Genomic DNA, 56,358 nt, shown 5'->3' with positions numbered 1-56,358 from the left:
AGGCCAACCTTGTCCAGATAACGCCGCGCGCGGTCTTCGGCCTCTTCCTTGCTGCAACCCAACACCCGGCGCGGGGCCATGGTGATGTTTTCCAGTACGGTCATGTGGCTCCACAGGTTGAAGTGCTGGAACACCATGGCCAGGCGAGTGCGGATTCGTTGCAGTTCATTGGCATCGGCCACGTGCATGCCGTGGCGATCCTTGATCATGCGGATATTCTGGCCGTCCAGGCTCATCGCGCCGTCGTTGGGCTGTTCGAGAAAGTTGATGCAACGCAGAAAGGTACTTTTACCCGAGCCGCTGGCGCCGATCAGGCTGATCACGTCGCCGGTGTTGGCCTTGAGCGAAACGCCTTTGAGGACTTGATGATCGCCGTAGCTTTTATGCAGGCCTTCGATGGTCAGTTTGTACATGGGGCAGACATCCTCAAGGCGAAAGTAGGTAGCCGCTGCGATAGGCTTCGGCGCCCGCGACATGCGCGATCACCATGCCAGCAGTGGCCATGCGCCGTAGCGAGCGGGCGTACATCAACCCGGCGGCGGTGCAATGAACGGGGGTGACGCGATCGTTGATCGGGTCAATGATTTCGGCGATCAATTGCCCGGCTTCGAGGTATTCCCCCGGCAGTGCGGTGAACACCAGCAAACCACCGACCGGCGTTTCCACAGGTTCGACGCCGGCCAGCGGCGTGGCCGGGTAGGGCAGTTCGGGCAGTGGCGCCGGTTCGCCGGCGATGGCGCCGAAGTGAATCAGGTAATCGATCAGGGCCTGGCAATCGAGGCTGGCCAGCGGATGATTGACGTCACCCTGGCCGCGCAATTCGACGGTTACCGAGAAACTGCCCAGCGGAATGTCGAAGCGTTCGCCGAAGCGCTCCTTCAACTGCCACCAGAGCAGGGTGAAACACTCATCGAACGATTGGCCGCCGGAATCCGTGGCCAGCAAACTCGCCTCGGCACCGATGTAGCGCGCCAGCGGCTCGACCTGCGGCCAGGCTTCGGGCGTGGTGTAGAGGTGCGCGACGGCTTCGAAATCGCAATGCAGGTCCAGCACCATGTCCGCGTCGCAGGCCAGCCGTTGCAGGGTCAGGCGCTGGGATTGCAGTTGGGTGCTGGCGGTTTGCCGGGCGAGGGCGTTGCGCAAACTGTCGCGAATCAGCCCGAGGTTGCGCTGCGGATCGTCACCGAGTTGGGCTTCGATCTCGTTGCCGACCGCTTCGCTGACATCGACGAACCAGCGGTTGAAGTTCTGCCCGCTTTCGAGCTCGTAACGGCCCAGCGGCACATCCATCAACACTTGCTCCAGGCCCACCGGGTTGGCCACGGGAACCAACACGATTTCGCTGCGCAGGCGGCCACTGGCTTCAAGCTCCGCCAGGCGTTGCTTGAGGTGCCAGGCCACGAGCATACCGGGCATTTCGTCGGCGTGCAGGGACGACTGGATGTAGATCTTGCCTTGGGCCGACGTGGGGCCGTAATGAAAACTGTGAATCTGTCGTGCAGTCCCCGGCAGCGGGGCCAGCAGGTCATGAATCTGGTGGCGCATGTCTCTTTATCCCTAAAGCGGGTCCTAGTGGGTCGGCCCGAGGAAGGCCAGCCAGCGGCGTTCGGCGAGACGGAACAGGCCGACCAGCGCGAAGGTCACGGTCAGGTAGATCAGCGCGGCAATGCCGAACGACTGAAAGGTCAGGAAGGTCGCCGAGTTGGCGTCCCGAGCGACTTTCAAAATGTCCGGGATGGTCGCGGTGAACGCCACGGTCGTTGAGTGCAGCATCAGGATCACTTCGTTGCTGTAATACGGCAACGAGCGACGCAGGGCCGACGGCATGATCACGTAGGCGTACAGCTTCCAGCCGGTCAGGCCGTAGGCTTTGGCGGCTTCGACTTCACCGTGGTTCATGCTGCGAATCGCCCCGGCGAAAATCTCCGTGGTGTAGGCGCAGGTGTTCAGGGCGAAGGCGAGGATGGTGCAGTTCATCGCGTCGCGAAAGAACGCATCCAGCACCGGCTGAGCCCGAATGGCCGCCAGGCTGTAGATCCCCGTGTAACAGATCAATAGCTGGATATAGAGCGGCGTCCCGCGAAACAGATAGGTATAGAACTGCACCGGCCAACGGATGTAGAAGCGCGGCGACACACGGGCGATGGACAGCGGGATCGACACGATAAAACCGAAGAAGATCGAAGCGCTGAGCAGCCACATCGTCATGGCCAGGCCGGTGATGTTGTTGCCGTCGCTATAGAGGAAGGGTTTCCAGTATTCCTGCAGAAGTTCGATCATCGTACGGCCTCCCGGGTACCGGCGGAGTAACGACGTTCAAGCCAGCGCAGAATGAAGTTGGACGCGCTGGTGATCACCAGGTAGATCAGCGCGGCAAGGACCAGGAAATAAAACAGCTGATAGGTGCTTTTACCGGCGTCCTGAGCAGCCTTGACCAGATCGGCAAGGCCGATGATCGACACCAGGGCCGTGGCCTTGAGCATCACCATCCAGTTGTTACCGATACCCGGCAGGGCATAACGCATCATTTGCGGGAACACGACGATCCAGAAACGCTGGCCGCGCTTGAGGCCATAAGCGGTGGCTGCTTCGACCTGACCCCGTGGGACGGCGAGAATCGCGCCACGGAAGGTTTCGGTGAAATACGCGCCATAGATGAAGCCAAGGGTGATGACCCCGGCGCTGAACGGGTTGATCTCGATGTATTCCCATTCCATGTAATCGGTCAGCGACGTCAGCCAGGTTTGCAGGCTGTAGAAAATCAGCAGCATCAGGACCAGGTCCGGAACGCCGCGAATAAGGGTGGTGTAAAGCTGGGCAGGCACGCGCATCAGTTTGACTTTTGACAGCTTGGCACTGGCGCCGAGTAGCCCGAGCAACACGGCCACCAATAACGACAACGCCGACAACTTGATCGTCATCCAGGTGCCTTGCATCAGCAACGGACCGAAGCCCTTGAGGCTGAAGGCAGAGAGCCCCAGATTTTGTAATAGGTTTTCGAACATAAAATCAGCAACCTGATCGGATGAAAAAAGCGCCCATCGCGAGATGGGCGCCGGGCATTATTTGCCGCTGTACAGATTCAGATCGCCAAAGTGTTTCTTCTGAATGGTGGCGTAAGTGCCATCATCGTGTAACGCTTTGATACCTTTATCCAAAAGTGCCTTCAGCTCGGTGTTACCTTTCTTAATGCCGATGGCGGTTTTGGCTGGCAGCAAATGGTCGTCGACCGGCTTGCTGACATCATAGTCGGCGCCTTGTGGCGACTTCAGGAAGCCCAGTTCGGCTTGCAGCATGTCCTGAATCCCTGCGTCGAGACGACCGGAGGTCAAGTCGGCGTAGACCTGATCCTGGTTGGCGTAGGCCTGGGTTTTCACGCCAGCCTTGTCCAGAACGGCTTTTGCATAGGCTTCCTGGATGGTGCCTTGCTCGTAGCCGACGGTTTTGCCCTTGAGCGAAGCGACATCTGCGGTGACGCCAGAACCTTTCTTCGACACGTAAGCGGTTGGGCCGGAGAACAGCTCGCTGGAGAAGTCGATGACTTTTTCGCGGGCTTCGGTGACGGTCATCGACGAGATCACACCGTCGAATTTATTGGCCTTGAGGCCCGGAATCATGCCGTCGAAATCGCTTTCGACCCATTTGCACTTGACCTTCAGCTCGGCGCAGATCGCGTTCCCCAGATCGATATCGAAGCCTACCAGGCTACCGTCGGCCGCTTTCGACTCGAACGGTGCGTAGGAAGGGTCAACGCCAAAACGCAGTTCCTTGTATTCCTTTGCCATGGCAGAACCAGCAGCCATGCACAACGCCAGTGCAGAAAGGGTCAGCAATGCTTTTTTCATTATTCAATCCCTAAGAACCAATATGAGCGCTTGTGGCGCAGAATTATTGTTACTGGTAAGCGTAAGACCTATTGAAAGTAGCAATTTCCGAACCAGAGTCCCGAACAAGCGTTTTAAAAGGTCATACAAGAAGTGACTGCGCGGGAATTGTGCACGAAAACGGGCGTCGTGGAAGTGCTGCACCAAGATGGTTCATGTCGGCACAAATTAATGTAGGAGTGAGCCTGCTCTCGATAGCGGTGTGTCAGTTAACAAAGGGTGCCTGACACACCGCTATCGCAAGCAAGCTCGGCTCCTACAGGGTATCGGGTTAGCTGAGCAGATTTTGCAGGGTGCCCAGATTGTCAGCGTCTTCGACTGATTTGTCCTGACGCCAGCGCAGCATCCTGGGGAAACGCACAGCGATCCCGCTTTTGTGGCGTTTTGACAGGGCAATGCCTTCGAACCCCAGCTCAAACACCAGGCTGGGTTTCACGCTGCTCACCGGGCCGAATTTCTCCACCGTGGTTTTGCGCACGATGCTGTCGACCTGGCGCATTTCTTCGTCAGTGAGTCCTGAATAAGCCTTGGCAAACGGCACCAGTGTACGTTCGCTGGCGTCGGGTGGGCCGTCCCAGACCGCGAAGGTGTAATCGCTGTAGAGACTGGCCCGCCTTCCGTGGCCTCGTTGGGCATAGATCAGCACCGCATCGACGCTGAACGGGTCGACTTTCCATTTCCACCACACGCCCATGTCCTTGGTCCGACCCACGCCGTACAGCGCATCCCGCGCCTTGAGCATCATGCCTTCGACGCCGAGACGGCGGGAGGCTTCCCTTTGGCGGGCGAGGTCGAACCAGTCATCGCCGGTCAACATCGGGGAGAGCAGTAACACCGGGTCATGGCAGGTGGCGATCAACTGCTCCAATTGCGTGCGACGCCGGGCCTGCGGCTGCGTGCGCCAGTCCTCACCGGCCCACTCCAGCAGGTCGTAAGCGAGCAGGACCACCGGCACCTCATCGAGGATTTTCTTGCCGAGGATCTTGCGTCCGATGCGCTGCTGCAACAGGGCAAACGGTTGCACGGAGGGGGCGGCGGGAGAGGCTGGATCGAAGGCATCTTCGGTGTCGGGGCGGACGCTTTTCCAAGCAACGATTTCGCCGTCGATCACGGTGCCGTCGGGTAAGCCGTGCACCAGGTGATCGAACTCGGGAAAGCGCTCTGTCACCAACTCTTCACCCCGGGACCAGATCCACAAACGCCCGTCGCGCTTGACCACTTGGGCGCGGATGCCATCCCATTTCCATTCCACCAGCCATTGGCTGGCGGGGCCAAGCAACCCATCGAATTGCTCGACCGGTTGCGACAGCGCATGGGCCAGAAAAAAAGGATACGGCTGACCGCCCCGTTCAGCGTGTTCACCTGCGGATTCGGCGGCGATCAGTTTCAGATAACTCGCCGCATTCGGGCGATTTGTCAGGTCGGTGTACGCGACCATGCGCTGGGCCACGCGTTTGCTGTCGAGCCCGGCCATGGCCGCCAATGCACGGGTCACCAGCAGCTTGGAGACGCCCACGCGGAAGCTGCCGGTGATCAGTTTGATGCACAACATCAGGCTGGCGCGATCCAGTTGCGCCCAGAGTTCGGGCAGGCGCTCGGCAAGCACTTCGGGCGACTCGCCGCGCAAGGGCAGCAGCTTGTCTTCAATCCAGACCGCCAATCCGTCGGTGGAGCGGTGCGGCGATTCGGGCAACACCAGCGAGATGGTTTCCGCCAGATCACCCACCGCTTGATAACTTTCTTCGAACAGCCAGGGTTCAAGCCCGGAAACGGCTTGCGCCAATTCACGCAGCACGCGCACGGGGACCAATTGCCGGGGCCGCCCACCGGACAAAAAATACACTGCCCATGCGGCATCTTGCGGTGAGGCCTGGGCAAAGTAGTGTTGCATCGCGGCCAGTTTGGCATTGCTCGACGTGGTGGCGTCGAGTCCGGCGTACAGCTCGGCGAATGCCTTCATGCCAGCACCTTGTCTTTCTCGGGTTCGATCCCGGCGTTTTCTTCCTCGTCGTCGCCGTACTCGGTGTCGAAGCTTTGTGCATCCAGACCTTGTTCGCGCAGATGGCGTACCAGCACGCCGACCGAACCGTGGGTCACCATGACTCGCTCGGCGCCGGTCTGTTCAATCGCCCACAACAGGCCCGGCCAATCGGCATGGTCGGACAGGACAAATCCGCGGTCGACTCCGCGCCGGCGGCGGGTGCCACGCAAACGCATCCAGCCGCTGGCGAAGCCGTCGCTGTACTCGCCGAAACGCCGCATCCAGGTGCTGGCGCCCGCCGACGGCGGGGCGATGATCAGGGCTTTGCGCATCATCGGGTCGCTCTTTTTGACTTCGCCGGCATAGATCGTGGGCGGCAGATAAACGCCGCTCTGGCGATACACCTGGTTGAGCGGCTCCACGGCGCCGTGCACCAGAATGGGGCCGAGGCTGGCGTCGATGCCGTGGAGAATGCGCTGGGCTTTGCCAAACGAGTAGCAGAACAGCACGCTGGCAATGTCGGCGGCGGCATTGGCCTGCCACCACTGATTGATCTCGGCAAACACCTGTGCCTGAGGTTGCCAGCGATAGATCGGCAGGCCGAAGGTCGATTCGGTGATGAACGTGTGGCACCGCACCGGTTCGAAGGGCGCGCACGTGCCGTCGGCTTCCGTCTTGTAATCCCCCGAGGCAACCCAGACCTCGCCCCCGTACTCCAGACGCACCTGGGCCGATCCGAGGACATGGCCGGCGGGGTGAAAACTGAGGGTGACGCCATGATGGTTGAGGGGCTGACCGTAAGGCAGGGTTTGCAAATTGATGTCGGCACCGAGGCGAGCGCGCAGGATGCCTTCGCCGGCTGACGCGGCCAGGTAATGACGATTGCCGCTACGAGCATGGTCGCTGTGAGCATGGGTGATGATCGCGCGTTCGACCGGCCGCCACGGGTCGATGTAGAAATCCCCGGCCGGGCAGTACAAACCTTCAGGACGCGCGATAACAAGTTCCATGTCGTTACCAAAATGGAGGGACTTGTTAGCTATGAGGTTGGCGTGAAGCCAGAAGTTCTATCGAGATTTCAATGACGAGAAACATTCCCCCTGTAGGCGTGAGCCTGCTCGCGATAGCGGTGTGTCAGTCACTCAAAATGGTAGCTGACACACCGCTGTCGCGAGCAGGCTCACGCTACAGGATCGGGGTTATTTGCCGGGTGTCAGGGTCAACTGAGTCTTGCCGTACACCTTGTCAAAGTTCTGCGGCTGCATCGGCAGGCTCATGTATTGCCCTTTGAGCCAAGGATCGATGCTGTTCAGATAATTAGGGCTGGCAGGGTTGCCCGACTGACCGGTGCCGTTCTGGCCCATCAGCGGTTCGGCCTGGCCGAAGTCGACGATGAAGCGCATGGCCGGTGCCAGGGTGGTGTTGAAATCCTGACCCCAGGCGAACGCCGCGGTGTTCAGCGTGGTGTGGTCCCCGCCTGCCGCAACCGGGCCGCGAACAGTCTGGCCATTGGCGTTTTTCCATTCGTAGCGGTGCAGTTTGCCCCACTGCCAGGCCTTGTGATCGCCACCCAACTGGCTGTCGCCAGCGCTGATCGCTGCCGCCAGACTGCGCGCGAGGATCGCCGGTTTGTCTTCTTTCTGCGGTGTGCGGGCGTCATCCCAGAACGGACTGTCTTCGCGCCCCAGCAGATGATCGGCCTGCGCCGCGTAGGACAACTTGCCATTGGCCACGAAGGCTTTCCACGTCGGGCTGCTTTCCGGACCCAGCTCGTCGAGGAAGATTTGCTTCATGCTTTCCTGGAGGAACAATTGGTAAATCGCTGCATCGGCGGAGGTCGTGCTGAGCTTGCCGTCGAACGCCATCAGGCGGGTATAGGCCTCGTGAGCCTTGCCGCGATCGGCAGCCGGCAGCGCTTCAATCGCCTGCTTGAGCGGTTGGGACATGCCCGGTGCTTCAAACATTTTCTTCAGCTTGGCGGCGAAGGTGGTGGTCTGGTCGTATTGCATTGCGATCACGCTGCGCGTGTCGTGTTTGCCAGCGCCCGCCAGTTCGGCCAGACGTTCACCACGTTCCGGCGCTGCCCAGGAATTGGACAGTTGCATGCCGTAGCCATGGGGAATGACGCGCTGGTTGGCGGTGCCGAGCCAGCCTTGGGCCGGGTCCTGGTCGTAGGGGTGCAGCATCGGGTCGGCGTAACCGTCCCAGTCGTAGCGACCTTCCCAGCCCGGCGATGGCAGCAAGCCTTCGCCTTCGCGACGGTTCGGGTAGCGGCCGGTAACTTGCCAGCCAATGTTGCTCGCATCGGCAAACACCAGGTTAAGGGCGATGGCGCGGATTTCGCGGCTGGCGTCCGAGGCTTTCTCGACGGTTTGGGCCCGGGACAGGTCGAAAAACGCGTCCAGGGATTTGTCATCGGTGAAGCTCGGCATTTGCAGGGCCAGGCCGAAACCGTTGGCCAGCGTGGTGCCCTGGGCGCTGTTGAGCAGTGGACCGTGACGGGTTTCGTACACCGCTTCACGAATCGGCCGCTGGCCTTTGACGAAGTAGGTTTCGTTGCGCACGATGGCGGGCTGCCATTTGCCGCCGACTTCGTAGGTGAGGCCGTTGCCCTGGCGTTTGATTTTTTCCAGGAACAGGTCCTGGTTGTCGCCCATGACCGTGGTCATGCTCCAGGCCACTTTGCCGTTGAAACCACCGAGCACCATCGGCAAACCGGCGATGGTCACGCCCGCCGCCTGATATTTCGGCGCGCGGATCTGCACGTAGCTGAACAGCGACGGCACGCCCAATGGGCCGTGGCTGTCACTGGCCAAAATGCTTTTGCCCGTGCGGCTGCGTTGCGGGCCGATCGCCCAGTTGTTCGACGAGGTGGCGCCCAACAGATTCAGGTCGGACAGTTGCCCCGTGGCTTTACTGATTTCGGCCAGTCCGGGAATCGCGCCGTTGAGCTTGATGCCCTGCAGTTTGTCGGCTTCGCCCAGCGGCAGTTTTTCATCGGGCGCGGACGGCGTCAGCCACGCGAGTTTGTCGGTGGTGACGGTCTGGGCCAGCATCAACGAGGAAATTTCTTCCGGCAGGTTGGCCGACTGGCTGAAGTTCAGCAGGCAGAAAATCAGCGCCGAATCTTCCGGTTTCCAGTATTCAGGCTTGTAGCCGGTGGCCGCGAGGTCGGCTGGCAGCTTGTCGCGGTAGCGGAACAGGTAGGCGTTGACGCCGCGCGCATAGACTTCGAAGAAGCGTTTGAGGCGCGGCGAAGAGGCTTTATACAGCTCGCCGGCGCTTTTCTTCAGATTGACCGCGCGCATGTAGCGATCAGCGTCCAACAGGTCGGCGCCGGACATTTCTGCCAGACGACCTTCGGCCAACAGGCGCAGGGTGACCATTTGCGTGATGCGGTCGCTGGCGTGGACGTAACCCAGGGCGAACAACGCGTCGTGGAAGCTGTTGCTTTCGATCAGCGGCATGCCCATGGCATTGCGACGTACCGAAACGTTCTGCGCCAAGCCCTTGAGCGGCTGCACACCGGAAGTCGGCGGGAGGGTGTCCTGGGCGTTCCAGGTCTGACAACCGGACAGGCTCAAGACACCGGCTACTGCTGCGGCAACGCCGAACCGGGGAAGAAAATGTGTAAGGGCTGGCGAGGCCATGGCAAAGCTCCTGCGGGGGTAAAGGCGCAATAAAGGCGCTACGTTAGTGAGCAGGAGGAGGGCGCGCAAGCGGCGGGCGGGGTTATTTCAAGATTTGTCTGACGAAGATCGTTCCCACGCTCTGCGTGGGAATGCCTCAACGGGCGCTCCGCATTCGGCTTTGGATGGACGCAGAGCGTCCCGGGCTGCATTCCCACGCAGAGCGTGGGAATGATCTTGGGGAAAGGGTCAGGATTTTGGTGGGTTGATTTTGGCCGCCAGGGCATAGGCTTTGACGGTCGCCGGACGGTTCTGGATGTGGTTGAACCCAGGTGGGGACAGCAACCGCGGGCATCAGGTCGTCCTGTTTGCGTTCGATGGCTTGCCTGTGAGAGGAGGTGATGCTGAAGTGCGTGAAATTCAATGACCCCGCAGGAGAAAAAACCGGCATGGAGCTCAAGACCCGCGCAGCACTCGTCATCATCGATCAACAAAAAGGCATTCTGCATCCCCGGCTCGGTCGCCGGAATAATCCTCAAGCCGAGGAGCGAATTCTTGATCTGTTGGCGTTTTGGCGCCGAACCGGGCGGCCGGTGATTCACGTGCAGCACCTGTCTCGCTCACCGGATTCAGTGTTCTGGCCACAGCAGTCGGGGGTGGAATTTCAGGAGCGGTTCCAGCCAAAGACCGGCGAACAACTGATCCAGAAACAGGTGCCGGATGCCTTTTGTGCGACGGGGCTGGAGGCGAGTTTGCGCGAGGCGGGGATTGAGCAATTGGTGATTGTGGGGGTGGCAACGAATAACTCGGTGGAGTCCACGGCGCGAACGGCCGGGAATCTGGGATTTGAGGCGTGGGTGGCGGAGGACGCGTGTTTTACCTTCGATAAGGCGGACTATTTTGGCAAGGCGCGTTCAGCCGAGGACGTGCATGCGATGTCGCTGGGGAATTTGCACGGGGAGTATGCGACGGTTTTAAGCACTGAGCAGATTCTGCAGGTTGACTGAAAACCCTGTGGGAGCGAGCTTGCTCGCGATAGCGGTCTGGCTGAAAAATTGATAGTGAATGTGATGTAGTCATCGCGAGCAAGCTCGCTCCCACAGGGGTTTATGTTGGACACAAATCCAATGTGGGGGTGGGCTTGCTCGCGAAGGCGATTCAACCGGCGAAGAAATTCTTCGCCCGAAGCATCAAGCGCCGTGGCACTTCTTGAATTTCTTGCCATTGCCGCACGGGCAAGGGTCGTTGCGGCCGACGTCTTTCAGGGCGTTGCGCACCGGTTCCTGGTGAGCGTGGCCGCAGTTCGGACCGTGAACATGGCCATGGTCGTGATCATGGTGGTCGTGATGGTCATGATCGTGGTTACAGTCAGGGCCATGGACGTGGGGTTGCTGGGTCATCGGGTGTGCTCCGGAATTAAATCGGCGGGGATTATCACGCCATTGCGCGCAAGGTGCACGTCATGCGCGATGAATAAACCGGTTTGCAGTACACCTTCCAGACGATAGGGAATGGGTTGGTCGGGTTTTTTCAGCATTTTCACCAGATCGCGCACCTTGGGCCACAGGTTGGTCCGGATCGGAACCTTGAAGTAAGCGCTGTGTTTGGGGCCGACCGTAAACCAGTGATCGTACTCACCTTCGGTCAGCAAGATGTCACCCAAGTGAATTCGGTACTCGAGGCTGCGCACGGTCAAGTCACTGTCGTTGGGGTTGTCGATGCGAAAGTGCAGCAAAAATTTCTGCTCCAGCAGTTTTGCCCGCACGACTTCGACCTTGACCAGATGCACTTCGGGGTCCGGCTCGTCATCCTCGAACCACGACGCACAGCCAGCGAGCCCCAGAAACAGGAGCAGGCTGAGCAGATAAAGTGCGTGTCGCCGGGTGATCATGGTCGTGTATCTCCCTTGAACCTGTAGCAGCTGCCGAAGGCTGCGTCCGACTGCGAAGCAGTCGTATTCCTGTCACCTCTATCCCACTGAAACAACGCGCTGCCTGATTTCACGACCGCTCCGCAGCCGAACGCAGCCTCCGGCAGCTGCTACAGGTCGCTCACCTCAACTGTTGAAATACCCCGCGCAACATTTCTTGAATTTCTGCCCGCTGGCGCATGGACAGGCGTCATTGCGCCCGGCCTTGAGTTGCACGGTCGGATCGATGAAGTACCAGTGGCCGGCGTTCTGCACGAAGGACGAGCGCTCGCGGTGGCTGTGTTCGCCGCTGCCATCGTGCCAGCGCGCGGTGAAGGTCACGAAGGCGTGTTCCGGCTGGCCGCCGAAGACTTCGGAGCTTTCCACCTCCAGGCCCAGCCAGGTGCTTTGAGCGCTCCAGTCGCTGATGGACTGACGATTCAGGCCGGCCTGTTGCGCGGGCAGGGTAGTCGCCACCAGATAGTCGATCAGCCCCAGCACGTAGGCGCTGTAGCGCGAGCGCATCAAGGCTTCGGCACACGGCGCCGGATGCCCGGCGTGGTAATGACCGCAGCAGGCATCGAGCAAGGTGCCGCTGCCGCAAGGGCAAATGGATGTACTCATTGCATTACCACCAATATTTCCCGAAGTTTTCCGGATTGGCCCAAAAGCGTGAGTTGAGCCAGTCGGGTACTTGTTTGTAGTCAAGCAGATCATAGGTGAACAGGGTCAACACTTGTTCATCGCGCTGGAAGCGCTCGCTGGCTTGCAGGGCCAGGGAGAAAAAATCCGTCTCCTGCCAGCCGCTGGCCGACAAGTCCGCCAGCACCGCAATGCGGCTGGCGTTGAGGTTGCGGATCCCGCCGAGCAGGTTCAAGCCGTCGCGCTTTGGCAAGTGTTCGAGGCAATCGACCGCCAGCGCCAGATCAAACCGGCGTGCCGCCAGTTCCGCCGGCAACGGTCCCGGTGCCGTGTGGGCGACACACGTATCCGGGTGCGCAAGCTTGAAGGCTTCCAGGGCGGGAAACTCACTGGCCCCGATCAGCAACAGCTGCGCGGGAGCGTAAAGGTCCAGCAAAGCGGCCAACGCCTGTTGCGGTGTGCGCGAAGAAATAGCTGCAATCATCAAAGATCCTCAATCAGAGCACCAAGACTAGCCTGCCCAAACGTCCGGGCCTAGAGCGGGTTTAGCGCAAATGCGCCAATCCGTCGTGTACACGGGATAAAACAGCAATGGCCTATTGCTGGCGGAGTTTAATAGTCGGGTCTTTACTACCTGAATCGGTTCTAAGCCGATCCCTCAGGAGAAAACTAGATGAGCATAGTTCGGACAGCATTACCCTTGGTTCTGCTCACCAGTGTGTTGACTGGTTGCGCAGGTTTGCAGAAAACCGACTGGCCGACCTGTGCGGCTGTCGGTGGTGTCGTGGGTGCGGGTCTCGGCGCGACCGAGAGCTCCGCGTGGGCAGGCTATGGCGCGCTGCTCGTCGGCGGCACGGCAGCGGCCTATTGCTGGGTTCACGGTGATGGCGACGAAGACGGTGATGGTGTACCGGATAGCCGCGACAAGTGCCCGGGCACACCGCACGGCGTGACAGTCGATGCCAACGGTTGCCCTCCACCTGCACCGGTGGTTGAAGAGGCTGTTGTGGTCAAGGAAGAAACCATCGTCATCCGCGATGTTCACTTCCAGTTTGACAAAGCCACCCTCACACCATCCGACAAGCAGGTCCTCGACAAGATCGCCACTCGCTTGAAGGCGGAAGCGCCTACCGCTCAACTGACCGTTACCGGCCATACCGACAGCGTGGGCAGCGATGCCTACAACCAGAAACTGTCGGATAAACGCGCTCACTCGGTGGTTGAGTACCTCATCGAGCAAGGCGTGCCACGTAGCAGCTTCGTGTCTGTAGTAGGTGCCGGTGAAAGCCAGCCGGTCGCCGATAACAAAACGGCTGACGGCCGCGCGATGAACCGTCGCACGGAAATCAAAATCAACCGTTAAAGTCCCTTCCGCTCCGTGGCTTGTATAGTCGCGGATGCGGGTCTTTACTCCTGTGTAACCGGTATGGGCCGGTAACACAGGAGCTTTCAATATGAGCGTTCTCACAAGGACCGTCCTACCGGTTCTGCTGCTTGGCAGCCTGTTGACCGGTTGCGCAACTCACAGTGATGGCACTGCCCCCCTCAATCAACGCACCTGGCCAATCTGCAGCGTCATAGGCGGGCTGGTGGGTGGCGGTTTGGGCGCCATCGAAAGTGGCGGCTGGGCGGCCGGAGGAGCAGCGCTCGGAATCCTGACTGGCGGCTTGATCTGTTACGCCCAGGATGGCGACGAAGATGGCGACGGCGTTTTTGATCGACGTGATCGTTGCCCCGATACTCCCGCCAATACGCCGGTCGAACATCATGGTTGCCCGCTGCCGCAATACCCAGCCAGCGTGAAACCTGTCGAACCTGTACCCGAAGAAGTCATCACCCTCAGCGATGCGGGCGATGTGCTGTTTGCGTTCAATCAATCTGACCTGACCCCGTCTGCGCAGAATCAGCTGACTGCGCTGATGCCGAAATTGCAAAGCGCCGATGTGGTGAGTATCAAGGTGGTCGGCCATACCGACAGTGTCGGTTCCGATGCCTACAACCAAATGTTGTCGGAACGTCGCGCCACCAGCGTGGCAGCCTATCTGATGAACCAGGGGCTGGACCCGAACAAACTCACCAGTGAAGGCAAGGGCGAAAGTGAGCCCATCGCCGATAACGCGACTGACGAAGGCCGCGCGAAAAACCGTCGCGTGGAATTGCATATCAATCGCTAAGCCGCGATATAGAGCCATCGGCCCGCCAATAAGGGGGGGCGATGGCCATTCGGCGGTCTTCATGAAGAATTTTCCGTTGCCCTCTGGCGCATCCCGCGTGGAAGCCGTTACTGTGCGCCCAAAGAATAATGATCAGCGGGGGAGCGTATGAAGGTGTTTTGGGGGCTGGGGAAGTTATTGACCCTGCTGTTCTGGCTGGTGGTGCTGGTCAATCTGCTCACGTCGTTTGTTTATCCGTTGCACCCATTGGTCAATCTGGCCGGGGGCCTGCTGGCACTGTTCCATCTGCTGGAGCTGGTGTTCTGCAACCGCAGCCTCAAAGGCCGCGCCCACCCTTGGCGTGATCGCTTGCAGATTGCCATTTTCGGCGTCTTCCATCTTCAAACCATCCCGGCTCCCTCCGCACCGAAGGCTTCCCATGCGTAATCTCTGTCTGCTCGCCGCATTTATCAGTCCATTGGCCTGCGCTCAGGTTGTCAGTGTCGAAGCCAACTCGTTGATGCGCCTGCCCAACACGGCCAGCACCTTGCAACTGGAGCGGCTGGAAGTCGCGGATTACGGCACTTTGCTGATTCCTTCGAATGTCACCGAAGTGACGGTGGGCGAATTGCACCTGGGGCGTGAAGCGCGAATTGCCATCGTGCCGGGTGAACAACCGCTGGAATTTAAAGTGCACCGTGCCGAGTTGTCGGAAGGCAGTCAGATCACCGCGCGGGGCGCGCCGGGGAGTTTCCAGAAGGCGGCACGCTCGGGGCGCAATCTGAACTTGCAGATCAAGGCGTTGACCGCTCCGCAATTGTTGGTCGATGCTCGCGGCGGTGCGGGCGCACCGGGGTTTTTCGGTCTTGACGGCGCCAATGGCCAGGATCCGGGTTGTACCTATGGTCAGGCCGGTCGCGGTGCCGATGGCAGCGATGGCAGTGATGGTCAGCCGGGGGCTGCGGGCGCACTGGTGAAGCTGGAAGTGCCGCGCGATTTCCCGGCGGATAAAATCAAGGTGCAGGTCGCTGGCGGTGCCGGCGGTCTTGCAGGTCCTGGTGGTAAACCGGGGGCGGGTGGCCAGGCCAAAGGCTGCCTGGTGTACAAGGCCGATGGCGGCAAAAGTGGCCGTCCGGGAGCGGATGGCCAGCCTGGTCCTGCCGGGGCGGCGGGTTCGGTAACGGTTCAGCGGTTGTAATCCTGATCGTTCCCACGCAGAGCGTGGGAACGATCATCAGAACATCGGCCGGGCCGCAGCAATCGCCACCAGCAACAGACCCACCATCAAATTAATCCCCACCAACCGCCGAATCTTCCCGAGCACGGCTGCACCCGTCGGCCAATCCTGCGCGTTCACTGCAATGCGCAACTCCGGCAGCATCAGCGCCTGGATCCGGATAAACAGCGCCGTCATCACCACGTACAACCCCATCATCACCTGCACATAACGCGGCGCGGCCTCAAACCCGGCGTATTGCAGATGAATCATGCCGACCCCGCTGATCGGCAGCAGCACTACCGCGACCCAGACCCAGCGGAAAAAACCTTGAAACACTTCCACCCACAGCTTCAGCCGGGCGGGGCCTTCCAGCGCCTTCATGGCCGCGGGGCGCAAAACCATCCAGGCGAAAAACATGCCGCCCACCCACACCAGGGCGGACAGGACATGCAGGGTATAAACGATGCCAAAAGGTGTCATTGGGGTACTCCGTTCTGCGCGGGATTAATTAGCGGGGTATGATAGCCGCCGAACCGAACCACTGAAAATTTATCCAGCGTTTTTAGCGCCCGACAATCCATGATCAGCACCGAACTCAAAACCACGATCCAGGGCGCCTATTCGCGTTTTCTCGAAGCCAAGAGCCTCAAGCCGCGCTACGGCCAACGCCTGATGATCGCCGAAATTGCCAAGGTCCTCGGGGATATCGACACCGACGACGAAGGCCGGCGCAGTGGCGACCCCGCGATTGTTGCGGTGGAAGCCGGCACCGGTACCGGCAAAACCGTGGCCTACAGCCTGGCGGCGATCCCGACCGCCAAGGCTGCCGGCAAACGCCTGGTCATCGCCACGGCCACCGTCGCCCTGCAAGAGCAGATCGTCTACAAGGATTTGCCCGATTTGATGCGCAACAGCGGGCTGAATTTCAGCTTCGCGTTGGCCAAGGGCCGTGGGCGCTACATGTGCCTGTCCAAGCTCGACATGTTGCTGCAGGAAGGCCACGCACAAACGGCCACGGCGCAGTTGTTCGAAGAAGAAGGCTTCAAGATCGAGGTCGACGAGGCCAGTCAGAAGCTGTTCACCAGCATGATCGAAAAACTCGCCGGCAATAAATGGGACGGCGACCGCGACAGTTGGTCGACGGCGCTGGAAGATGCCGACTGGGCGCGTCTGACCACCGATCACAGCCAGTGCACCAACCGCCATTGCCCGAACTTCGGCCAGTGCGCCTTTTATAAGGCCCGCGAAGGCATGGGCAAGGTTGACGTGATCGTCACCAACCACGACATGGTGCTGGCCGACCTGGCCTTGGGCGGCGGTGCCGTGCTGCCAGACCCGCGCGACACCATCTACGTGTTCGACGAAGGTCACCACCTGCCAGACAAGGCCATCGGCCACTTCGCCCATTACACGCGCCTGCGTTCCACTGCCGACTGGCTGGAAACCACCGCGAAAAACCTCACCAAACTGCTGGCCCAGCACCCGCTGCCCGGCGATTTGGGCAAGTTGATCGAGCAAGTGCCGGAACTGGCCCGCGAGATCAAGACCCAGCAACAATTCATGTTCACCGCCTGCGAGCAGGTCGCCGATTTCAAACCCGGCGAAGACGTCGAAGGCCGCGAGCGGCCGCGTCATCGCTTCGTCGGCGGGGTGATTCCCGAGCACATGCGCGAGATGGGTGTCGAGCTGAAGAAGGGCTTTGCCCGGCTCACCGACCTGTTCACCCGACTCACCGAGTTGCTCAAGGAAGGCATGGACGGCGAGGTCAACATCGGCATCGCCAGCAATCAGGCCGAAGAGTGGTACCCACTGTTCGGCAGCCTGTTGTCCCGTTCCTCGGGCAATTGGGAGTTGTGGGTGGCGTTCACCGCTGAAGACCCGGAAGACAACCCGCCCATGGCCCGTTGGCTGACGTTGGCCGAAAGCGGTTCGCTGTTCGACATCGAGGTCAACGCCAGCCCGATCCTTGCCGCAGAAATGCTTCGGCGCAATCTGTGGAACGTCGCTTACGGCGCATTAGTGACCTCGGCAACCCTGACGGCCCTCGGCACGTTCGACCGTTTTCGCATGCGCGCCGGCCTGCCGAAAAAAGCCGTGACTGCCGTGGTCCCAAGCCCGTTTCACCACGCCGATGCCGGCGTGCTGCGCGTGCCGGACCTGAAAGCCGATCCGCGGGATGCACCGGCCCACACCGCGGCGATCATTCGTGACTTGCCGCAACTGGTTGAAGGCTCCCGGGGCACGCTGGTGCTGTTTTCTTCCCGCAAACAGATGCAGGACGTGTTCGACGGCCTCGACCGCGACTGGCGCAAGCAAGTGTTCATTCAAGGCAACCTGTCGAAGCAGGAAACCTTGAACAAGCACAAGGCACGTGTCGATGGCGGGGATTCCAGTGTGCTGTTCGGCCTCGCAAGTTTTGCCGAAGGGGTCGACTTGCCGGGCGCGTACTGCGAGCACGTGGTGATCGCGAAGATCCCGTTCTCGGTGCCGGATGATCCCGTCGAAGCCGCGCTGGCGGAATGGATCGAGGCCCGTGGCGGCAATCCGTTCATGGAAATCTCCGTGCCGGATGCCTCGCTGAAACTGGTCCAGGCCTGCGGTCGCTTGCTGCGTACCGAAGAGGATCGCGGCACCATCACCTTGCTCGATCGACGTCTGGTCACCCAGCGTTACGGCAAAGCCATCCTCAATGCGCTTCCGCCATTTCGCCGCGAAATTTCCTGATACACCGGTGGGCACATTTGCCCGCCGCGTTGTCTATCTCTCTACCATCGCTTTTCCACTGACCCTTGAAGGTCGTTAGGGAGATCCACGTTCCTATGATTCGCCGTTCGTTGCCCGCTGTATTTGCCCTGATGTTCGCAGCCCCTTTGCTGGCAGCCCCCGCCGGCCAACAGACGCTGTTCAACTTTGTACGCCCCGCTGACGTGGTCCAGGTGGCGACTCAGGACGCCAGCCTGCCCCAATCCAATGCGGAACAAACAGCCGAAGGCGAAGTGTTGCGCCGGGTGACGTTCAACCCGGTGGCCCAGCCGAGTTTGCGTTTGACCCCGCAAACCGGCGCCTGGGACTGGTCGCAATCGGGCGCCATGAGCCTGCGAATCCAGAGTGCAATGGATTGGGCCGTGACCCTGTACGTGAAAATCCAGAGCAATGACGGCAAGACGCTGGTCAGTCGCGTCGATTTGCCGGCCGGTCCTGCGCAGACCTTGCTGGTGCCGTTGGTGGCAAGCTCATCGTTGAGCCAGGGCATGAAAGCCGGGCCGCCCATGCCGATGACCGTCGACGGCCAGCGCATGTTGCTGGCCAGCAGCGCCGGTGAGCTGGATCGCAGCCAGGTGGTGTCGGTGACCTTGTCGATGGATCAACCGAAAGTGGCCCAGAACATCTTGCTCGAACGTTTTGGTGTGCAGGACGGTGATGCCGTGACCCGGGCCGTTTATGGCGGGTTAGTGGATGCATACGGTCAGTCGACCCGGGCCAAATGGCCAGAAAAGATCAGCAGCGATGAGCAATTGAAAAGCGCAGCCGCCAAGGAACAGCAACAACTGAAAACCTGGCTGGCCGAGCGCGAAAAATCCTCTCTGGACACCTACGGTGGCTGGACCAAAGGCCCGATATTCAAGGCCAGCGGCTTTTTCCGCACTGAAAAGCGCGACGGTCGCTGGTACCTGGTCACCCCGCAAGGGCATCCGTTCTATTCGCTTGGGGTCAACACCGTGGCCCCGGACGTCAACCAGACTTACGTTGCCGGCCGGGAGTGGATGTTCGAGTCCCTGCCAAAACCCGACGAGCCGCTGGCCAACCATTTTGGCGACGGTGACAACCGTGGCGGTAACGGTGCCGATCAGGGCCGCGGCTATAACGCCGGTCGCTGGTACGATTTTTACGGTGCCAATTTGCAGCGCCTGTATGGCGCACCGTGTGCGCTGGGCAGTGACACCAAGGCCGGTGTTGCCGAAGCGGCCAAGGCCGATGCGGTCGAAGCGACGGTCGAGAAGGCTGCCGAGCAACCTGTTACGCCTTCTATTGCCGAAGCCGGAGTCGCCGAAGCGGCCAAGACCGGCGCCGCCGAAGCGATCGAGGCGAAAGCAGTTGAGCAGAAACCCGCCGAACCCTGCAAAGCGGTGGTGGATGAACAACGCTGGACCAACCACACCCTGGATCGCCTGCAAGCCTGGGGCTTCAACACCATCGGCAACTGGAGCGCCCCGGCGCTCGGCGACGCTGATCGCGTGCCGTACACCTTGCCGCTGTCGATCGTCGGCGATTACGCCAGCATCAGCACCGGCACCGACTGGTGGGGCGGCATGCCCGACCCGTTCGATCCACGTTTCGCCATGGCCACCGAACGCGCCGTGGCCATCGCCGCTCGCGATCATCGCGACGACCCGTGGCTGATCGGCTACTACGCCGACAACGAATTGGCCTGGGCCGGTCCCGGTAACGACCCGAAAGCCCGTTATGCGCTGGCTTACGGCACCTTGAAAATGACCACCGACGTGCCGGCCAAACGTGCGTTCCTCAAGCAGCTGCGCGACAAATATCGCAATCAGGCGGGGCTGTCCAAAGCGTGGGGCATCGATTTGCCGGCCTGGGAATTGATGGAAGACCCGGGCTTCGTGCCGCCGCTGCCAAGCGCTGACCACCCGGAAATCGAGGCTGACTTCAAATACTTCCAGCAGGTCTTCGCTGATACCTACTTCAAGACCCTCTCCGACTCGCTGAAGTGGCACGCGCCGAACCAGCTGTTGCTGGGCGGTCGTTTCGCCATCAGCACCCCGGAAGCCGTGGACTCCTGCGCGCAGTATTGCGACGTGTTGAGCTTCAACATGTACACCTTGCAACCGCAGGACGGTTACGACTTCGCCAGGTTGCGCAGCCTCGACAAACCGGTGCTGATCACCGAATTCAACGTTGGGTCGGCGGATCGCGGTCCGTTCTGGGGCGGCGTGACGCAATTGGCCAAGGAAGAAGACCGTGGGCCGGCCTACGCGAACTTCCTCAAGCAGGCGCTGAGCGAGCCTTCGATTGTCGGTGTGCATTGGTTCCAATACCTGGACCAACCCGTGACCGGGCGTTTGCTGGACGGTGAGAATGGTCACTTTGGTCTGGTAGGGATTACTGATCTGCCGTTCCAAGGGTTTGTGGAGGCCGTGCGCAAGAGCAACCTGGCGGCTGTCGATCAGTTGAGCAAAGAGGCCGTGAAAGCAGCGGCCGAGGCCGACAAGGCCAGCCACGATGCGGAGGGCGGCAGAAAGGCCGAGGCCGGAAAAGGGCCGGGGAAGGGCACTGGAAATGCGGGTGGGCATTCCGGTAATGGTCATTAAGTTCTAAAAGCATCGCGAGCAGGCTCACTCCTGCAGGGGATCTTTGGTGTGGCGAAGATCCCCTGCAGGAGTGAGCCTGCTCGCGATGGCGTCCGAAAAGACACCACAAATTTTCTCATCCAATCCATGGGCAACCGACCGCCCAGCCCAACCCTGTTCCCAAAACGGCTAATGGCTGGAACAATGCGGGCCACTTTGTATAGCGAATATCCGGGAGCAATGCGGGTGCAGATTCAGGGTCATTACGAGCTTAAGTTCGAAGCCGTGCGCGAAGCTTTCGCGGCGCTGTTCGACGATCCTCAGGAACGTGGCGCAGCCTTGTGCATCCAGGTCGGCGGTGAAACCGTCCTTGACCTCTGGGCCGGCACCGCCGACAAGGATGGCAGCGAAGCCTGGCACAGCGACACCATCGCCAACCTGTTCTCCTGCACCAAGACGTTCACCGCGGTCACGGCCCTGCAATTGGTGGCTGAGGGCAAGCTGCAACTGGATGCACCGGTAGCGCGCTATTGGCCCGAATTTGCCGCCGCCGGCAAAGAGTCCGTGACCCTGCGTCAATTGCTCTGCCATCAGGCAGGCTTGCCGGCGTTGCGCGAATTGCTGGCCCCGGAGGCACTTTACGACTGGCAAACCATGGTCGACGCCCTCGCGGCCGAAACGCCGTGGTGGACGCCGGGCCAAGGCCACGGCTACGCCGCGATCACTTACGGCTGGCTGGTGGGCGAGTTACTGCGCCGTGCCGACGGTCGTGGGCCGGGCGAATCCATCGTCGCTCGCGTTGCCAGGCCATTGGGCCTGGATTTCCACGTCGGCCTGGCTGATGAAGAATTCCATCGCGTGGCGCACATCGCGCGTGGCAAGGGTAATGTCGGCGATGCCGCCGCCCAGCGCCTGTTGCAAGTGACCCTGCGTGAACCGACGGCCATGACCACCCGGGCCTTCACCAATCCGCCGTCGATCATGACCAGCACCAACAAACCCGAATGGCGGCGTATGCAGCAACCTGCCGCCAACGGTCATGGCAATGCGCGCAGTCTGGCCGGGTTCTACGCCGGCCTGCTCGATGGCAGTTTGCTGGAAGGCGAAATGCTCGATGAGCTGACCCGAGAACACAGCCTCGGCGACGACAAGACTTTATTGACCCGGACCCGCTTTGGTCTGGGTTGCATGCTTGATCAACCGGACGTTCCCAACGCGACCTACGGCCTCGGCCCACGGGCGTTCGGCCATCCGGGCGCTGGCGGCTCCATCGGTTTTGCCGACCCTGAACACGATGTAGCCTTCGGTTTTGTGACAAATACCCTGGGGCCGTACGTCTTGATGGATCCACGCGCGCAGAAGCTTGCGCGAGTACTGGCCACTTGTCTGTAAAACCCGCTCAAGGGTTCCAGTACCGGAACCCGGCAGCCTTTTCGGTTTCAAAGCGTCAGTTTGTGCGGGCCGCTTCGGTCTGACTTTTCATTACTTCATATTTCGTGGATATCCGATGTCATCCAAACCAACTCTCGCCCTGGCCCTGTGCTTTGCTATCACCGGTTGTGCACAGACCCCAAAAAGTGATTCCGATGGTGGCAGCTGGTGGCCGTTCGGTTCGTCCGACAAAGTCGCCGCTAAAGAGCCGAGCCCAGTTCCTGCCCCGGCCCCACTGAAACCTGCTGCCACCGCACCTGTTGCCAAAAGTGAGAGCGCCAGCCCTTGGTACTGGCCGTTCGGTGCCGATGATGCCGCTGCCAAGACCGCTGCCAAGCCGGAAATAAAACCTGAAGCCAAACCGGTCCCGGTCGCCAAGGCTGATACCAACGCGGGTAACTCGTGGTGGTGGCCGTTCGGCGGCAAGGATCAGAGCGCTACCAAGGTTGCGCCAATAGACCCGAAAGTCACCCAGGCCTGGCTCGACGACTACGAACCGCGTCTGCGTGAAGCGATCAAGGACAGCAACCTGCAACTTGAACGCCGCGAAAACGTATTGGTGGTGACCGCGCCGGTAGAAGGCTCGTTCAACCCGGATCGTCCAGCTATGCTGCTGCCTGTCACCCTCGGCCCGTTCACCCGTGTCGCGAAAATCCTTGAAGTCGATCCGAAAACGGCCGTGCTGGTACTCGGTCACAGCGATACGTCGGGTGCGGCACCGGCCAACGTGAAACTGAGCCAGGAACGTGCACAAGCCGTCGCCGCCATCTTCCGTCTCAGCGGTTTGCAGCGTGACCGCCTGATGCTCCGCGGCATGGGCGGTGACGCCCCGCGTGCGGCCAACGACAGTGTTGAAGGCCGTGCCTTGAACCGTCGCGTGGAATTGCTGGTGACCCCGCAGAACACCATGGTGGCGTTGCTGGCCAAGTACAACATGCCGGCTCCGGCGCCAGTGACTATGATCGCGGCGAAGGACATCAAGCCAGTGGCCACACCGGTCACCCCTGCGCCAGCGGCGAAGAAAGCGGCTGTGCCGGCGACGAAAAAGGCCCCGGCGAAGAAAGCCACTGCCAAGAAAGCACCGGCTAAAACCGCAACGCCAGCGAAGAAGACGGTGCCGGCTAAAGCAGTTGCCGACGCCAAGAAAGTTGACGTCGCGGCTGACGCCACCAAAAAGTGATTCGTTAACCAAAAGGAATGCGCCATGACCCAAGGCCTGGCTGATATGCGTCGTGACTACACCCGTGATGGCCTGACCGAGGCGCAAGCCCCGGCAGAGCCGTTCGGGCTGTTCCACCAGTGGTTCGCCGACGCGGTGAAAACCGAGCAAGCGCCGGTGGAGGCGAACGCCATGACTTTGGCGACGGTCGATCAGGACGGTCGGCCTCATTGCCGCATTCTGTTGCTCAAAGGTCTGGACGAGCAGGGCTTCACGTTCTTCACCAACTACGAAAGCGCCAAGGGTCAGCACTTGGCGGCGAATCCGTTCGCGGCCATGACCTTTTTCTGGCCGGCCCTGGAGCGCCAGGTGCGCATCGAAGGTCGGGTGGTGAAGGTTTCGCCCGAAGAATCCGACGCCTACTTCCAGGTTCGTCCGCTGGGCAGCCGACTCGGTGCCTGGGCGTCACCGCAGAGCCGGGTGATTGCCGATCGTGCCGAACTGGAAGCGCTGCTCAAGAACACCGAGCAACGTTTCAGCGATACAGCGCCGCACTGCCCGGATCACTGGGGCGGTTATCGCTTGCTGCCGGAACGCATCGAGTTCTGGCAGGGTCGTGCGAGCCGCCTGCATGATCGCCTGAACTACCGCCTACAGGGCGCTGACTGGATTCTTGAACGTCTGGCACCCTAAGCAGTCTACCGTTCGGGATACCTTGCTGCAGCGGCCTCAAGCCACTGGGGCAGGTCCCGACGCTTGATCTTCTGTGCGTGAGCGTTCGCCAGTTGCTGGAGCATGAAAGCTTTTTTCTGTTCGTCTTTCCCAGCCAAAGCCAATGCCAGGTCGCGGTCCATCCAGCGTTTTATCCGAACGTACAGCCACCAATGGAAGTACAGACCGGCGACGGTAGTGATGAAAACGATGAAGTAATCCATGACAATCCTTGGGGCGTGAATGTGCAGTGGCGCCTGTACCGGGCCTGAATCAAAACATTTTTATCCCGACCATGCCGTGACAGGCGTCAAGCTGCGGGGTTTAATGATCACCTGTCCTTTGGAGTTGATGCTATGCGTAAGTCTGTTTTGTTGGTTGCTTCCTTTTCCACGATGGCGATGTTGCTCACCGGCTGCCAATCCAGCCTGACCGGTGACTCCTACTCCCGTGATGAAGCGCGTCGTGTGCAAACGATTCGCATGGGCACCATCGAAGCGCTGCGCCCAGTGAAAATCGAAGGCACCAAAACCCCAATCGGCGGCGCTGCAGGTGCAGTGGTCGGCGGCGTTGGCGGTAGCGCCATCGGCGGCGGCAAAGGCAGCATCGTTGCCGCAGTCATCGGCGCAGTCGCCGGCGGCCTGGTAGGTTCGGCGGCCGAAGAAGGCCTGACCCGCACCCAAGGCGTCGAAATCACTGTGCGCGAAGACGACGGCAGCATGCGCGCCTATGTTCAGCAAGTTCAGGAGAATGAAGTGTTCCGCGTTGGCGAACGTGTGCGGATTTCTACTGTAGATGGCACGAGCCGCGTGTCGCACTAAGCGGGATGGGTAAAGAAAAACCCCGATCAGGTGACTGGTCGGGGTTTTTTGTGTCTGTGGTTTTCACCTGTTGCACATCAGTTGCAGTCTCTCTAGAGACAAGTCGTAGCCGTCAAACTCGCTATCATATTGCTCCCGGTTCCGGTTCACGGTGCCGCACGGGTGCCGATGAATACTCCAAGCCTTCAGGGAAATCGACGTTTAGTAGCCGCGCTATCTGAAGGATTTGACTGTCGGTTAGCTCAAGTTCAACAAAGACAGAACAATGTAAACCGGCTTCACCCCTGACCCCGCCGGAAACACAAGAATGAAATCCTTGTACTCAGGCGGATACACCGGGTTCACAATAATGCTGGCCGCCGCCGGCGTCGGCGGATACACCCAGATATGCGGCGCCTGCGGTGCAGCCTCCAGTGCTGGAATGCCGAGGGTGTCCGAGCCATCCACGGCCGGTGTCCAGATCAGTTCAGCACCTCCCCCGAGATCCGCCACCTGCTGGCTGCCGCGCAGTGTGAACTGCACGACATCGACCATTTCCCAATCGCGGTTTTTGCCGGTGTAGAACCCGTAGCCCTTGAGGCTGCCGTCAGCCTGCTGCTCGACCTGCAATCTAACGCGGGTTCTGGCCTGTTTCAGGGCTCGCAGTTGTTCGTCGGTGTAGAGCGCGCTATCACCCGGGCTCGGCGTCCAGAACAACGCGACGACACCGGCCAATGTGGCGGCAGCGGCGGCTTCAAGTGCCAATAAAGGTGCAGCGAGCGCCGGGGCTCTAAGTGCCAGTCGACCTACGCCGAGGGAGACTGTACTGCCGCTGATGGTTTCGAGATTCAGCAGCCCGGCATCGTCTGTATCACGAGCACCGAGCCAGGCAATTTCTCCGTAATCCTTGAGGCTGTCGGTCGGAACCACACCCGAAGGATTCGAGTAATCGATAATGGCGTCTGGCAGGTTGCAGGACTTGGCAAAGACGCATCCCGCGCGAGGGATGTCGGGTTTTTTCGTCGAGGCCTGAAGCCGATCTTCAAAAGCCTGCTGCCGGGCGAGCATGGCGTCGTAAGCGCTTTGTCGCGCATCGCGCTCGGCCAGTTCGGTGGCTGTCATGAAGCGGTGGGTAACGTGATGACCGTCACCGGAGGGTGGGCTTTTAGCCCTGGGGACTTCCTTGTTGCCAGCCACTGATCTTCCTTGCGTTCGTCCGTCGACAGTCCCCAATAAAGGAGCTGTGCGACGTTAACGAACGAGGCGGATCGTGGCTGTAGGATGAATCCTTGATGCTGCTAGGAGCGTTCGCTTTCGCTCAGGACTGCAAAACGGCGCTCTTGCGACTCGCCATCGCCGTCACCGCATAACCAATCAATGCCGCGAGAATCGACCCGGTCAGAATCCCCATCCGGTCCATCCCGGCGTAGTCGCTGACGCCTGGCTCAAACGCCAGCGAGCCGACGAACAGACTCATGGTGAAACCGATCCCGCAAAGGATCGATACCCCCAGCACATGGCCCCAATTGGCGCCTTGGGGCAGGGCGGCGATGCCGATTTTCACCGCCAGCCAGGTCAGGCCGAACACACCCACGGTTTTACCCAGCAGCAGGCCGGTGGCGATACCCATCGGTACGTGGTGGGTGAAGCTTTCAACGGTGACACCGCTCAGAGACAGGCCGGCGTTGGCGAAGGCGAACAGCGGCAGGATGCCGTAAGCCACCCACGGGTGCAGGGCGTGTTCAAGGGTCAGCAGTGGCGAAGACTCGGCGTTTTTGGTGCGCAGCGGGATGCAGAACGCCAGGGTCACACCGGCCAACGTGGCGTGGACACCGCTCTTGAGCACGCAGACCCAGAGGATCAAGCCGATGATCATGTACGGTCCAAGCTTCACCACGCCGAGCCGGTTCATGGCGATCAGCGCGATGATGCAGGCAGCCGCCAATGCCAGCGACAGCGTCGACAGGGTGCCGGAATAGAAGATCGCGATGACGATGATTGCGCCCAGGTCGTCAATGATCGCCAGGGTCATCAGGAACAGCTTCAGCGACACCGGCACGCGTTTGCCTAGCAAGGCGAGTACGCCGAGGGCAAAGGCAATGTCGGTGGCCATCGGGATGGCCCAGCCACCCAAGGCTGCCGGATCGTCACGGTTCAAGAACCAGTAGAGCAGCGCCGGCACGACCATACCGCCAATCGCCGCGGCGCCGGGCAGGACGATTTGCGAAGGGTTCGACAACTGGCCGTCGAGGACTTCGCGCTTCACTTCCAGGCCGATCAGCAGGAAGAACATCGCCATCAGGCCGTCGTTGATCCACAGCAGTAACGGCTTGGCGATTTTCAGCGCGCCGATCTGAGCGACGACAGGGGTGTCCAGCAGCCCGCTGTAGAGCCACGACAACGACGAGTTGTTGATGATTAAAGCCAGGGCTGCCGCGGCGATCAGTAACAGACCGCTGGCAGCTTCCAACTGAAAGAAACGCGTGAAAGTGCTACGCAGAGGCAAGGTCGCTCTCCATCGATGAATTCAAAAGGTGGCACACCCTAACCCGTACCGTTAGTTGTTAAAACAAAAGTTATATTCTTTTTTGTTATATGCAGTAACAACGTGAAGGTTGGGACCGGGCTTGAGCCTAGCAGTTGCCGGCCGTATTGAACGTCAGCTGTACCTGTGCGGGATGTAGGTTTTTTCCTAAGCTTGAAGGCTGAGCCTTACAAGAAGGCCGACTCAACGAGAAAACCATCATGAGCGACAACCGACAGTGGGCCCGCGAAGCCATCCGGATCATCGAAGCAGACTTCCAGCGCAGCGCCGATACCCACCTGATCCCCTTGCCGCTGCCGGGTTTTCCGGGCATTGAACTGTATTTCAAGGATGAATCCAGCCATCCCACCGGCAGCCTCAAGCACCGCCTGGCGCGTTCGTTGTTCCTGTATGCGCTGTGTAACGGTTGGCTCAAGCCCGGTGCGCCAGTCATCGAGGCGTCCAGCGGTTCGACAGCGATTTCCGAGGCGTACTTCGCCAACTTGCTGGGTTTGCCCTTTATTGCGGTGATGCCGGCGACCACCTCGAAAGAGAAAATCGCGCAAATTGCTTTCTATGGCGGCAAGAGTCATCTGGTCGACGACCCGACCCAGATCTACGCCGAGTCCGAACGGCTGGCGCGCGAGCATGACGGTCATTTCATCGACCAGTTCACCTACGCCGAACGCGCCACCGACTGGCGGGCGAACAACAACATCGCCGAATCGATCTTCCATCAGATGCGTTTCGAAAAGCACCCTGAGCCGAGCTGGCTGATCTCCAGCCCCGGCACCGGCGGCACCACCGCGACGCTGGGGCGTTACGTGCGGTATCGCCAGCATTGCACCCGCGTGCTGTGCGCCGATGCCGAGCGTTCGGTGTTTTTCGATTACTACCAGACCGGCGATGCCAGCCTGCGCCTGGAGTGCGGTTCGCGGATCGAAGGGATCGGCCGGCCGCGGGTGGAAGCGTCGTTCCTGCCCAAGGTGATTGATGCCATGGTCAAAGTGCCGGACGCGTTGTCCCTGGCGGCGATGCACTATCTGGCGCAGCGGTTGGGTCGGCGAGTGGGCGGTTCGAGCGGGACCAACCTGATCGGCGCCTTGATGGCGGCTCAGCAGATGGCAGCGGCGGGGGAGTCGGGGTCGATCGTGGCGATTCTGTGTGATGGCGGCGAACGTTATGCCACCACGTACTACGACCAGGATTGGCTCAAGGGCCAGGGCTATGAATTGAGTGGTTTGATGGAGAGGGTGGCGGCGAGTGTCGAGCGCGGTGAGGCGCTACCATCGACGGTACTGCGCGCCAACATCTGACACACTGAAGATCCCTTGTAGGAGTGAGCCGGCTCGCGATAGCAAAAGATCAGTCAACATCTCTGTTGACTGTTAATCCGCATCGCGAGCCGGCTCACTCCTACAGGGGGATGTGCATCAGGCTTCCAGGCCGAGGATATCGCGAGCCACGGCTTCCGCAATCCGAATGCCATCCACACCCGCCGACAGAATCCCGCCCGCATAACCCGCGCCTTCACCCGCCGGGAACAAGCCCTTCACATTCAAGCTCTGCATCGATTCATTACGGGTAATGCGCAGCGGTGACGAGGTGCGTGTCTCGATCCCGGTCAACACCGCGTCATGCAGCGAGTAACCGCGAATCTGCTTCTCGAACGCTGGCAGCGCTTCACGAATCGCCTCGATGGCAAACGCGGGCAAGGCCAACGCCAAATCACCCAATGCAACGCCAGGCTTGTAGGACGGCTCAACACTGCCCAACTCAGTCGACGGCTTGCCGGCAATGAAGTCACCGACCAGTTGCGCCGGCGCTTCATAGTTGCTGCCACCGAGCACAAACGCATGGGATTCCAGGCGTTCCTGCAATTCGATGCCGGCCAGCGGGCCGCCCGGGTAATCGACTTCCGGGGTGATGCCAACGACGATTCCGGAGTTGGCGTTGCGTTCGTTACGCGAGTATTGGCTCATGCCGTTGGTGACGACGCGGTTCGGCTCGGACGTCGCCGCGACCACGGTGCCGCCTGGGCACATGCAGAAGCTGTAGACCGAACGGCCGTTCTTGGCGTGGTGCACCAGTTTGTAGTCGGCCGCCCCGAGTTTCGGGTGGCCGGCGTACTTGCCCAACCGTGCGCGGTCGATCAGTGACTGCGGGTGTTCAATGCGGAAACCCACCGAAAACGGCTTGGCTTCCATGAACACGCCACGGCCGTGGAGCATGCGGAACGTGTCCCGGGCACTGTGGCCAAGGGCAAGAATCACGTGTTTCGAATGGATCTGCTCGCCGCCGTTGAGTTCGACGCCGACCAGTTGGCCGTCCTCGATCAACACATCGGTGACGCGTTGCTGGAAGCGGACTTCGCCGCCCAGTGCGCGAATTTGCTCACGCATGTTTTCCACGACACCGGTCAGACGGAACGTACCGATGTGCGGTTTGCTGACGTAGAGGATTTCGTCCGGCGCACCGGCCTTGACGAACTCGTGCAGGACTTTGCGACCGATGAATTTCGGGTCCTTGATCTGGCTGTACAGCTTGCCGTCGGAGAACGTCCCCGCGCCGCCTTCACCGAACTGAACGTTGGATTCGGGGTTCAGCACGCTTTTACGCCACAGGCCCCAGGTGTCCTTGGTGCGCTGACGCACTTCGGTACCGCGCTCGAGGATGATCGGCTTGAAGCCCATTTGTGCAAGCAGCAGCCCGGCGAAAATCCCGCACGGCCCGAAGCCTACGACTACAGGGCGTTGCTGCAGATCGGCCGGTGCGTGGCCGACCACTTTGTAACTGACATCCGGCGCCACGTTGACGTTACGGTCATCGGCGAACTTGTGCAGTATCGCGGCCTCATCCTTGGCGGTGAGGTCGATGGTGTAGATGAAGCACAGTTCGGAGGACTTTTTGCGCGCATCGTAGCTGCGCTTGAACAAGGTGAAATCGAGCAGATCATCGCTGGCGATGCCCAGGCGCTGCACGATGGCAGGGCGCAGGTCTTCTTCGGGATGGTCGATCGGCAACTTCAGTTCAGTGATTCGTAACATGGCAAGACCCGGTTCGCGGGGCGCACAACTGCGCCAAGGCGTTGGAAACCGGTGATTATAAGCCCCAAAGGCGGATTCCGTGAGGCTTAAACGATCAGTCGTTGCGCGCACCGCCGAAATACGCGCAACCACGCTGTACCTGGCCATTGATGCGCAGTTCGGCGCTCATGTGCTGGACGCTGCCGGTGCTGCTGTCGGTGCAGCGTTGCGGCGCGACCCACAGTTCGATGTGCTGGTTATTGGCTTCGGTACTGAGGTTGAAACGGCCGTCGCCCAGCTGTTCTTCCACATAAGGGACGGCCAGGGGCGGTTGACCGGCGCGATCGATCACCATGCCTTTGCCACTGACCTTGACGTTCCACTCAGGCGAGTGACCGGCCGCGCGCAGGATCTGCAGTTTGAAATTGGGATCGTCGCACGCCGTGCCCGAGCGCTCGACGCGGTACAGCTGCTCCAGATCAAGGCGGCTGTCGACGATGCGCCCGCGCACATCGGCAAACAACTTGCCCTTGGTATCGGCCAGAGACGCCGCCTGTTGCAGCACACTGGTGCCGCCGGTGTCGTTGACCACATAGCTGCTGGTTTCATTGCAGGGCTGGAACAGCAACTTGCCGTCCGCCGCCGTCAACTGGCCTTGCATACGGGTCTGGCCCGCGTGGGAGGCACTTTCACGCGGGCCATCAAACAACTGACAGGCAGCAAACAGCGGCAGCAGGGCAACGACGACTAAGGAACGGGCAACACGCATCTTTGGCTCTCCAGACAAGTGCCGCCACGTTACTCAGGCACGCTCGTGATCACAAGGCTTGTGTGCCAGGGATTGAGTTGCCGGGTGCGTCCCAGCATAGTGGCGCCCTTGTCCAGGATCGGGCTCTTTTCGGCATGAACCAACGTCTCTCTATTTTCCCCAAACGGTTGTACGCACTGGATGCACTGCGCGGTATCGCGGCGTTGGCGGTGGTGTTCTGGCATTGGCAGCACTTCTTTTTTCAAGGGGCAGTGCCGGGCCCGCTGCAAACCGAACTGCAACCTTTCTATAGCGTGTTCGCCTTGTTTTATCGACACGGTGGCGATGCGGTCGCGTTGTTCTTCAGCTTGTCCGGGTTCATCTTTTTCTGGTTGTTCGGTCATGCCGTGGCGCGTAGGGAGCTGACCGGAAAACAGTTCTTCATCGAGCGTTTCAGCCGCATCTATCCGCTGCATCTGGCGACCTTCGCCGCTGTTGCGCTATTACAGATGATCTACACACGGCATACGGGCAAGGCTTTTGTTTATCCGTTCAACGATCTCTATCACGGCGTGTTGAATGTATTTCTCGCCCCTGCCTGGGGATTGGAACAAGGCTGGTCATTCAACGCCCCGGCCTGGTCGATTTCGGTTGAAGTGCTGCTCTACGCGGCATTCTTCCTGCTGTGGCGTTATTCGCCCCTGCCCATGCTGATCAGCATTTTCTTGATCGCCGTGGCCGCTTATGTGTTTCCTGCGCAGTACAAAATCACCTTGGGCGTGTTCAGCTTTTTCTGCGGTGGTGTTGGCTATGTGTGGGTGACGTGGCTGCTGCAACGAATGCCACCGCGCTGGGTGGGCATGGGGTTGACGATCGGGTGTGCGGCGGGGTGGTGGTTGTTCGGCGCTGATCAGCCGCTGATCAAATGTGTGCTGTTGTTCCCGCTGACGATCATGGCCATTGCAGCCTGTCATCAGGTACTGGAACCGGTTGCCCGGCGCTTGGCGTGGCTGGGGGATATCAGCTACGCCTCCTATTTGCTGCATTTCCCGCTGCAAATTATCGCCGCGCTGTTGGCGGATAAATTCTTTGCGGGGCGAAGCGTCTTTTATCAGCCGTGGACGTTGCTGCTGTTCTTTGCGGTCCTGATCGGTGCCAGCCTGATTTGCCACCGCTGGTTCGAACGGCCAATGCAACAGTGGCTGCGCCAGTTCGGGCGCGAGCGCCTGGCGAGCGAAGTGATCGCTCGCCAGTAATGCCTGTCAGAAAGGACGGTCAGCCGACGTGAAACGTCTGACCTGTCTGCAAGCCTTCCACGCTTTTGGCGTAGGCCAATGCCACATCGGCTGCGGGAACCGGTTTGAACCCGCGGAAGTAAGGCGCGTATTTGCCCATGGCTTCCAGCAGCACGTTCGGGCTGATCGAGTTCACGCGCAGGCCGCGAGGCAGTTCGATGGCGGCGGCGCGGACGAAGCTGTCCAGCGCTCCGTTGACCAACGCGGCCGAGGCACCGCTGCGAATCGGGTCATGGCTGAGCACACCGGTGGTGAAGGTGAACGAGGCGCCGTCATTGGCGAACTCGCGACCGATCAGCAACAAATTGACCTGGCCCATCAGTTTGTCTTTGAGGCCCAGGGCGAAGCTGTCTCCGGTCATTTCATCCAGCGGCGCGAAGGTCACGTTACCCGCCGCGCAGATCAGGGCATCGAACTTGCCGGTCTGTTCGAACAGCTTGCGGATCGAGGCGCTGTCGCTGATATCCACTTGAAAGTCGCCACTGTTGCGGCCGATGCGGATGATTTCGTGGCGCTGGGACAGTTCCTTGTCGACGGCCGAGCCGATGGTGCCGCTTGCGCCTATCAATAGAATTTTCATCGTGCTGATTCTCGATTGGTTGAAAGTGATCTCAGTCTAGAGTGGTTTTTTCTGTTGATAAGCGCACTAATAGGCAACCTTTGGTTTTCAAATGGAAACAATCCATGAGCGAAATGGATGACCTGGCGGCGTTCGCGGTATTGATCGAAGCCGGCAGTTTTACCTTGGCAGCGCAGCAACTGGGTTGCAGCAAAGGCCAATTGTCCAAGCGCATCAGCTTGCTGGAAACACGGTTTTCGGTGGTGCTGTTGCAACGCACCACGCGTCGTTTAAGCCTGACGGCGGCAGGCGCGGCGCTGTTGCCGCAAGCTCAGGCGCTTGTCGTCCAGGTCGAAAGGGCGCGTCAGGCATTGGCGCGGTTGAAGGACGACATGGCCGGGCCGGTGCGTATGACGGTTCCGGTATCGCTGGGGGAAACCTTCTTCGATGGTTTGTTGCTGGAGTTTTCCGGCAAGTACCCAGAGGTGCAGATCGAGCTCGATCTGAACAACAACTTTCACGACCTGTCTCGGGATGGTTTCGATCTGGCGATTCGTTCCGAGGTGGGCAAGGACGAGCGATTGGTGGCTCGGCCACTGCTGGCCTGGCACGAGATGACCTGCGCCAGTCCGGCGTATCTTGAACAGTATGGCGAACCGCAAACACCGCAGGCCCTGGCCGAACACCGTTGCCTGCTCAACAGTCATTACAGCGGTCGCGAAGAATGGCTCTATCACCAGCAACATGAGTTGTTGCGCGTACGGGTGTCGGGGCCGTTTGCCAGCAATCACTACAGCTTGCTGAAAAAAGCCGCATTGGCGGGGGCCGGCATTGCGCGCCTGCCGTCCTATTTACTGCAAACGGAATTGGCTGACGGGCGATTGCGCTGGCTCCTGCGTGATTATCAGACGCGGCGCATGCCGATGTACCTGGTTCACCCGTATCAGGGCGGTTTGCCGAAACGCACGCAGGTGCTGGCGGATTACCTGATCGGCTGGTTCAAGCGCAGCGGTGAGGCGCTGGATCGACTTAGCCTCGCACGGTCCGTGTAGCCGCTGTCGAGCTTGCGAGGCTGCGTCCGGCTGCGCAGCACTCGTAAAATCAGTCACTGTGGTCTGACAGGTAAACCGCGTTTGCAGGTTTTGCGACCGCTTCGCGTTCGAACGCAGCCTTCGGCAGCTGCTACAGGGGGGGCTGGGTTAACGGGCGAAGCGTTGGGCGATCAGGTGATCAATCGACAATTTCCCCGGCCCCGTCGCCATCAAATACAGCAACACCGCCGCCCAGGTGCCGTGAGTCGGGTACGCATCCGGGTACACGAACAGTTGAATCGTCAGGGTCATGCCGAGCAAGGCCAACGCCGAAAAACGCGTGGCAAAGCCAATCAAAATCAGAACCGGGAAAAAGTGCTCGGCAAACGCCGCCAAGTGCGCTGCGATCTCTGGCGACAGCAACGGCACGTGGTACTCGCTCTTGAACAATGGAATGGTCGAATCGGCGAGGCGAGGCCAGCCGAGCTGGAAGGTGCCGTCGATCAAATCAATGGCGAGGCCTTCGACCTTGGTTTGTCCGGACTTCCAGAACACCGCCGCGATGGAGAACCGCGCAATGAAGGCGATCAGGCTCTGTGGAATCATCTCCAGCAGCGCGATAGCGCGGCTGATCGGGTTCTGAGTGTTCATGGCGATACCTTGTTTTGGTGGAGGTGAGTAAGGGCGTTGTGGCTGATCAGCAAGGCCAGGGTTTGGCTGAGGTCGAACGCGGGGGCGGACGCTGCTGCCTGGAGCAGCGGCTGACCGTTTTGCAGGTTCTGAATGAAGGCGCTGGCGCCGGGTTCGATGACGAAGACTTCAACGTCCAGGCCATTGCGCAGGATCAACGCGTGTTGCCCGTGGTCCAGATCAATCCCGGCCAGCGTTGCGTCTTGCTGATGGGCAGCCCAGATCGAGACCACGGCGAAGGCTGACGTCAGCAGGTTGAGCGAGGGGTGAAGTTCGACGCTCAGCTCGCTCAGGGTGTGCGGGGCAGCGAGCGCTGCGCCGATCTGTTCAGGGTTCAACGGCTGGGCGTCAGCCGCGTGATAGGCGAGGGTGCGCAGGCGTTCCAGTCGCGCGACATCGGCCAGGTACGGCACGCTGACCGCCGGTTCGAAGCCTTCGATAAAGTCCGCCAAGTCGTGGCCGTAATCCTTGATCAACGGGCTCTGAGGCGCATTGCCGAGCAAATAGATCGCGGCCATGGCACGGAAAAATTCATTGCCGACCAATTGCGCAACCACGGGGTAGCTGTGCGCCAAGGCGTTGATCAGCGAACTCTGTACGTTATTGCGATACACCGCGAACCGGCTGGCGGGATCGGCACCGTTGGCACTGAACACACCTTCGGGGCAGTTCAGTCGGGGATCAAGCAGGGCAGCAGCAAACGCGGCGTGCGTGTTCATGACCGGCCTCCCGCGCACCGCAACCGTTCATCTGCCTGAGACGCCTCGGCGTGCAAGACGCTGAAGGCCGGCAACTGATTGTCGCGTTCGATCAGGGTCGCTATCGGGCCTGTTCGCTCCAGTACGTGCTGGTACAAGTTCCAGACGGCGTTATCGATGGGGGCGCCGTGATCATCGATCAGCAGACGGTCACCGAGGCTGTCGGTGTCTTCGGCGAAGCCGGCCAGATGAATCTCGCCGACGGCATGGAGGGGCAGGGCGTCGATGTAAGCCAACGGATCGCGCTGATGATTGATGCTCGATACATAGACGTTGTTCACGTCCAGCAACAACCCGCAGCCCGTGCGACGGATGACTTCGTTGATGAAGTCAGCTTCATCGTACGTCGAGCGTTCAAACGCCAGATACGTTGCCGGGTTCTCCAGCAGCATCGGGCGTTTGAGGGTGCTTTGGACGTGATCAATGTGTTCACAGACGCGGCTCAGCGTCGGCGTGTCATAGGCCAGGGGCAGCAGGTCATTCAGAAACACCGGGCCATGGCTGGACCAGGCCAGGTGTTCGGAAAAGGACTGGGGTTGATAGCGCTCGATCAGTACGCCGAGACGCTTGAGGTGCTGAATGTCCAGTGGACCTTCAGCACCAATCGACAAGCCCACGCCATGCAGCGACAGCGGGTACTGCTCGCGAATCAAACCCAGGTAGTGATGAAACGGGCCGCCGGCCACCATGTAGTTTTCGGCGTGGACTTCGAAAAAGCCGATGTCCGGTTGTGAACCGAGCACTTCACGAAAGTGCTCGGTCTTGAGCCCCAGCCCGGCGCGGGGCGGGAGCCCGAACGGTAGATTGTTCATGGTCGACACTCGGGCTGGGTTGGGATCAGGCTTTGGCTTTGAACGCTTCCATTTGCCCGAAACCGGTCGGCGAGGTCTTGCTTTCGGTGGTGGCGCAGGTGCCTTTAGGGACGAGTTTCCAGGCGTTAGGCTGGAAATCGGTTTTCGAAGTGCCAGCGCAGGTGGTGCCGGCGCCTGCTGCACAATCGTTATGACCTTTCATGGCCACGCCGAAGCATTTTTCCATGTCGTCGGCCGCGTGGGCGGTGGACACGGCGGCCATGCTCAAGGCAGAACCAAGGGCCAGAACCAGGGCTGTGGCGGACAGGGTGCGGGTGGAAGCAGTCATGATGTTTCTCCGGTTTTTGAGGTGTCGGTCAGCAACGTTTGTGCTGGCTTACCCCTCTAGAGAAACGTCGTGGCGATGCGTTACAGCGGTCTCCAAAACTTTTGTAAAAAACTTCAATACACACCACATCCCTGTAGGAGTGAGCCTGCTCGCGATCTCGGTGGAGGAGTCAACACAGGTGTTGAATGTGAAATAGCTATCGCGAGCAGGCTCACTCCTACAGGGGATTTCCTTTGTCCGGAAGGTGTGTGGCAGGCACAAAAAAACGGCCCGAAGGCCGTTTTCTGTTTACCGCAAAGACTCAACCACCCAGATACGCTTCACGCACTTTCGGGTCAGTCAGCAGGGCTTCACCGGTGCCTTGCATCACCACACGGCCGTTCTCCAGAACGTACGCGCGGTCGGCAATTTTCAGCGCCTGGTTGGCGTTCTGCTCGACCAGGAACACGGTCACGCCATCCTTGCGCAGTTGTTCGATGATGTCGAAGATCTGCTGGATGATGATCGGTGCCAGGCCCAACGAAGGTTCGTCGAGCAGCAGCAGCTTGGGCTTGCTCATCAGCGCACGGCCGATGGCGAGCATTTGCTGTTCGCCGCCGGACATGGTGCCGCCGCGCTGGGCGAAACGCTCTTTCAGGCGTGGAAAAAGTCCGAGAACCTTGTCCATCTGTTCCTGATAGTCGCCCTTGTCGGTGAAGAAGCCACCCATGGCGAGGTTTTCTTCCACGGTCAGGCGGGAGAACACCCGACGACCTTCCGGCACCACGGCAATGCTCTTGCGCATGATCTGCGCCGAGGTCTGCCCCACGAGCTCTTCGCCCATGTACTTGATGCTGCCACTGTGGGCCTGCGGCGAACCGCAAAGCGTCATCAGCAGGGTGGATTTGCCCGCGCCGTTGGCGCCGATCAGGGTGACGATTTCGCCCTGGCGGATTTCCACGTTGACGCTGTGCAGGGCCTGGATCTTGCCGTAGAAGGTGGAAACGTTTTCGAATTGCAGCATTTACGCTTCCCCCAGGTAGGCTTTGATCACTTCGGGATTGTCGCGGATCTGTTCCGGCGTGCCGTTGGCCAGGGGCGTGCCCTGGTTGATCACGACGATGTGGTCGGAAATGCTCATGACCAGTTTCATGTCGTGTTCGATCAGCAGCACGGTCACGTTGTGCTCTTCACGCAGCACACTGATCAGCGCCTTGAGGTCTTCGGTTTCCTTCGGGTTCAGACCGGCCGCCGGCTCGTCGAGCATGAGGATCCGCGGGCGGGTCATCATGCAGCGAGCGATTTCCAGGCGACGTTGCTGACCGTAAGCCAGGGTGCCGGCAGGCCGGTTGGCGAAGGCCTTGAGGTTGACCTTCTCCAGCCAGTACTCGGCGAACTCCATGGCCTCGCGTTCGCTTTTGCGAAAGCCCGGGGTCTTGAACAGGCCGGCCAGGAAGTTGGTGTTCAAGTGACGGTGCTGGGCGATCAAGAGGTTCTCGACCGCGGTCATGTCCTTGAACAACCGCACGTTCTGGAAGGTGCGCACCACGCCTTTGAGGGCGATCTTGTGGCCTGGCAGGCCTTCGATCGGCTCGCCGTCCAGCAGGATGCTGCCGCCGCTCGGCTTGTAGAAACCGGTCAGGCAGTTGAACACGGTGGTCTTGCCGGCGCCGTTGGGGCCGATCAATGCCACGACCTGTTTTTCCTTCACGGTCAGGGCGACGCCGTTGACCGCCAGCAAGCCGCCGAAGCGCATGCTCAAATTGTCTACTTTCAGGATCTCGCGGCTCATTTGCGCAGCTCCATGTGAGGACGTTGCATGGGCAGCAGGCCTTGAGGGCGCCAGATCATCATCAGCACCATCAAGGCGCCGAACATCAACATGCGGTATTCACTGAACTCACGCATCATTTCCGGCAACAGAATCATCACCGTGGCCGCCAGTACGACGCCCAGTTGCGAGCCCATGCCGCCCAGCACCACGATGGCGAGGATGGTTGCCGACTCGATGAAGGTGAAGGACTCCGGTGTCACCAGGCCCTGACGCGCGGCAAAGAAGCTGCCGGCGAAACCGGCGAAGCACGCGCCCAGGGTGAACGCTGACAGCTTGATTGCGGTCGGGTTCAGCCCCAGCGCCCGGCAGGCGATTTCGTCTTCACGCAGCGCTTCCCAGGCACGGCCCAGAGGCATGCGCAGCAAGCGGTTGATGACGAACAGGGCGAACAGCGACAACAACACCGCGATCAGGTAAAGGAAGATCACCTTGTTCACCGGGTTGTAGACCAGGCCGAAGTACTCGTGGAAGGTCTGCATTCCCTCCGCGGCCGTTTTATCGAACGTCAGTCCGAACAGCGTTGGCTTGGGAATGTTGCTGATGCCGTTCGGGCCACCGGTGATATCGGTCAGGTTACGCAGGAACAGACGGATGATTTCACCGAAGCCCAGGGTCACGATCGCCAGGTAGTCACCCCGCAAACGCAGCACCGGGAAGCCCAGCAGGAAGCCGAACGTGGCCGCCATCAGGCCGGCAATCGGCAGGCAGATCCAGAAGCTCAGGCCGTAGTAATGCGACAGCAGCGCATAACTGTAGGCGCCGACGGCATAGAAACCGACGTAGCCGAGGTCGAGCAGGCCCGCCAGGCCGACCACGATGTTCAGGCCCAGGCCCAGCATCACGTAGATCAGCACCAGAGTGGCGATGTCCACCGCGCCGCGGGAGCCGAAGAACGGCCACACCAGTGCACCGATGATCAGCGCAATGATGATCCAGCGCTGGGTGGTCGGCAGGGTCAGGAAGTTACTGGCCTTGGCCGGCATGCCCGGCATGCTCGGCGAAGATTTCCAGGCCGCGCTGATCGACTTGTCGAACAACACTCGCAGGAACATCAGCACCGAGCAAACGGCGATGATGAGCAGCGTGGTGTTGCTGGTGCCATGGACTTCGAGGTTGATGCCGACGATGGTCAGTTTCAAACCCAGTACCGGGTAGGCGACGGCCCACACCAGCAAGGCGCTGAACAGCGCCTGTCTAAGATTCCTAGTCATACTTTTTCAACCTCCGGACGGCCCAACAGGCCGGTAGGCCGGAACAACAACACCAGAACCAATAGACCGAAAGCCACGACGTCCTTGTACTGGTCGCCGAAGATGTCGGCACCAAAGGCTTCCGCTACCCCCAACACGATCCCGCCGAGCATGGCGCCGGGAATGCTGCCGATACCGCCCAATACCGCTGCGGTGAAGGCCTTGAGGCCGACGAGGAAACCGGCGTTCGGGTTGATCACGCCATACTGCATGCTCAGGAGCACGGCCGCGATGGCCGCCAGTGCAGCACCGATGACGAAGGTCAGGGCGATGATGTTGTTGGTGTTGATACCCAGCAGGTTGGCCATCTTGATGTCTTCGGCACAGGCACGGCAGGCGCGACCCAGGCGAGAGCGGGAGATGAACAGCGTCAAGCCGAGCATGGCGACGAACGTCACCACGAACACCACGATTTGCATGTAGGAAATCAGCACTTCATGTGCGCCACCTGGCCCGATGGTGAAGTTACCAGGGATCAGGTTGGGGATGGATTTGTCCTTGGAGTCTTGCGCCAGCAGAACCGTGTTCTGCAGGAAGATCGACATGCCGATGGCGGAAATCAGCGGAATCAGACGGTTGCTGCCGCGCAAGGGGCGGTAGGCGATCCGTTCGATGCTGTAGCCGTAGGCACTGGTCACGACGATGGTCGCGAGGAAAGCGGCAGTCATCAACAGCGGAACGCTGTCGAGTCCCATCATGGACAGGCCCGCGATGGCGATGAACGCCACGTAGGAACCAATCATGTACACCTCGCCGTGGGCGAAGTTGATCATTCCAATGATGCCGTAAACCATCGTATAGCCGATGGCGATCAGGGCATACGTGCTGCCAATGGTCAGGCCATTAACCAGCTGTTGGAAAAAGTGATAGATGTCAGGCATTACAGCGCTCCTAAAAACCTGATACGCATTTCACTGGTGGAGTCATTTTCCCGCTCGAGCCCCGTGGATCTGCACCCACTTCGAACGCGAGGTTTGCCAGCGAACCGCTGATGACGGTTTTGAGATTTTCAGGTGGGGAGACTGGCGGATCACGCCAGCGCGGCCCAAAACGTTCGTAAAACAAAGCCCACGGCACGCCGTGGGCTTTGTTGGCAGTCAGTCAGGCAAGGCCTTACTGAGGCGAAGCTTCAGTTTTTGGTTTGCCGAAGTGCCACTCGTAAACCACAAATTTGAAGTCTTTCAAGTCGCCCTTGGCGTCGAACTGCAGATCGCCAGTCGGGGTCTTGAAGGTGCCAGCGTGGATAGCAGCAGCCACTTTGGCAGTGTCTTCGCTCTTGGCGGCTTCGATACCACCGGCAATCACTTCAACAGCCGAGTAGGCCGGGAACACGAACGGACCGCTCGGGTCTTCTTTCTTCGCCTTGAACGCGTCAGCCAGGGCAACGTTGGCCGGATCCTGGTCGAAGGATTTCGGCAGGGTCACCAGCAGACCTTCGGAAGCGTCTTTGGCGATCTGCGAAATGGAGTCGTTACCCACGCCTTCCGGACCCATGAACTTGGCTTTCAGGCCTTTTTCCTGGGATTGACGCAGGATCAGACCCAGCTCCGGGTGGTAGCCGCCGTAGTAGACGAAGTCGACGTTGGCTTGCTTGAGCTTGGCGATGATCGAGGAGAAGTCCTTGTCGCCGGCGTTGATGCCTTCGAACACGGCAACCTTGACGTTTTTGCCTTCCAGGGTTTTCTTCACGGCGGTGGCGATGCCTTCACCGTATTGCTGTTTGTCATGCAGAACAGCAACGATTTTCGGTTTGACGTGATCGGCAATGTAGTTACCGGCGGCAGGGCCTTGGGCGCTGTCCAGACCGATGGTACGGAATACCATTTTGTAACCACGAGCGGTGATGTCCGGGCTGGTGGCAGCCGGGGTGATCATGATCACGCCTTCGTCTTCGTAGATGTCCGAAGCCGGTTGAGTGGAGCTGGAGCACAGGTGACCGACCACGAACTTGACGCCGTCGTTGACGACCTTGTTCGCGACCGCTACCGCTTGTTTTGGATCACAGGCGTCATCGTATTCAACGGCTTCGAGTTTCTTGCCGTCTACGCCGCCTTTGGCGTTGATCTGTTCGATGGCCATTTTGGCGCCACTGAACTGCATGTCGCCGTATTGGGCTACAGGACCGGTCTTAGGGCCGGCAATGCCGATCTTGATGGTGTCAGCTGCGAACGAATGGCTGGCAACCCCGGCCAGAACCATAGCGGCAAACAGTTTGGAAATCTGCTTAGTAGCCTTAGTCATAGTGCTCCACTCTTACTGTTGTAGTTTTTATAGTCCTGGCGCCGTAGCAGCAGAACCGGGTCAGATATCTTCGATACCCTCCGGAAAATGCCCCCGACAACTGTACCGGTACAGTGTAGAGCGCCAATTGTTAGCCTGGGAAGCTGGCGCCGGGGGACAAAACCTGAGGGTGTCGCTTTTTTGAAAGAAAAAGACAGAATCACGGCGGGATGTTAGCTGGCTAATTGCTTGATTCAGCGGCATTCCCTGGCTTTCCTGCTCTTTTCGATCGGTGACTCAATTGCATCCGGGTTTTTCTGGCGGACCACCGACGTTATCATTCGCGTCGATTTCTTTTCCGGACAGGACCCATGACTCAAGAACCTAGCACCCTCTATGCCAAGCTGCTTGGTGAAACCGCATCTATTACCTGGAAAGAGTTGGAGCCGTTCTTTGCCAGGGGTGCCCTATTGTGGGTCGATCCCGGGCTGGATTTGATCGCGGCCGCCGAAGCCGTGGCGACTGACGAAGGGGAGAAAGTGGCTGCCTGGCTGGCTGCCGACCAGGTCGCCAAGCTGTCTGAAACGCGGGCGCTGGATCTTTTTGAGCGCGACCCGGCGTTGTGGGCAGTGGTGGTTTCGCCGTGGATTCTGATCCAGGAAAGGGCGACGAGCTGAATCGCTGCGCCTTATTGGTGCGTCGTGCGGGCGAGCAAAAGTGTGTAGGTGAGTAGCGTGATGGCACGTTGCCGTAGAGAAAGGCCACAGGCATGGCCAGCATCACGGTGACGTAAACGTAACGGGAACAGTTTGTCGGGCAGCCTGAGGGCTGCTTAATTGTTTCTGGATGTTGGAAAGACTGACATTTTCAGCGGATTTGAGGGGCTCATCGCGAGCAGGCTCACTCCTAGAGGGGAACGCATTCCACATGTAGGAGTGAGCCTGCTCGCGATGGCGGCAACCTGGTCTGGCGTCAGACCGAGAAAGTCTTGCCAGTATGGTTATTCAGCGAAATAACCTTGGTTTTGCCAATGCGGTGACGGTAGATCTCACGCAGGTACTTGATCGCCTTCTTCACGCAATCACGCGACAGGCGAATGTCGTTGATCGAGACAAACTTGTCCTTGTCGTTGATCAGCTCGCGGTACTTCTTCTCGTACATCGGTTTGATCGCGTACCAGTTGGTATCGAGGATCTTCGCCGGGTTCTCGAATTCGTTGAGCAAGTCGTCGATCCGGTCTTCGTCGAATTCTTCATTAATAATGAAGTCGAGGATCGAGTTGTCCAGCGTCTCGTCGAAGCGGTACGGGTTCTTCGCGAAGCAGCGCTTGATGAACGCGACGATCAACGTCAGGAAGTCGTCCGACAGGCACGGGCTCTTGGCAATCAGGGTGGTCAGCGACAAGTTGGCCGAGGCGCCGATCACCAGCGCGTAGCGCTTGAGCGTCGTGTTCGGGAACAGGCTGTTGAGGTGGGTCTTCAACCGGTTCAAGTCCATGTAGGACAGCTTGTAGTCTTTCGGCAAGGAAACGATCGACACCACCGACGAGCAGTTCTTGAAGAAGTGCAGGTCGTGCAGCGCGGCCGCGTCGTAACCGGAATTCTTGTACTGCTCAAGCGAGGCGCGATAGCGCTTGGATTCGATCGGCAGCAGGCTGATGCCTTCGATCGCCTGGGTCACTTTGTTGAAATGCGGCAGGTCGATGGAGCGGAAGAACAAATCATCGATGTTCAGGCGCTGCGGTTCTTTCTCGAACACCTTGAACTTGTCGCTGCTTGGCGGCGGGGTTTCCGGCACCACGGATTCGGCGTAGGCAATCGCCACCGGGCCGGCCAGGCTCATGAACAGGTCGTTGGCGTCGAGGCGAATGGTTTCGCCGATGTCGATGCCGGCGCGACGGAAATAGTTCTGGTCGTAGTCGGTCGTCACCGCCTGCGCCGTCAGGATGTTGAAGATCTGCTGCGAGATGTACTGGTTGGCGTGTTTTTCCATCGCATTGACGTCAATGTTCTGGATGTTGCCATCATCGCTTTCTTCGGCATAACGCATGATGTCGTTGGAGATCAGCATCATGGCGTTCCATGGGCGGATACGGCCCATGACGCTGGCTTCGCTGCTGTCTTCGTTGGCGAAGTTGTAGGAGAAATCCCACTCTTCTGACAGGTATTTACACAGCAGGCGACCGGCGTTGATGTGCAGCGCCTCGGACATTTCGCTGCGGTGATCGGAAATGTTCGGCAGCACGCAAATGCCGCTGGTGAAGATCGGCTCGAAGACGAAGGAATGACCGCTCTTGCCGTCATGTTCGTCCATCGGTTTGGTGTCGAACGTCTTGTTCATGTACGAGTGCTGCTGGGCCAGGCCGAACTCCGAGGCCATGCCCGAACCGGTACCGCCGCCGGCACTGAAGATCGAGAAATACAGGCGCGACTGGTTGGCCTTGATCCCGCAGCTGTCGATCAGGTACGAGTGAATCATCTTCCAGTCAGGGCTGGAGAAACGCTGGGTGTCCTTGTTCAGGATGATCTTGGCCAGGTACTGACCGAGGATCGGCGCGTTACCGGCACCACCGGCGTGGACTTCCGACAAGTCCATGATTTTCATTTTGCTGTAGTCGCGCAGGAACCCGCTTTTTTCGCCCTTGCGCGAGAAACGGATGCGGCCGGCGATGTCTTTGTCGAGGTCGCCAAGCATCACCAGCGGTTCTACCAGGAACACCGGTTTGGCGCCCTTGTTGGTGCCCAGGCGCAGGTTGTTACGAATCCATTGGGCCGGGCTGTAGCCCTTTTCCGCAAAGCGTTTGTCCGGCGACAGACGGTCTTCGTTGTTGAATTCGTTGAGGTAGAACTTGCGGGCGTTGTACACCAGCTCCGCGACGTCCAGAGCAATGTTCGAGCCGCAACGACCAAGACCGATCAGGCACACCGACGGGAATTCCTGGTCGTTATGCTGTTCGCTCACGCCTTCCAGGTGGGGCGGGCGCGGGAACACCATGTCGCGCAGGCCGTCGAGGTTATCGAGGATGCGGTCGGTATTGGTTTCAGTGAAATACAGGTATTGCTGAGTGGCCAGCGGGCGCGCCGGGGTCAATGGCTTCGACGATGAGGGGCTGTTCGCCGCAGGGCTCAGAGTCAGATCGGAGACCGTAGTGGCCGGGTTATTTTTAGAAGTCATTGGGCGCCATCTACCTGGACTGGTTGGCTGAGCGACAACTGTCGTCAAACCTTCACGGAATGGGATCTCGCGTCTTTTTTATGCGCGTATTTGGCCAAAGTCTCAGGGACTCGCCTGAGCATCAGTGGGTGGAATCCTTTCCTTAGTCATGATGGATCGGCCAATATTCGGCGATCTTTAATCAAAAGGAGGCTAAATGATGTCAACGCTACCTTCGTTGGGGTTCGCCGGTATTGGTCTGATGGGGCTGCCCATGTGCCGGCGCCTGCTGGCTGCGGGCTATCCGTTGACCGTGTGGAACCGTAACCCGGGCAAGTGCGCGCCGTTGGTGGAGGCCGGTGCCCGACAAGTGGCAACCCCCGCCGAACTGTGCCAGCACGCCGACATCATCCTGCTGTGCCTGGCGGACACCGCGGTGGTGCGTGAGGTGGTGTTTGGTCCGGTCGGGGTGGCCTCGGGGGCAAAAAGCGCTCAGTTGCTGGTGGATTTTTCCAGCCTGGAACCCAGCGCTACACGAGAAATGGCCAAACAGCTGCTCGACAGCACCGGGATGAGTTGGCTGGACGCGCCGGTGTCCGGTGGTGTGGTCGGCGCCGAGGCCGGCAGCCTGGCGATCATGGTGGGTGGCGAAGCGGTGGATCTGCAGCGAGTACGTCCGCTATTGCTGACTCTGGGCCAGCGTGTCACCCACATGGGCGGCGTCGGGGCCGGGCAGGTGACCAAGGCGTGCAATCAGATGATCGTGGCGTGCAATGCGCTGGTGATCGCCGAAGTGGTGGCGTTGGCCGAGTCTTCCGGGGTTGACGCCCGGTTGATCGCCGAGGCACTGGCCGGTGGTTTTGCCGATTCAAAACCGTTGCAGATCCTCGCCCCGCAAATGGCCGAGAGCCAATTTGAACCGGTGAAATGGCATGTGCGCACGCTGCTCAAAGATCTCGACACCGCCGTGAAGTTTTCCCGCGAACAGGGTTCGGCGACCCCCCTCAGCGGATTGGCTGCGCAACTGATGCGCCTGCATGGGAGCCAGGGATTCCTGGAAAAAGATCCATCGACGTTAGTGCAGATGTACCGCGAGCCTGGCTCAGAGGTGTGACGTTGAACGAATGCTTGCGCTGGTTGATTTCGTTCAACACCGGACGCAACTCAGCCAGTGGCACCGGGCGACTGAGCAGGTAGCCCTGAACGAAATCGCAGCCCAGGCGTTCGAGAAAATCGTACTGCTCGAAGGTTTCGACTCCTTCGGTGACCACCTGCAAATGCAGGCTGTGGGCCATGACGATGATGGCCTGGACGATTTCCATGTCCTGTGTGGCTTTGGGAATGTCCTGGATAAACGAGCGGTCGATCTTCAGCGTGTTCAGCGGAAGGCGCTTGAGGTAGGCCAGGGACGAATAACCGGTGCCGAAGTCATCGATCGACAAGGAGACCCCGAGGGCACGAATCTGCCGTAGCAGCACCAGCGTGTTGGCGAGGTTGCCCATCAGCGCATTTTCGGTGACTTCCAGCTCCAGCCGTTGCGGCGCGACCCCGGAGGCGTGCAGCGCGAGTTCGATTTCGTCGGCCAGCTCTTCACGCGCAAGGTTCAGCGGTGAGCAATTGACCGCGATCTTCAGTTCCTCGCAACCGTGCCGGGACAATTCACCCAGGTCTTCGCAGGCTTTGCGCAGCACCCAGTTGTCGAGCTCATGGATCAGGCCATTGGCCTCGGCAATGGCAATAAACCGATCAGGCGCCAGCAAGCCATGAACCGGGTGTTGCCAGCGAACCAGTGCTTCGAGCTTACTGACCTGGCCGGTTTTCAGGTCGAAGATCGGCTGGTAATACAGCATCAATTCATTGTCTTTACGCAGGGCGTGCCGCAGTTCTTCTTCGAGTTGCAGCTCCATCGTGGCGCGGGTCTTGAGGTTGGAGCTGAAAAAATTCAGGCCGTTGCGACCTGCGTCCTTGGACTGGTACAGCGCCAGGTCGGCGTTTTTCAACAGTTCTTCACAGGTCTTGCCGTCTTGCGGGAACAGGCTGATGCCGATGCTGGTGGTCATGACCATGTTGCGGCCGGAGAGCTCGATGGGCTCCTTCATTTTCAGCATGATGCGCTGGGCCATGTGCTGCGCTTCTTCGGGATCATTGAGGCCGATGAGGATGCAGAACTCGTCCCCGCCAAATCGGGCCACGACATCTTTGTGGCTGCGCACCGAGCTTTTGATATGGCCGGCCAGCACTTTGAGCAATTCATCGCCAGCGTCATGGCCAAGGCTGTCGTTGATGCGCTTGAAGTGGTCGATGTCGAGGAACATCACCGCCAGCATGCCCCCTTCGTTGGTCTTCTCGATCAGTTTCTCGGCGAATATCTGATTGAAGCCACGACGGTTGATCAGGTTGGTCAAGGCGTCGTAATGCGCCACTTGCTGCAGCGACAGGCGCGCCTGATCCAGTTGGCTGAGCAGCGAGTTGACCCGCTGCAGATCACGCTCCTTGTGTTGCAGTTTTTTGTCCGCCAGTGCCGCGCTGATGCTGCTGCCGATGATCAGCAGCGTAATGACCGCCACCGTCAGCGCCAGTTGCAGGTGGCTGTGTTCGCTGACCGGCGCCAGGACGCTACTGCTGGGTATCACCAGATTGAAGGCGGCCATCCCGGTGAAATACATGCTCAGGATGCCGGCCCCGAGGAGGAGGCTGGCGCTGTACTTGAGCAGTTGGTGAAACATCCCGGTGCCGTCACGCAAATAGCGCGACAGCAGCAGTGCCGCGAGGCTGGCGCCAATCGCGATGGCGATGGACAAGGCAAACAATGCCGGCTGGTAGTAGACCGTGGCACTCGATTGCATCGACGCCATGCCCACGTAATGCATGGCGGTAATCCCCAGACCGACCCACACCGAGGCCTTGAGGCAATGCCGGACATTCAGGTCGGGGAAGCTGAGGGTGTGCATCACCAGCCAGGCCGCGCACAGGGCGATTGCCAGTGAAATCAGGGTGACGGGGAGTTGGTAGTGAATGTCGACAGGTGCCTGGAACGCGAGCATGCCGATAAAGTGCATGGCCCAGATTCCGCCTGCCAGGCACCCACTGCCGACCCAGCGCCAAAGCCTTTGCGAAGCCGGACTTTCCGCATGCGCCACACGCTCTGCCATATCCAGCGTGGCAAAGCAGCCAGCACACGCCACGACATAAGCCAGCAGCACCAGAAAAGGGTCATGCGTGCAATTGAGTATGAATTGCCCGCTCGCTCTCAGCTCGGTAATGAAATGCAGACCAAGCCACTCCATAGCACGCCCCGTCGTTGTCATCCCGGCCGGCGCAATGAACGCCAGCGAATGTCATCGAGTATAGAGGCCGTGTCTGGAGTGCAAGGGATGATGTCAAAATGGTTCCATATGATTTTGGCATCATGGTAATCGCGTTTGGTGCTAAGCCTCAGGCGCTTTGTTCAAAGGGGATTTCGTACGCCGGTTGCAGGGCTGGAAGGCCGAATGCTGCCCGGGCCGCGTCGCAATCCACGTTCGCCTCGCCATTTTCCCAAGACGCCTCAAACTCCCGGCAGGTGCTGGAACGCTCGTTGTAAATCGAGCATTTGACCTCGCTGCCGACGGTCCCCTCCAGGCTGATGCAGCGGGTGGGTTTGCAGTCGGTGCCGAGCATCGCCACGCGACTGGGACTGATCGACGCGACCAGCTCATCCGGCACCGTTCCCCCGGACGAGGCGCATTCGCCCCAGAAAAAAGACACACGGAAATGGGAACAGCAGGCACCGCAATTCAGACACGGACTGACTTCGGACATGGTCGATGATCTACGCAGGAGGGGGTACGCAGGGGAGCGGACAGGGGCGCTATTCTAGGCTTCGCAACGGGCTTTGGAAGGGGGTATGAAAGGTATTTTTCAGCGACGGACGGTACCGTGAAAATAGCGGCCGGATCCCCGTGAATCCTGGGCCTGGCGGTCAGCGCGCCTGCGTGAATCCATGGCCTGATATCAGCCTTGTCAATAATGACAGACAGCGTGGGTGGGCCTGTCTAGATTGGCGGTTCCGGGGACAGTGAGGCCCCAATAACAATAAAAGAGACGGACCCATGCAGAACTCGACCCACGCGGCGAATGCCTGGCGCATTCTGTTCCTGTTGTTCCTGGCCAACCTGTTCAACTTCTTCGATCGCACCATTCCCGCCATCATCATCGAACCGATCCGCATGGAGTGGCACCTCAGCGACTTTCAGTTGGGGATCGTCGGCACCGCTTTCACCCTGGTTTACGCGATTGCCGGCCTGCCGTTGGGGCGGATGGCCGATACCGGGTCACGCCGCAAGCTGATGGGTTGGGGCCTGGCGGTCTGGAGCGGGCTGACCGCGGTCAACGGACTGGTGGGCAGCTTCTGGAGTTTCCTGATCGTGCGCATGGGCATCGGCATCGGTGAAGCCAGTTACGCACCGGCTGCCAACTCATTGATCGGCGACCTGTTCCCGGCGCACCGCCGGGCGCGGGCGATGGGCATTTTCATGCTGGGTCTGCCGCTGGGGTTGTTGCTGGCGTTCTTTACCATCGGCGCGATGGTCAAGGCGTTCGACAGCTGGCGCGCGCCGTTCTTTATCGCGGCCGTGCCGGGGCTGATCCTGGCGATCTTCATGTTCTTCATTAAAGAGCCAAAGCGCGGCGCAGCAGAAACCGTGCAGGTGTCGCAGGAGCGCGTCGACCGGCCGATCCGCCGGGTGCTGGCGGTGCCGACGTTCCTGTGGCTGGTGATGGCGGGACTGTGCTTCAACTTCGCGACCTACGCCTGCAATTCATTCCTGGTGCCGATGCTGCAGCGCTATTTCCTGATGCCGTTGCAGGAAGCCGCGGTGGCCACGGGGGTGATCGTCGGCGTGACCGGTTTGTTCGGCCTGACGCTCGGCGGCTGGGTCGCTGACAAGATTCACCAGCGAGTGGCCAATGGGCGGCTGTTGTTTGCCGCGTTCAGTTTGATTATTTCGACCGTGTGTACGGGGTGGGCACTGCACGCCGGGCGCATCGAGATCGGCGTGTTTGTCGCGGTCTTCAGTGTGGGCTGGTTGTTTGCCTACAACTTCTACACCTGCGTCTACACCGCGATTCAGGACGTGGTCGAGCCGCGATTGCGGGCCACGGCGATGGCACTGTTCTTTGCCGGGTTGTATTTGCTGGGCGGTGGATTGGGGCCGGTGGTAGTGGGCGGTTTGTCCGATCACTTTGCGCACACGGCGATGCTGGCGGCCGGTGCCGAGCAGATGACCGAGGCGTTCAAGGCCGTCGGTTTGCATGACGCGATGTACCTGATTCCGGTGGCGTTGTTCTTCACCATGGTCTTTTTGTTTATGGCTTCGCGGTGTTTTGTGCGGGATGCGAAACGGATGAAGGCAGGGTTGGGGGCGGTGGTTGAGCCTGGGGTTTCTGTGGCGACTGCATAAATGATCGTTCCCACGCGTGGGAACGATCAGCAGACAAAAAAAGGCCCGCATCACTGCGGGCCTTTTTTATTTAGCCGGGTAGAGCAGGGGACTTAACCCGCCACCAACACCCGAATCGCTTCCAGTCGCAACGCAGCCTTTTCAAGCATGGCCAACCCTTGCTCGCGCTGTTTGCGCAGGGCAATCAGTTCGCTGTCGCGCACGGTCGGGTTCACGGCTTGCAACGCGGTCAGGCGCGCCAGTTCTTCATCGGTATCCGCCGCCAGGCGACGCTGCGCCTCGGCCACACGCTCGGCGTGACGCGGCAGAATCTTCTCTTCGCCAGCATTGATCCGTGGCGTCAGCTGATCGCGCTGGGCCTGGATGAATTTGTTGGCGCTGGCACGCGGTACGCTTTCCAGCTGATCGTTCAAGGTCTCGAACGACACACGGGCCGACAGGTCGTTGCCGTTGGCATCGAGCAGGCAGCGCAGCGCGGCCGGCGGCAGGTAACGGCCCAGTTGCAGCGAGCGCGGGGCAACCACTTCGCTGACGTAGAGCAGTTCCAGCAACACGGTGCCAGGCTTGAGCGCCTTGTTCTTGATCAGCGCGACGGCGGTATTGCCCATCGAGCCGGACAGGACCAGGTCCATGCCGCCCTGCACCATCGGGTGTTCCCAGGTGATGAACTGCATGTCTTCGCGAGACAGCGCCTGGTTGCGGTCGTAAGTGATGGTCACGCCTTCGTCGTCGCCCAGCGGGAAGCTGGCGTCGAGCATTTTTTCGCTCGGCTTGAGGATCAGGGCGTTTTCCGAATGGTCTTCGCTGTCGATGCCGAAGGCGTCGAACAGGGTTTCCATGTAGATCGGCAGGGTGAACTGATCGTCCTGCTCAAGAATGTCTTCGACCAGCGCATCGCCTTCGCCCGCGCCGCCGGAGTTGAGCTCCAGCAAGCGGTCACGGCCGGTGTGCAAGTCGGCTTCCAGACGCTCACGCTCGGTGCGGGCTTCGTCGATCAGCGCTTGCCACTCGCCGTCGTCGGCCTCTTCCAGCAGCGGCAGTAGGCGCGGGCCGAACTGATGCTGCAAGGCGTTGCCGGTCGGGCACGTATTGAGGAATGCGTTCAGCGCTTCGTGGTACCACTGGAACAGACGCTCTTGCGGGCTGGTTTCCAGGTACGGCACGTGCAGCTCGATGATGTGCTTCTGGCCGATCCGGTCCAGACGCCCGATACGCTGCTCCAGCAGGTCCGGGTGTGCCGGCAGATCGAACAGCACCAGGTGGTGCGAGAACTGGAAGTTGCGACCTTCACTGCCGATTTCCGAGCAAATCAGCACTTGTGCACCGAACTCTTCGTCGGCGAAGTAGGCGGCGGCGCGGTCACGCTCGAGAATGTTCATGCCTTCGTGGAACACCGTGGCCGGGATGCCGGAACGCACGCGCAGGGCGTCTTCCAGGTCCATGGCGGTTTCGGCGTGGGCGCAGATCACCAGCACTTTGGTGCGCTTGAGCATCTTCAGGGTGTCGATCAGCCACTCGACGCGCGGGTCGAATTTCCACCAGCGTTCTTCTTCGTTGGCGTCTGGCTGGGCCTGGAAGCTGACTTCCGGGTACAGCTCGGCGTGATCGCCCAGCGGCAGTTCGAGGTATTCATCCGGGCACGGCAGCGGGTACGGGTGCAGTTTACGCTCCGGGAAACCCTGCACGGCGGCGCGGGTGTTTCGGAACAGCACGCGGCCGGTGCCATGGCGATCCAGCAGTTCACGCACGAGGCGCGCGCTGGCTTCGGTGTCGCCATCGTTCACGGCGGTCAGCAGGGCTTCGCCTTCGTTGCCGAGGAAACCGTGAATGGTCTTGTGCGCTTCAGGCGACAGGCGCCCTTTGTCCAGCAGCTCCTGAACGGCTTCGGCCACCGGGCGATAGTTTTCGCTCTCGGCGCGGAAGGCGGCCAGGTCATGGAAACGGTTCGGGTCGAGCAGGCGCAGACGGGCGAAGTGGCTGTCCTGGCCCAGTTGTTCCGGGGTCGCGGTCAGCAGCAGCACGCCGGGAATGGTCTCGGCGAGTTGTTCGACCAAGGTGTATTCCGCGCTGGCCTTGTCTTCATGCCACACCAGGTGGTGGGCTTCGTCGACGACCATCAGGTCCCAACCGGCGGCAAACAGCGCGTCCTGGGCCTTTTCGTCTTCGACCAGCCACTCCAGTGCAACCAGTGCGAGCTGGGTGTCTTCGAAGGGGTTGGTGGCATCGCTTTCGATGAAGCGTTCTTCGTCGAACAATGCGACTTGCAGGTTGAAGCGGCGGCGCATCTCGACCAGCCACTGGTGCTGCAGGTTCTCGGGAACCAGGATCAGCACACGGTTGGCGCGGCCCGAGAGCAGTTGGCGATGGATTACCAGACCGGCTTCGATGGTTTTACCCAGGCCTACTTCGTCCGCCAGCAGAACGCGCGGCGCAATGCGGTCGGCGACTTCGCGGGCGATGTGCAACTGGTGCGCGATCGGTTGTGCGCGCACGCCACCGAGGCCCCACAGCGCGGACTGCAATTGGCGGCTGGTATGTTCCAGGGTGTTGTAACGCAGGGAAAACCAGGCCAGCGGGTCGATCTGCCCGGCGAACAGACGGTCGCTGGCCAGACGGAACTGAATGAAGTTCGACAGCTGGGTTTCTGGCAGCGTGACGCTTTCGTTCTGCGCGTTGAGACCGTGGTAGACCAGCAGGCCATCGACGTCGTCGACTTCCTGGACCGTCAGCTTCCAGCCTTCGAAGTGAGTGATCGAGTCACCGGGCGAAAACCGCACGCGGGTGAGGGGCGCATTCCGTAGCGCGTACTGGCGAGTCTCGCCAGTGGCCGGGTAGAGCACGGTCAACAAGCGGCCGTCCTGTGCCAGAACGGTGCCTAAACCCAGCTCGGCTTCGCTGTCACTGATCCAGCGTTGCCCCGGTTGATACTGCTGCGCCATGCTGCCTGACTCCCACCTTGAAAAAGCGGGCTATCTTAACGGAAGGAGGCCCTCAGGGCCAAAGGACTCTCATAAAAACTCGCAGTCTTACGTTAGCCCAATGAAGTCGTGCTTGCCGGTCAGGGCACTGATGAGTGCCAAACGGGTCACAGTTTGCGACCGATGGCTCAAGTCGCCATCCCCGCAGCCGACAGCCTGCTGACAGGAGACTAAAAATTATGCTGCTACCGATGCTCCCCTTGAGTGCCGTGCCAATCACCTCACAGCACGACCCGATCCGTCAGCGCCCGGATATTCCGCCAGTGGTGCCGGTGCAGGAAAGCTCGAACGAAAGCACGATCGACCTGCAGCAGCGCGATCCCGAGGAAGCGGCTTTTCAACTGCGCGAGGAACAACGCCGCAAGCTGGAGCGCGAGCGTCGCCGCCGCGAGGCCGATGAAGACCCCGAGGAGCACCTGGCCATTCCCGGTGACGAACTGAATGCCGACAACACCGTGCCGGTGGCCCCGTTGATGGAGGATCAGCCGCGTCAGGGCTTGTGGGTCGATATTCAGATTTGAGTTGTGGCGGGTCAGACCGCATTATTGCGATATACCCGTCAAACGATGCACTGAGCACCATGAGCCAAGACGATAAGCTGATTGATCTCAACTCTGAACGCGCCAAGCGGGTTCACGACCTTAATGAAAAACGTCTGAATGAAGTTCGACAGGCGTTTGAGCAGGCAATGCCTTTGGGCAAAGCCAAGAAAAAACCGAAGAACAAACCGAAAAAGCGTTGAAACCCCCTGCATCTGTTGATGCAGGTCAGTTATTACCCCGCCTTTACGCCCGGTCTCGGGCGACATTGATCCAGGTCAATTTTTTCTTCTGCCTGTTTGGTTAACTTAGCCCTATCGCAACAGGGCAAGCCCAGGAGGCCAGTCATGTTTTTCGACAACGTGGTGATCGCCGGAGTGCTGACTGTCAGCCTCATGGTCATGTTTTTCGCAGGGTTTGGATTTTTTATCTGGAAGGATTCGCACAAGCGTAAACCGTAGTTCTTTCCGGATGTAATGAGCACGCAAGGCATTTTGGGCAACTTCGGTTGCCCTTTTTTTTGCCTGCAATTTAGACCTGGCAATACAAAACCCTTGTAGGAGTGATCTCCCCCTGAATTAGAAATTGCGCCCACAAAAAGCCCGACTCAATGGTCGGGCTTTTTCATTGCTCGGCGATGTATCAGCTACCCAGTGCCTTCGACGCCAGCCAGAACAGGCCGGCCGACAGGCCCACCGTCGCAGGCAGGGTCAGGACCCAGGCCAGCAGGATGGTTTTCACCGTGCCACCTTGCAGGCCGCTTTTGTTCGCGACCATGGTGCCGGCCACGCCCGAGGACAGCACGTGGGTGGTGGAGACCGGCAGGCTGAAGATGTTCGCCAGGCCGATCATGCACGCGGTGGTGATCTGCGCCGACATGCCTTGGGCGTAGGTCATGCCTTGCTTGCCGATCTTCTCGCCGATGGTCAGTACCACGCGTTTCCAGCCCACCATGGTGCCCAGGCCCAGTGCCAGGGCCACCGCCAGAATCACCCAGAACGGCGCGTATTCGGTGGTGGTGGTCAGGTCTTTGCGCAGTTTGTCCAGGTCGGCCTTTTCACGGGCATTGAGGCCAGGCAACTTGCCGACTTTCTTCGCCGTGTCATCCAGGCAGAGCAGGTAGCGACGCACTTCGATGCGGCTGTCCGACGACAACGAGTGGTAGTCCGACACACCTTTAAGGGTGCCGAGCAGGGCGGTAATGGTCGGTTCGGTCTGTTGCGGGTTGCAACGGAATTTCTCCGGCAGATCACCTTCTATGCTTTTGCCCAGCGCCAGGTATTCACCCAGGGTGTCGGCATTGCGCTTATAGAACTGGCTCAGGTGCAGGGTCGCATCGCGGGTCCGTTCGATCTGGTACGTCGTGCTGCCCAGGTCGAGTACGAACTGCGCCGGCACGATACCGATCAGCACGAGCATGATCAGGCCGATACCTTTCTGACCATCGTTGGAGCCGTGCACGAAGCTCACGGCCATGGCCGAGATCACCAGGACCAGACGGTTCCAGAACGGTGGGTGCTTCTTGTCATCGAGCTTGCGGCGCTGGTCCGGTGTCTTGTGCATCTTCGACAGTGGACGCCACCATTTAAGGCCGATCAACACCAGTGCCGCGACGAGGAAGCCGGCCATTGGCGAGAACACCAGGGAGGCACCGATGTCGATCGCCTTCTGCCAGTTCACGCCATCGGCCAACGGAATATCGTTGATCAACGCGTTGGCCAGGCCGACACCGAGGATCGAACCGATCAGGGTGTGGGAGCTGGAGGCCGGGATACCGAAGTACCAGGTGCCCAGGTTCCAGGTGATGGCGGCAGCAAGCAGCGAGAACACCATGGCCAGTCCGTGACCGGTGTTCACATTGATCAGCAGTTCTACCGGCAGCAGGTGGACGATGGCATACGCCACGCCAACACCGCCCAGCAGCACGCCGAGGAAGTTGAACACCCCGGAAAAGAACACCGCCAGATGGGGCGGCATGGCTTTGGTGTAGATAACAGTGGCCACCGCGTTTGCGGTGTCATGAAAGCCGTTGATGAACTCGAAGGCGAGGACAAAGGCCAGGGCGAGCAAGAGGCTCACAAGCACCCAAGCATCCAGTCCGCTGAATAAATCGATCATGAAGGTTTTCTGACCCGGTCGTAAGGGGGCGCGATTATGCCAGAAAAGACTGCTAATCAATGCACTTGCTGCTCATCGGTAACATTCTTCAACGAAATAATTGGCGAGGGACGCCAATCTCCCAGCGTTTTACCGGGTTTTACAAGCTATTGAATTAAAAGGAGAAATAAACAGGAACAAGGGTTTCGCTCGTGGAGTCGAGAGGCTTGAACGCTTGTGTGAAATATCTGAGAAGAGGGTCAGAAACG

At 59.8% G+C, this 56,358-nt stretch carries 52 protein-coding genes and 2 pseudogenes (1 of these 54 running past the window's edge); 20 read left to right on the top strand and 34 right to left on the bottom strand.

What is annotated here, in order from left to right; all coding sequences use genetic code 11:
- The 9 genes and pseudogenes from D882_RS0124415 to D882_RS1000000132745 form a co-directional block, all read right to left on the bottom strand.
- Nucleotides 1–413 carry the 5' portion of an ABC transporter ATP-binding protein gene (locus D882_RS0124415; RefSeq protein ID WP_027925665.1) on the bottom strand. Its footprint begins 352 nt before the window's first position, so only the first 413 of its 765 coding nucleotides appear in the window; it begins with the start codon at nt 411–413; the stop codon falls past the left edge of the window.
- A 13-nt stretch (nt 414–426) separates the two neighbouring features.
- Nucleotides 427–1,545 carry a succinylglutamate desuccinylase/aspartoacylase family protein gene (locus D882_RS0124410; protein ID WP_027925664.1) on the bottom strand — a complete coding sequence of 373 codons (1,119 nt, stop codon included), beginning with the start codon at nt 1,543–1,545 and terminating at the stop codon, nt 427–429.
- 24 nt (nt 1,546–1,569) lie between these two features.
- On the bottom strand, nt 1,570–2,280 hold the full coding sequence (locus tag D882_RS0124405) for an ABC transporter permease (RefSeq protein ID WP_027925663.1): 711 nt from the start codon (nt 2,278–2,280) through the stop codon (nt 1,570–1,572).
- Nucleotides 2,277–3,005 (bottom strand): ABC transporter permease, encoded by a 729-nt coding sequence (locus D882_RS0124400; protein ID WP_027925662.1) that lies wholly within the window; start codon nt 3,003–3,005, stop codon nt 2,277–2,279. The genes D882_RS0124405 and D882_RS0124400 overlap by 4 nt, the downstream gene beginning before the upstream one ends.
- Before the next feature lie 57 nt (nt 3,006–3,062).
- Nucleotides 3,063–3,845 carry a transporter substrate-binding domain-containing protein gene (locus D882_RS0124395; protein WP_027925661.1) on the bottom strand — a complete coding sequence of 261 codons (783 nt, stop codon included), beginning with the start codon at nt 3,843–3,845 and terminating at the stop codon, nt 3,063–3,065.
- Nucleotides 3,846–4,155: 310 nt separating this feature from the next.
- Nucleotides 4,156–5,844 carry an ATP-dependent DNA ligase gene (locus D882_RS0124390; protein WP_027925660.1) on the bottom strand — a complete coding sequence of 563 codons (1,689 nt, stop codon included), beginning with the start codon at nt 5,842–5,844 and terminating at the stop codon, nt 4,156–4,158.
- Complete coding sequence (locus D882_RS0124385; RefSeq protein ID WP_027925659.1) at nt 5,841–6,875, bottom strand: ligase-associated DNA damage response exonuclease; 1,035 nt, start codon at nt 6,873–6,875, stop codon at nt 5,841–5,843. Before D882_RS0124385 ends, D882_RS0124390 begins: the two co-directional genes overlap by 4 nt.
- Nucleotides 6,876–7,064: 189 nt before the next feature.
- Nucleotides 7,065–9,515: a penicillin acylase family protein gene (locus D882_RS0124380; protein WP_027925658.1), complete on the bottom strand. Its 2,451-nt coding sequence runs from the start codon at nt 9,513–9,515 to the stop codon at nt 7,065–7,067.
- Between the two features lie 228 nt (nt 9,516–9,743).
- Nucleotides 9,744–9,821, bottom strand: a pseudogene (locus tag D882_RS1000000132745) (thiol:disulfide oxidoreductase); the annotation flags it as partial.
- 122 nt (nt 9,822–9,943) lie between these two features.
- Between D882_RS1000000132745 and D882_RS0124375 the strand changes: the two are divergent.
- Nucleotides 9,944–10,501 (top strand): cysteine hydrolase family protein, encoded by a 558-nt coding sequence (locus tag D882_RS0124375; RefSeq protein ID WP_027925657.1) that lies wholly within the window; start codon nt 9,944–9,946, stop codon nt 10,499–10,501.
- 183 nt (nt 10,502–10,684) lie between these two features.
- Here the strand turns inward: D882_RS0124375 and D882_RS0124370 are convergent, their stop codons facing one another.
- From D882_RS0124370 to D882_RS0124355, 4 genes are all read right to left on the bottom strand, one after another.
- Nucleotides 10,685–10,894, bottom strand: coding sequence for an SEC-C metal-binding domain-containing protein (locus tag D882_RS0124370; protein WP_007906737.1), 210 nt, complete (start codon nt 10,892–10,894; stop codon nt 10,685–10,687).
- Complete coding sequence (locus D882_RS0124365) at nt 10,891–11,385, bottom strand: LEA type 2 family protein (protein ID WP_027925656.1); 495 nt, start codon at nt 11,383–11,385, stop codon at nt 10,891–10,893. The genes D882_RS0124370 and D882_RS0124365 overlap by 4 nt, the downstream gene beginning before the upstream one ends.
- 165 nt (nt 11,386–11,550) lie before the next feature.
- The gene (locus tag D882_RS0124360) at nt 11,551–12,027 is read right to left on the bottom strand and encodes a YchJ family protein (protein ID WP_027925655.1); all 477 of its coding nucleotides are present in this window, start codon (nt 12,025–12,027) and stop codon (nt 11,551–11,553) included.
- Nucleotides 12,028–12,031: 4 nt separating this feature from the next.
- On the bottom strand, nt 12,032–12,529 hold the full coding sequence (locus tag D882_RS0124355) for a DUF6231 family protein (RefSeq protein ID WP_027925654.1): 498 nt from the start codon (nt 12,527–12,529) through the stop codon (nt 12,032–12,034).
- 189 nt (nt 12,530–12,718) lie between these two features.
- Here D882_RS0124355 and D882_RS0124350 point away from each other — a divergent pair, with 189 nt between their 5' ends.
- The 4 genes from D882_RS0124350 (at nt 12,719) to D882_RS0124335 (ending at nt 15,396) form a co-directional block, all read left to right on the top strand.
- Entirely contained in the window at nt 12,719–13,408 is a 690-nt protein-coding gene (locus D882_RS0124350; protein ID WP_027925653.1) for an OmpA family protein, read from the top strand.
- Nucleotides 13,409–13,499: 91 nt separating this feature from the next.
- Complete coding sequence (locus D882_RS0124345; protein ID WP_027925652.1) at nt 13,500–14,219, top strand: OmpA family protein; 720 nt, start codon at nt 13,500–13,502, stop codon at nt 14,217–14,219.
- A gap of 147 nt (nt 14,220–14,366) precedes the next feature.
- Nucleotides 14,367–14,645: a DUF1145 domain-containing protein gene (locus D882_RS0124340; RefSeq protein WP_027925651.1), complete on the top strand. Its 279-nt coding sequence runs from the start codon at nt 14,367–14,369 to the stop codon at nt 14,643–14,645.
- Nucleotides 14,638–15,396, top strand: a complete 759-nt coding sequence (locus D882_RS0124335) for a hypothetical protein (protein WP_027925650.1) — start codon at nt 14,638–14,640, stop codon at nt 15,394–15,396. The genes D882_RS0124340 and D882_RS0124335 overlap by 8 nt, the downstream gene beginning before the upstream one ends.
- Nucleotides 15,397–15,432: 36 nt before the next feature.
- Here the strand turns inward: D882_RS0124335 and D882_RS0124330 are convergent, their stop codons facing one another.
- Nucleotides 15,433–15,897 (bottom strand): CopD family protein, encoded by a 465-nt coding sequence (locus D882_RS0124330; RefSeq protein WP_027925649.1) that lies wholly within the window; start codon nt 15,895–15,897, stop codon nt 15,433–15,435.
- A gap of 99 nt (nt 15,898–15,996) precedes the next feature.
- Between D882_RS0124330 and dinG the strand changes: the two genes are divergently transcribed.
- From dinG to pdxH, 5 genes are all read left to right on the top strand, one after another.
- Nucleotides 15,997–18,141: an ATP-dependent DNA helicase DinG gene (gene dinG, locus D882_RS0124325; protein WP_027925648.1), complete on the top strand. Its 2,145-nt coding sequence runs from the start codon at nt 15,997–15,999 to the stop codon at nt 18,139–18,141.
- A 95-nt stretch (nt 18,142–18,236) separates the two neighbouring features.
- Nucleotides 18,237–20,747, top strand: coding sequence for a beta-galactosidase (locus tag D882_RS0124320; RefSeq protein WP_027925647.1), 2,511 nt, complete (start codon nt 18,237–18,239; stop codon nt 20,745–20,747).
- A 225-nt stretch (nt 20,748–20,972) separates the two neighbouring features.
- Nucleotides 20,973–22,118, top strand: a complete 1,146-nt coding sequence (locus tag D882_RS0124315) for an EstA family serine hydrolase (RefSeq protein WP_027925646.1) — start codon at nt 20,973–20,975, stop codon at nt 22,116–22,118.
- Nucleotides 22,119–22,233: 115 nt separating this feature from the next.
- Nucleotides 22,234–23,337: an OmpA family protein gene (locus D882_RS0124310; RefSeq protein ID WP_027925645.1), complete on the top strand. Its 1,104-nt coding sequence runs from the start codon at nt 22,234–22,236 to the stop codon at nt 23,335–23,337.
- Between the two features lie 24 nt (nt 23,338–23,361).
- A complete protein-coding gene (gene pdxH, locus D882_RS0124305) occupies nt 23,362–24,009 on the top strand; it encodes a pyridoxamine 5'-phosphate oxidase (protein WP_027925644.1) in 648 nt (215 codons plus the stop codon).
- Between the two features lie 5 nt (nt 24,010–24,014).
- Here the strand turns inward: pdxH and D882_RS0124300 are convergent, their stop codons facing one another.
- Complete coding sequence (locus D882_RS0124300; RefSeq protein WP_027925643.1) at nt 24,015–24,251, bottom strand: hypothetical protein; 237 nt, start codon at nt 24,249–24,251, stop codon at nt 24,015–24,017.
- Between the two features lie 132 nt (nt 24,252–24,383).
- On the opposite strand from D882_RS0124300, the gene D882_RS0124295 reads away from it, so the two are divergent.
- Nucleotides 24,384–24,848, top strand: a complete 465-nt coding sequence (locus D882_RS0124295; protein ID WP_027925642.1) for a glycine zipper 2TM domain-containing protein — start codon at nt 24,384–24,386, stop codon at nt 24,846–24,848.
- Nucleotides 24,849–25,100: 252 nt separating this feature from the next.
- Here the strand turns inward: D882_RS0124295 and D882_RS01000000131400 are convergent.
- Nucleotides 25,101–26,024: pseudogene (locus tag D882_RS01000000131400) on the bottom strand (S-type pyocin domain-containing protein); the annotation flags it as partial.
- Nucleotides 26,025–26,145: 121 nt separating this feature from the next.
- Nucleotides 26,146–27,333, bottom strand: a complete 1,188-nt coding sequence (nhaA, locus tag D882_RS0124285) for a Na+/H+ antiporter NhaA (protein WP_027925641.1) — start codon at nt 27,331–27,333, stop codon at nt 26,146–26,148.
- 236 nt (nt 27,334–27,569) lie between these two features.
- Here nhaA and D882_RS0124280 point away from each other — a divergent pair, with 236 nt between their 5' ends.
- The gene (locus tag D882_RS0124280; protein WP_172825951.1) at nt 27,570–28,667 is read left to right on the top strand and encodes a PLP-dependent cysteine synthase family protein; all 1,098 of its coding nucleotides are present in this window, start codon (nt 27,570–27,572) and stop codon (nt 28,665–28,667) included.
- A 117-nt stretch (nt 28,668–28,784) separates the two neighbouring features.
- On the opposite strand, the gene D882_RS0124275 is transcribed toward D882_RS0124280, so the two are convergent.
- On the bottom strand, nt 28,785–30,398 hold the full coding sequence (locus D882_RS0124275; protein WP_027925639.1) for an NAD(P)/FAD-dependent oxidoreductase: 1,614 nt from the start codon (nt 30,396–30,398) through the stop codon (nt 28,785–28,787).
- A 94-nt stretch (nt 30,399–30,492) separates the two neighbouring features.
- On the bottom strand, nt 30,493–31,146 hold the full coding sequence (locus D882_RS0124270) for a COG3650 family protein (protein WP_027925638.1): 654 nt from the start codon (nt 31,144–31,146) through the stop codon (nt 30,493–30,495).
- 134 nt (nt 31,147–31,280) lie between these two features.
- On the opposite strand from D882_RS0124270, the gene D882_RS01000000131395 reads away from it, so the two are divergent.
- Nucleotides 31,281–32,381 (top strand): acyltransferase, encoded by a 1,101-nt coding sequence (locus D882_RS01000000131395; protein WP_050590236.1) that lies wholly within the window; start codon nt 31,281–31,283, stop codon nt 32,379–32,381.
- Between the two features lie 19 nt (nt 32,382–32,400).
- On the opposite strand, the gene D882_RS0124260 is transcribed toward D882_RS01000000131395, so the two are convergent.
- On the bottom strand, nt 32,401–33,000 hold the full coding sequence (locus D882_RS0124260) for a short chain dehydrogenase (protein ID WP_027925637.1): 600 nt from the start codon (nt 32,998–33,000) through the stop codon (nt 32,401–32,403).
- 104 nt (nt 33,001–33,104) lie between these two features.
- Here D882_RS0124260 and D882_RS0124255 point away from each other — a divergent pair, with 104 nt between their 5' ends.
- Nucleotides 33,105–34,031 carry a LysR family transcriptional regulator gene (locus tag D882_RS0124255; RefSeq protein WP_027925636.1) on the top strand — a complete coding sequence of 309 codons (927 nt, stop codon included), beginning with the start codon at nt 33,105–33,107 and terminating at the stop codon, nt 34,029–34,031.
- 147 nt (nt 34,032–34,178) lie between these two features.
- On the opposite strand, the gene D882_RS0124250 is transcribed toward D882_RS0124255, so the two are convergent.
- The 9 genes from D882_RS0124250 to D882_RS0124210 all read right to left on the bottom strand — a co-directional run bounded on the left by D882_RS0124250 (nt 34,179) and on the right by D882_RS0124210 (nt 41,902).
- Nucleotides 34,179–34,661 (bottom strand): DoxX family protein, encoded by a 483-nt coding sequence (locus tag D882_RS0124250; protein ID WP_027925635.1) that lies wholly within the window; start codon nt 34,659–34,661, stop codon nt 34,179–34,181.
- Nucleotides 34,658–35,419: a DNA-binding domain-containing protein gene (locus D882_RS0124245; protein ID WP_027925634.1), complete on the bottom strand. Its 762-nt coding sequence runs from the start codon at nt 35,417–35,419 to the stop codon at nt 34,658–34,660. Before D882_RS0124245 ends, D882_RS0124250 begins: the two co-directional genes overlap by 4 nt.
- Nucleotides 35,416–36,270 (bottom strand): DUF692 domain-containing protein, encoded by an 855-nt coding sequence (locus tag D882_RS0124240; protein ID WP_027925633.1) that lies wholly within the window; start codon nt 36,268–36,270, stop codon nt 35,416–35,418. The genes D882_RS0124245 and D882_RS0124240 overlap by 4 nt, the downstream gene beginning before the upstream one ends.
- 25 nt (nt 36,271–36,295) lie before the next feature.
- The gene (locus D882_RS0124235) at nt 36,296–36,598 is read right to left on the bottom strand and encodes a DUF2282 domain-containing protein (protein WP_027925632.1); all 303 of its coding nucleotides are present in this window, start codon (nt 36,596–36,598) and stop codon (nt 36,296–36,298) included.
- A gap of 301 nt (nt 36,599–36,899) precedes the next feature.
- A complete protein-coding gene (locus D882_RS0124230) occupies nt 36,900–37,601 on the bottom strand; it encodes an ABC transporter ATP-binding protein (protein WP_027925631.1) in 702 nt (233 codons plus the stop codon).
- A complete protein-coding gene (gene livG, locus D882_RS0124225) occupies nt 37,602–38,369 on the bottom strand; it encodes a high-affinity branched-chain amino acid ABC transporter ATP-binding protein LivG (RefSeq protein WP_027925630.1) in 768 nt (255 codons plus the stop codon). It abuts the gene before it with no gap.
- Nucleotides 38,366–39,622, bottom strand: a complete 1,257-nt coding sequence (locus tag D882_RS0124220; protein WP_027925629.1) for a high-affinity branched-chain amino acid ABC transporter permease LivM — start codon at nt 39,620–39,622, stop codon at nt 38,366–38,368. The genes livG and D882_RS0124220 overlap by 4 nt, the downstream gene beginning before the upstream one ends.
- Complete coding sequence (gene livH, locus D882_RS0124215; RefSeq protein WP_027925628.1) at nt 39,619–40,542, bottom strand: high-affinity branched-chain amino acid ABC transporter permease LivH; 924 nt, start codon at nt 40,540–40,542, stop codon at nt 39,619–39,621. Before livH ends, D882_RS0124220 begins: the two co-directional genes overlap by 4 nt.
- A gap of 232 nt (nt 40,543–40,774) precedes the next feature.
- The gene (locus tag D882_RS0124210) at nt 40,775–41,902 is read right to left on the bottom strand and encodes a branched-chain amino acid ABC transporter substrate-binding protein (protein ID WP_027925627.1); all 1,128 of its coding nucleotides are present in this window, start codon (nt 41,900–41,902) and stop codon (nt 40,775–40,777) included.
- Between the two features lie 350 nt (nt 41,903–42,252).
- On the opposite strand from D882_RS0124210, the gene D882_RS0124205 reads away from it, so the two are divergent.
- Nucleotides 42,253–42,558 (top strand): DUF2288 domain-containing protein, encoded by a 306-nt coding sequence (locus tag D882_RS0124205; protein WP_027925626.1) that lies wholly within the window; start codon nt 42,253–42,255, stop codon nt 42,556–42,558.
- A gap of 295 nt (nt 42,559–42,853) precedes the next feature.
- Here D882_RS0124205 and D882_RS0124200 read toward each other — a convergent pair whose 3' ends face one another.
- Complete coding sequence (locus D882_RS0124200; protein ID WP_027925625.1) at nt 42,854–45,055, bottom strand: hypothetical protein; 2,202 nt, start codon at nt 45,053–45,055, stop codon at nt 42,854–42,856.
- Nucleotides 45,056–45,251: 196 nt separating this feature from the next.
- Between D882_RS0124200 and D882_RS1000000132325 the strand changes: the two genes are divergently transcribed.
- Nucleotides 45,252–46,148 carry an NAD(P)-dependent oxidoreductase gene (locus tag D882_RS1000000132325; RefSeq protein WP_081744011.1) on the top strand — a complete coding sequence of 299 codons (897 nt, stop codon included), beginning with the start codon at nt 45,252–45,254 and terminating at the stop codon, nt 46,146–46,148.
- Here D882_RS1000000132325 and D882_RS0124190 read toward each other — a convergent pair.
- Both D882_RS0124190 and D882_RS0124185 read right to left on the bottom strand, forming a co-directional pair.
- Nucleotides 46,039–48,321, bottom strand: a complete 2,283-nt coding sequence (locus tag D882_RS0124190; protein ID WP_027925624.1) for a bifunctional diguanylate cyclase/phosphodiesterase — start codon at nt 48,319–48,321, stop codon at nt 46,039–46,041. The two genes, D882_RS1000000132325 and D882_RS0124190, sit on opposite strands and share 110 nt — an antisense overlap.
- Before the next feature lie 148 nt (nt 48,322–48,469).
- A complete protein-coding gene (locus tag D882_RS0124185; protein WP_027925623.1) occupies nt 48,470–48,835 on the bottom strand; it encodes a YkgJ family cysteine cluster protein in 366 nt (121 codons plus the stop codon).
- Nucleotides 48,836–49,125: 290 nt separating this feature from the next.
- Between D882_RS0124185 and D882_RS0124180 the strand changes: the two genes are divergently transcribed.
- Nucleotides 49,126–50,475, top strand: coding sequence for an MFS transporter (locus D882_RS0124180; protein WP_027925622.1), 1,350 nt, complete (start codon nt 49,126–49,128; stop codon nt 50,473–50,475).
- A 92-nt stretch (nt 50,476–50,567) separates the two neighbouring features.
- Here D882_RS0124180 and rapA read toward each other — a convergent pair whose 3' ends face one another.
- Entirely contained in the window at nt 50,568–53,414 is a 2,847-nt protein-coding gene (gene rapA, locus D882_RS0124175; RefSeq protein ID WP_027925621.1) for an RNA polymerase-associated protein RapA, read from the bottom strand.
- A 218-nt stretch (nt 53,415–53,632) separates the two neighbouring features.
- Between rapA and D882_RS0124170 the strand changes: the two genes are divergently transcribed.
- From D882_RS0124170 to ccoM, 3 genes are all read left to right on the top strand, one after another.
- Entirely contained in the window at nt 53,633–53,974 is a 342-nt protein-coding gene (locus D882_RS0124170) for a hypothetical protein (protein ID WP_027925620.1), read from the top strand.
- 59 nt (nt 53,975–54,033) lie between these two features.
- A complete protein-coding gene (locus D882_RS1000000132925) occupies nt 54,034–54,195 on the top strand; it encodes a hypothetical protein (RefSeq protein ID WP_007935839.1) in 162 nt (53 codons plus the stop codon).
- 144 nt (nt 54,196–54,339) lie between these two features.
- Nucleotides 54,340–54,453 (top strand): cytochrome c oxidase subunit CcoM, encoded by a 114-nt coding sequence (ccoM, locus tag D882_RS1000000133360; protein WP_027925619.1) that lies wholly within the window; start codon nt 54,340–54,342, stop codon nt 54,451–54,453.
- A 181-nt stretch (nt 54,454–54,634) separates the two neighbouring features.
- Here the strand turns inward: ccoM and D882_RS0124155 are convergent, their stop codons facing one another.
- Entirely contained in the window at nt 54,635–56,110 is a 1,476-nt protein-coding gene (locus D882_RS0124155; RefSeq protein ID WP_027925618.1) for an inorganic phosphate transporter, read from the bottom strand.
- Nucleotides 56,111–56,358: the final 248 nt, after the last annotated feature.

It is taken from the genome of Pseudomonas sp. URMO17WK12:I12 (genome assembly GCF_000514395.1).
Taxonomy (GTDB): Bacteria; Pseudomonadota; Gammaproteobacteria; order Pseudomonadales; family Pseudomonadaceae; genus Aquipseudomonas; species Aquipseudomonas mucoides.
Note: the sequence above shows the minus strand (reverse complement) of the source record. Positions and strands in the feature narration are given on the sequence as shown.

Bases quoted from the DNA above. Each gene is read 5' to 3' on its own strand.
- D882_RS0124410 (WP_027925664.1), bottom strand. From the start codon at position 1,545: ATGCGCCACCAGATTCATGACCTGCTGGCCCCGCTGCCGGGGACTGCA.
- D882_RS0124405 (WP_027925663.1), bottom strand. From the start codon at position 2,280: ATGATCGAACTTCTGCAGGAATACTGGAAACCCTTCCTCTATAGCGAC.
- D882_RS0124400 (WP_027925662.1), bottom strand. From the start codon at position 3,005: ATGTTCGAAAACCTATTACAAAATCTGGGGCTCTCTGCCTTCAGCCTC.
- D882_RS0124395 (WP_027925661.1), bottom strand. From the start codon at position 3,845: ATGAAAAAAGCATTGCTGACCCTTTCTGCACTGGCGTTGTGCATGGCT.
- D882_RS0124390 (WP_027925660.1), bottom strand. From the start codon at position 5,844: ATGAAGGCATTCGCCGAGCTGTACGCCGGACTCGACGCCACCACGTCG.
- D882_RS0124385 (WP_027925659.1), bottom strand. From the start codon at position 6,875: ATGGAACTTGTTATCGCGCGTCCTGAAGGTTTGTACTGCCCGGCCGGG.
- D882_RS0124380 (WP_027925658.1), bottom strand. From the start codon at position 9,515: ATGGCCTCGCCAGCCCTTACACATTTTCTTCCCCGGTTCGGCGTTGCC.
- D882_RS0124375 (WP_027925657.1), top strand. From the start codon at position 9,944: ATGGAGCTCAAGACCCGCGCAGCACTCGTCATCATCGATCAACAAAAA.
- D882_RS0124370 (WP_007906737.1), bottom strand. From the start codon at position 10,894: ATGACCCAGCAACCCCACGTCCATGGCCCTGACTGTAACCACGATCAT.
- D882_RS0124365 (WP_027925656.1), bottom strand. From the start codon at position 11,385: ATGATCACCCGGCGACACGCACTTTATCTGCTCAGCCTGCTCCTGTTT.
- D882_RS0124360 (WP_027925655.1), bottom strand. From the start codon at position 12,027: ATGAGTACATCCATTTGCCCTTGCGGCAGCGGCACCTTGCTCGATGCC.
- D882_RS0124355 (WP_027925654.1), bottom strand. From the start codon at position 12,529: ATGATTGCAGCTATTTCTTCGCGCACACCGCAACAGGCGTTGGCCGCT.
- D882_RS0124350 (WP_027925653.1), top strand. From the start codon at position 12,719: ATGAGCATAGTTCGGACAGCATTACCCTTGGTTCTGCTCACCAGTGTG.
- D882_RS0124345 (WP_027925652.1), top strand. From the start codon at position 13,500: ATGAGCGTTCTCACAAGGACCGTCCTACCGGTTCTGCTGCTTGGCAGC.
- D882_RS0124340 (WP_027925651.1), top strand. From the start codon at position 14,367: ATGAAGGTGTTTTGGGGGCTGGGGAAGTTATTGACCCTGCTGTTCTGG.
- D882_RS0124335 (WP_027925650.1), top strand. From the start codon at position 14,638: ATGCGTAATCTCTGTCTGCTCGCCGCATTTATCAGTCCATTGGCCTGC.
- D882_RS0124330 (WP_027925649.1), bottom strand. From the start codon at position 15,897: ATGACACCTTTTGGCATCGTTTATACCCTGCATGTCCTGTCCGCCCTG.
- dinG (WP_027925648.1), top strand. From the start codon at position 15,997: ATGATCAGCACCGAACTCAAAACCACGATCCAGGGCGCCTATTCGCGT.
- D882_RS0124320 (WP_027925647.1), top strand. From the start codon at position 18,237: ATGATTCGCCGTTCGTTGCCCGCTGTATTTGCCCTGATGTTCGCAGCC.
- D882_RS0124310 (WP_027925645.1), top strand. From the start codon at position 22,234: ATGTCATCCAAACCAACTCTCGCCCTGGCCCTGTGCTTTGCTATCACC.
- pdxH (WP_027925644.1), top strand. From the start codon at position 23,362: ATGACCCAAGGCCTGGCTGATATGCGTCGTGACTACACCCGTGATGGC.
- D882_RS0124300 (WP_027925643.1), bottom strand. From the start codon at position 24,251: ATGGATTACTTCATCGTTTTCATCACTACCGTCGCCGGTCTGTACTTC.
- D882_RS0124295 (WP_027925642.1), top strand. From the start codon at position 24,384: ATGCGTAAGTCTGTTTTGTTGGTTGCTTCCTTTTCCACGATGGCGATG.
- D882_RS0124275 (WP_027925639.1), bottom strand. From the start codon at position 30,398: ATGTTACGAATCACTGAACTGAAGTTGCCGATCGACCATCCCGAAGAA.
- D882_RS0124270 (WP_027925638.1), bottom strand. From the start codon at position 31,146: ATGCGTGTTGCCCGTTCCTTAGTCGTCGTTGCCCTGCTGCCGCTGTTT.
- D882_RS01000000131395 (WP_050590236.1), top strand. From the start codon at position 31,281: ATGAACCAACGTCTCTCTATTTTCCCCAAACGGTTGTACGCACTGGAT.
- D882_RS0124260 (WP_027925637.1), bottom strand. From the start codon at position 33,000: ATGAAAATTCTATTGATAGGCGCAAGCGGCACCATCGGCTCGGCCGTC.
- D882_RS0124255 (WP_027925636.1), top strand. From the start codon at position 33,105: ATGAGCGAAATGGATGACCTGGCGGCGTTCGCGGTATTGATCGAAGCC.
- D882_RS0124250 (WP_027925635.1), bottom strand. From the start codon at position 34,661: ATGAACACTCAGAACCCGATCAGCCGCGCTATCGCGCTGCTGGAGATG.
- D882_RS0124245 (WP_027925634.1), bottom strand. From the start codon at position 35,419: ATGAACACGCACGCCGCGTTTGCTGCTGCCCTGCTTGATCCCCGACTG.
- D882_RS0124240 (WP_027925633.1), bottom strand. From the start codon at position 36,270: ATGAACAATCTACCGTTCGGGCTCCCGCCCCGCGCCGGGCTGGGGCTC.
- D882_RS0124235 (WP_027925632.1), bottom strand. From the start codon at position 36,598: ATGACTGCTTCCACCCGCACCCTGTCCGCCACAGCCCTGGTTCTGGCC.
- D882_RS0124230 (WP_027925631.1), bottom strand. From the start codon at position 37,601: ATGCTGCAATTCGAAAACGTTTCCACCTTCTACGGCAAGATCCAGGCC.
- livG (WP_027925630.1), bottom strand. From the start codon at position 38,369: ATGAGCCGCGAGATCCTGAAAGTAGACAATTTGAGCATGCGCTTCGGC.
- D882_RS0124220 (WP_027925629.1), bottom strand. From the start codon at position 39,622: ATGACTAGGAATCTTAGACAGGCGCTGTTCAGCGCCTTGCTGGTGTGG.
- livH (WP_027925628.1), bottom strand. From the start codon at position 40,542: ATGCCTGACATCTATCACTTTTTCCAACAGCTGGTTAATGGCCTGACC.
- D882_RS0124210 (WP_027925627.1), bottom strand. From the start codon at position 41,902: ATGACTAAGGCTACTAAGCAGATTTCCAAACTGTTTGCCGCTATGGTT.
- D882_RS0124205 (WP_027925626.1), top strand. From the start codon at position 42,253: ATGACTCAAGAACCTAGCACCCTCTATGCCAAGCTGCTTGGTGAAACC.
- D882_RS0124200 (WP_027925625.1), bottom strand. From the start codon at position 45,055: ATGACTTCTAAAAATAACCCGGCCACTACGGTCTCCGATCTGACTCTG.
- D882_RS1000000132325 (WP_081744011.1), top strand. From the start codon at position 45,252: ATGATGTCAACGCTACCTTCGTTGGGGTTCGCCGGTATTGGTCTGATG.
- D882_RS0124190 (WP_027925624.1), bottom strand. From the start codon at position 48,321: ATGGAGTGGCTTGGTCTGCATTTCATTACCGAGCTGAGAGCGAGCGGG.
- D882_RS0124185 (WP_027925623.1), bottom strand. From the start codon at position 48,835: ATGTCCGAAGTCAGTCCGTGTCTGAATTGCGGTGCCTGCTGTTCCCAT.
- D882_RS0124180 (WP_027925622.1), top strand. From the start codon at position 49,126: ATGCAGAACTCGACCCACGCGGCGAATGCCTGGCGCATTCTGTTCCTG.
- rapA (WP_027925621.1), bottom strand. From the start codon at position 53,414: ATGGCGCAGCAGTATCAACCGGGGCAACGCTGGATCAGTGACAGCGAA.
- D882_RS0124170 (WP_027925620.1), top strand. From the start codon at position 53,633: ATGCTGCTACCGATGCTCCCCTTGAGTGCCGTGCCAATCACCTCACAG.
- D882_RS1000000132925 (WP_007935839.1), top strand. From the start codon at position 54,034: ATGAGCCAAGACGATAAGCTGATTGATCTCAACTCTGAACGCGCCAAG.
- ccoM (WP_027925619.1), top strand. From the start codon at position 54,340: ATGTTTTTCGACAACGTGGTGATCGCCGGAGTGCTGACTGTCAGCCTC.
- D882_RS0124155 (WP_027925618.1), bottom strand. From the start codon at position 56,110: ATGATCGATTTATTCAGCGGACTGGATGCTTGGGTGCTTGTGAGCCTC.